This is a genomic window from Lentzea sp. NPDC092896, from assembly GCF_044754905.1.
GTDB lineage: Bacteria > Actinomycetota > Actinomycetes > Mycobacteriales > Pseudonocardiaceae > Lentzea.
Genome location: NZ_JBIVPX010000012.1, coordinates 54,048 through 108,974, shown reverse-complemented (window position 1 = coordinate 108,974; position 54,927 = coordinate 54,048). Strand labels below are relative to the sequence as shown.

The following is a 54,927-nucleotide window of genomic DNA, read 5'->3' as shown; positions in this document are numbered from 1 at the left end:
GGACCTGCCGGACACCGGCGTAGCTGGACACGACCCAGGCCTCGACACCGTTGGGCCAGAGCATCTTCACCGGTCCGTCGCCGACGGCCTCCGGAAAGCCGGTCGGCGGCTGCAGCGGGTGGTCGCGCTCGTGCAGGACCGGGCAGACGGCAGCTTCAGTCACGGGAAATCCCCCTCAACAGAACAGAACTGTTCTTTTGAATCCATGACCGAACGTAGCGAAGAAACTACTCTTTGACGAGTTATTTGGCCCTAAAGGTGCCGATCAGCGGTCTCAACAGGCCGTCGACGATGCTGTCGATCACGTTCTGCTCCTCTGACCGCAGGACGAACGTCGAGATCAGCGCGGTGATGAGGACGTCGGCGTTCAGGTCGCCCGGCAGTTCACCCCGGTCCTTCGCCCGGTCCACGGCGACCCGGAGGTGCTCGGTGTAGGCGCGGTCGACGTGTTCCTCGCGCAGGCACGCGAGGTCGGCGTCCTGGCGGCTGCCCTCGAGCAGCCCGAGGAAGATCCCGGCGGTATCGAACGGCCTCGGCTCGTACCACGCCAGCAGGATCTGGCGGACGTCCTCGGCGAACGTCCCCTCGTCCGGCTGCGACAGCCGGGGCAGGTTGGCCTTCAGCGCGTCCGTGATGAGCCGCGCCTTGGACGGCCAGCGCTGGTAGAGGCTCGCCTTGCTGGCACGTGCCCTGCCCGCGACCAGGTCCATGTTGAACCGCGCGTAGCCGACCTCGGCCAGCACTCCGAGCACGGCGGCGAAGACCTCCTGCTGACGCGCCGGTGCGTCCAGGGGCGTGCGACCCACACCGGCCTCCCTCGGCTCAGGTGACGTGCACCGTACCGGGAGCGTCCATGAGCCGGCCCGTGCGCCGCACCGACATCCACCGCAACTGCGTGCCGTGCGCCGCCGTGATCAACGACTGGATCACCACGACGTACATCAGCTGCCGGTACAGGACCTGTTGCAGGGGATAGGCCCACAACGGCTTGAGCGACTCGCCGTCGAGCCGCAGCGCGTAGCCCGCGCTCGCCGTCTGGATCAGCAGGAACACCGCCCACACGATCAACGCGAGCGGTGCGTCCGCGACGAGGAACCCGTACAGCACGAAGAGGTCCATCACCGGTGCGAGCAACGGCAGCAGCAGGTGGAACGCCAGCAGGTAAAGGATGCCGAACCGGCCCATCGGCCCGTTCTCCACCAACGCGCCGCGGTGCTTCCACATCGCCTGAAAAGTGCCGTACGACCAGCGATAGCGCTGCTTGAACAGGCCGTGGACGGTGGCGGGCGCCTCGGTCCAGGCCTTGGCCTCCGGACGGTAGGCGACCCGCCAGCCCGCGCGCGTGACGGCCATCGTGAGGTCCGTGTCCTCGGCCAGCGTGTCGTCGCTGACGCCGCCGACGTCGACGAGCGCGGCCCTGCGGAACGCCCCGACCGCGCCCGGCACCGTCGGGATGCAGCGCAGCGCGTGCAGGATCTGCCGGTCCAGGTTGGACCCCGCGCAGTACTCCAGGTGCTGCCAGCGCCCGAGCAGACCCTGCCGGTTGCCGACCTTCGCGTTGCCGGAGACCGCGCCGACGTCGTTGTCCGCGAACGGCTGCACGAGCTGGCCGACCGTGTCCGGCTCGAAGATCGTGTCGCCGTCCACCAGCACGAGCACGTCGTGCGTCGCCTCGCGGATGCCCGCGTTCAACGCCGCGGGCTTGCCCTGGTTGGCCTGCCGGATCACGGTGACGCCGGGCAGGTCCAGTTCCTCGGCGATGTCCGCGGTGCCGTCCGTCGAGCCGTCGTCCACGACGATCACCTCGACGTCGGCCAGGTGGTCGTTCCCGGCGATGGACCTGACGGTGGCGACGATGTTCAGCGCCTCGTTGAACGCGGGGACGACCACGGAGACCGGCGGCGCGTGCCACGGCGGCGGCTCCTCCTCGCTCTCACGCCGCAGCCGGCGGTCGGTGTGCGCGAGGCCGAGCTGCATGAGAGTGCGCAGCAGGCCGAGCAGGGCGGCGATCGCGATGGCCGTGCCGAACAGCACGAGCACGATGCCGCCGTTGCGCTGCGACCACGTGGTGACCGCGCCGGTGAACCGTTCGCGCGCGGAGGCCGCGACCGGCTGCTCGTCGCTGATCAGCACGAACCGGTAGCCGGGCTGCTTCGCGAGCTCGCGGGCGATGTCGCCGCCGATGCTGCCGTCGTCGTGCAGCCGGACGACGCCACCCTTGTCCTGCAACGCCATCCGGACCAGCGTGCCGATGTCCTGGTACTCGCGGTCGCCGCTGTCGACCTCGGCAGGAGCGCCGACCAGTCGCGTGTGGACACCCAGCGCGTCGGCGAGCGCGGCCTGGGCGAAGGCGACGTTGAGCGAGTTGGCGAGATCACCCTCGGCGCGGAACCCGTCGAGGCCGATCCGGTGCCCCTCGGCGACGATCCGCCGCGCCACGTCGGGATGGCGGGTGACCTGGGCCCCGGTGACGTAGAAGGTCGCCTTGACACCGGCGGCCCGCAACCTCTCCAGGGTGCGCGGGGTCCACTTCGGGTCGGGGCCGCCGTGGAACGCCAGCGCGAGCGTGCCCTCCGGCAGCTCGCGGTGCTCTCCCGTCTGCTGCACGGGCACGGGCCTGATCGCGGCGTAGGCGTGGAACGACACCACGCTCATCAGCACGAGCAGCCCGAGCAGGATGGAGATCCAGTGCAACCGTGGCGTGCGCTTCACCACGCTCCCAGCAGCGTGCCACCCACCACGGCGGCGAACAGGATCAGTCCACTCGCGACGGACCAGCTGATCAGCCTCGCCGCTACCCGTCTACCGCCGCTTCTGTCGACGAAGACCTGCATTTCCTTCTTCCCCCAATGAAAACGCGGACGACCGTGACCAGCAGTGCCGCGCCGACCGCCGCCGCCATCCACGGAAACCCGTTCACCAGCCACGGGATCGCGTCTGCGGCGAACTCCTTGCTGCTCCCCCACGACGGCAGCCTCTTCGACTGCCGCTCCCAGGCCGCGTTGCCCACCGCGACGACGACGAAAACGAGAGGTGGCGCCGGTGCCACCGTCCACAACCCGATGCGACGAACGAGTGCCGAGGCCACGACCGTGCCGCCCACCAGCCACACGCCGAAGGCCCAGCCGATGTCGCCCCCGTCCACCCAGACCCCCGTCTGCGTGAACACCGCCAGCATCGCGAGCGCGGCGAGACTGGGCAGTTGAACCCCCATGAACACCTAGAATAGTTCAGGGGGTGTCGTGTTCATGCAATCAGGTGGTGGCTATCACCGCACGGTCTTTCTCGTCCTGACGCGCACCGCCTGGCTGGGCCTGAGCGCGGTCCTGCTCGCCGCCTCGGCGTTCGCCTGGTCCACTGTGTCCACCATCTCGACCGGCGTCGAGCGGTCCTACGCGATCCCGGACGACGCGCCCCGCTCGGAGTCCGGCCGCAACATCCTGATCATGGGCCTGACCACGAGGCTGGACCTGCACGGCGAACCGCTGCCCGACGACGTGCTGCGGCGCATGCAGGCGGGCGAGAGCGACCGCGGCGGCTACAACGCGAACACGCTGATCCTGTTGCACATCCCCGCTTCCGGGCCCGCGGTGGCGATGTCCGTGCCGCGTGACAACCTCGTGCCGCTGACCTCGGGCGGCGAGGGCAAGATCAAGGAGGCCTACGGCCGGGCCAAGATCGTCGAGGAGGACCGGCTGCGCGAGGCCGGCACGCACGACAAGCGCGAGCTGGAACGCGCCGGGCGTGAGGCGGGACGCAGGGCCCAGGTGCAGACGGTGTCGGCGTTCCTGAACCAGCCGATCGACCACCTGGTGGAGATCTCGTTGATCGGGTTCTTCCACGTCGCCGAGGGGCTCGGCGGCGTGGACGTGTGCCTGCGCAACGCGGCGAAGGACCCGTTGTCCGGCGCGGACTTCCCGGCCGGGCCGCAGCACCTCGACGCGGGCCAGGCGCTGTCGTTCGTGCGGCAGCGGCACGGTCTGCCGAACGGAGATCTGGACCGCACGCGGCGGCAGCAGGCGTTCCTGTCGGCCGTGGCGAAGAGGCTCAAGGGCGCCGACGTCACCGCCGTGCAGGCGATGATCGACATGGCGAAGCAGGACGTCGTGCTGGACGCGCGGTTCGACCTGATCGAGTTCGCCAGGAACATCCCGTCCGAGGTGCGGTTCGACACGCTGCCGATCGAGGGCGGCGCGCACCTGGGCGGGCTCGACGTGAACAGGGTGGACCAGGCCAAGGTGCGGGCGAAGGTGACCGAACTGGCCACCGCGCCGCCTCCCCCGCCGCCCAACGACGGCATCCCGTGCATCGACTAGCTGCGTCGACTAGCTGCGTCGTTCGGTGACCCAGGTGGCGATCTGCGCGCGTGAGGTGAAGCCGAGCTTCTGCAGGATCCGCTCGACGTGCCCCTCCGCGGTCCGGCGCGCGATCACCAGGCTGGCCGCGATCTCCTTGTTCGAACTGCCACCGGCGATGAGGTCGGCGACCTGCTGCTCGCGGCGGGTCAGCGGGGTCAGGGCCACGACGGGTGCCGGATCCTCGGCCTGTTCCTCACCGATGGCGAACGCGATGGCGTCCTCCAGCTGGAGGTCCATGCCCTTGCGGAACATCTCCCGGAACTCGTGCTCGCCGAGCGCGGAGACCGTCGCCGACTCGCACTCGCCGTGCGGGGCGCCGAAGTAGCGCGACCCGAACATGGGATAGCCCACCGACTGCCAGATCTCGTTGGTGGCGCCCAGCAGCGTGGCCGCACGCACCGCGTCGCCCTGCGAGGCGGAGATCCAGGCCAGCACCTCTATCGCGAGCACGATGCCCAGCAGGTCGTGGAACGAGCGCTTCATCCGCAGGCACTCCCGGCCGAGCCGGTCGGCGCGCACGAGGTCACCGCTGACCCACGCGCACAGGGCCAGCCCGTAGACCGCGTACCCCTGCGCCCACAGCTCGCCGTGTTCCTCGCCGACGGCCCTGGCCTCGACGCAGAGCCGTTCCGCGGCGGCGAAGTCGTGCTGGAACGTCGCGGAGATAGCGAGTTCGACGCCGGCGAGCATGGTGTGGCTGTTGACCGTGCCCTGGCCCTGGTAGAGGCGCATGGCCTCCTCGAACAGGCTGTCCGCGAGGTGCAGGTCGTCGCCGACGAGGTGCGTGCAGCCGAGGCGGTGGGTCGCGTAGGCGAGCGCGGGACCGTCGCCCGACGCGGCGGCGTACTCGCGGCACTCGTCGAGCATCCGCGTCGACGCGGGCAGGTCTCCCTGCAACGTCGACACATAACCGTTGACCCACAACGCCTTGGCCCGCAACGGACCCGGCTTCGCGTTCGCCACGGCGCGGTCGAGCCAGTGCCGGCCCTCGCCGAGCATGCCGCAGCCCGCCCAGTAGAACCACAGCGTGCTGGCCAGGTGCACGCAGTGGTCGGTGTCGTGGTCGAAGCAGAAGTCCAGGGCGGACCGCAGGTTCGGGTGTTCCAGGCGTGTCAGCGAGAAGATCTGCGGCTGGGCGGGGCCGAACCACTCCTTCTCGCGCCGCTCGGCCCACTCGATGAAGTGGTCGCGGTGCCGTTCGCGCAGCACCTGCTCGCGGCCGGCGTCGCGCAGCTTCTCCAGGCCGTACTGGCGCAACGGCTCCAGCAGCCGGAACCGGGTGCCGGACGGGTGCTGCTCCGACACCACGACCGACTTGTCGACCAGGCCCATCAGCGAGTGCATGACCTGCTCTGGCGCGACGCCGTCACCGGAGCAGACCCGTTCCGCCGCCTCCAGGTCGAACGTGCCGGCGAACACCGACGCCCGCGCCCACAGGATCTGCTCGGCCCGCGTGCACAGGTGGAAGCTCCAGTCGACGGCGGCGTGCAGCGTCTGGTGGCGCGGATCGCCGCCGCGTTTGCCGTCCGCGAGCACCCGGAACGTGTTGTCCAATCTGGACGACAGGTGGTCGAGGCTGAGCACGCGCAGGCGCACCGCGGCCAGTTCGATGGCCAATGGGATTCCACCGAGCAGGGCGCAGATCTGGCTGACCTTGGCGTGGTTGCGCGCGGTGAGGGCGAATCCGGGTTCGACGGCGGCGGCCCGTTCCGCGAACAGCGCCAGCGCCGGGTCCTGCGGCAGCGGCGCGACCTGCCAGAGGTGCTCGCCGTCGATGCCGAGGCGTTCCCTGCTGGTGACGAGCACGCGCAGACTCGGGACACCGCGCAGCAACGCGTCCACGAGGCGTGCGGTGGCCCCGACGACGTGCTCGCAGTTGTCCAGGACGATCAGCGTCTGCCGGTCGCGCAGGTGTTCCATCAGGACCGTGCGGTGCATGCGGACCGTGTCGTTGCGAACGCCCAATTGTTCCAGAACCGTGTGCACGACCAGTTCCGGATCGGTGACGCCACCCAGTTCGACGAACCACACCCCGTCGCGGAACGCCCTGCTCGTCTCGGCGGCAGCACGCAACGCCAGCCGCGTCTTGCCGACGCCACCAACACCCGTAAGAGTGACGAGGCGCGACTCGGACAGCAGCCTTCGCACCTCGGCGACGTCGTGCTTGCGGCCGACGAAAGTAGTTGTGTCAGCAGGCAAATTGCCTCTGCGACCTGGGGAAAGCGAACCGCCCACAGCCCGCACCCTAGGTCGGTGCGATCGCCCGCTGCAACGCGGTCCCCCGGAGGCACCAACGTGGAAACACGGGTAGTTACACCCTAGGGCCCATGTGGTGACCCCATCAGTCTTGAAGGCTTGGGGACGGGCCTGCGGGAGGGACGGGATCATGGCCGGTGACAGCCTCGGGGTGGACGTCCGGGAGCAGAACGGCGTGCTCGTCGTCCGGCTCAGCGGGCGACTCGACTGGACGACGTACATGCGCGCGCAGGACGTGCTGCTCGACTGCGCGACCAAGGAGCTCGTCGGCGTGGTGGTGGAGCTGGACGATCTCGTCGCCGAGTCGCCCGCGCTGCTCGTGCTGTTCGACGTCGTGTGGCTGTCCGCGGCCCGCTGGCCGGGCATCTCGCTGAGCCTCGTCGTCAGTGATCACCAGCTGCGGTCGACGCTGGAGTCACGTGGTCTTCCCCGGCACATCCCGATGTACTCGACGACGCCGGAAGCGCTGGCCGCGGTGGTGCGGCTCCGGCACGAGGACCGGGTGGACGCGCAACTGCCGACGTGCCGATGCCTGCCGCACGTGGCCGAGCGGATCACCGAACGCGCCTGCGAACGGTGGGGCGTCCAGTCGTTGCTCGACGTGGCGCCGCAGGTGGCCGTGGAGCTCGTGTCGCACATCGAGGACGACAGCCCCCTCGCGCTGCTGCTGCGCATGCGCGGCGACAAGATGTCCGTTGCCGTGCGCACGACCGCACGCTTCGACCTCAAGCAGTGGCACGTCATGCGGCACAACGTCGCGTCCATTGCCGTCTGCAACTTCACCATGGGCGAGACGCCGGCCGGTGGCGGCCGGCACATCATCTGGGCGTTGCTCGACGTGCCGGAGGACAGCCAGCGGCCTCCGAGCCATCTCCCGGAGGCCGCCGTCTTCACCCACCAGGTTTAGTTCTTCCGGGTCGTTCTACCGTGCGTGCGTGACGGCGTTCATCGCGGCGATGCTCGTCAGGTAAGCCCTGACGAACTGCCCGTTCGCCGCGGTGTCCGGCGGTGAGTCCACGCACTGGTGCAACCAGCAGCGATGCCAGGCGCACGTCACTCGGGCTTCAGGGTCGAGGCCGAGCTCCTCAGCCAGGTCTTCGGCCTTCAGCACCGCCGTCAGCGTCGTGTCCACGACTTCGCCGGAGGTCACCAGCCGCAGGTGCGCGCGTCGCCTCATATGCACAGAATGCGCTCGCCAACCAGAGCACGTATACCCGGATTTATACCTGCTCAATCACTTCTTCCGCCGGATTCCACTCGACGCGGCCCCTCTTCTCAGCGGGTCGCGCGGGCCCTACGCTCGGATTCCAACGGCCGCGCAGAGGTGCACTCCATGGCGGATCCCGCTTTCTTCCCTCCTCCGCACTCCAGCCGCATCGGCACGAGCGATGTGGAGCAGCTGGAGGCGCAGACCCGTTCGTTGCGTTCGGTCGACTACCAGTACGGCGGAGGGGCGTGCCGCGACGCGGTCGTCGTGCGGATCTATTGGGCGCAACAGCTTCTGGACGCCGAAGCCTCGGACATCGTGCGGGCGCGCCTGCTGTCCGCCGTCGCGGATCTGCACAACCTGGCCGGGTGGACGTCGTTCGACTGCGGTCAGGTCGGGGCCGCTTACCACCATTTCGACCGTGCGCTGGATTTGGCGCGGCACGACGAAGACCTGACGACCAACATCGTTTACCGGCGAGGGCGCGTCCATCTGCATCACGGCGCACCGGGTGATGCGCTGGCTTACTTCCAGCGGGGCGCTTTCGCACCATTGGCGTCGAGCATCATGTATTTGAACGAGGCGTGGGCGTACGCGCGCCAAAGCCGTTCCGCCGAGGCGTTGCGCGCACTGGGCAGGGCACACGACTCGTTCGCGTCCGCGGACATGGCGCGCACGCCGGACTGGGCGCGGTTCCACGACGAGACCGACCTGACCGCGATGACCGGCACGATCCACGCCGAGCTCGGTGACACCCGGCTGGCGATTCCGGCGCTGACGTCGGCGATCGAGGGGTTCGGGCCGGCGATGGCGCGCAGCGGCACGTTCTGCCTGACCGCGCTGGCCGCCTGCCACTTCCTCGACGGCGACCTCGACGAGGGGCAGGCCGTGGGGCTGCGGGCGGTGAGCGCGGCGGAGGAGCTTCGGTCGGAACGGGTGTGGGACCGGTTGCGGCCGATGGCGCAGGCGGCGGCAGCGCGTGGCATCTCCCTGCGCTGACGATGCCGAGGTGATCTTTGCAGAACCCGAACATTCGGCGGACCGTGCTCTGATCGTGAGCGGTCATCGTTCTGTGCCATGAACATTTCGCGAATCGGTGGGCTCGTGCTGGGGATGCTGCTGCTGGGCGCGGGCACCGCGTCGGCGCAGGAGCCGATCACGATCAGCCCCGAGAAGGTGCAGCAGATCTGCTCGAACCGCGTGCCCCGGGTCGAGGCCAAGGTCAAGGCGCTGACCGACAAGATCAACGGCAGTCCGGAGACCCTGGGCTCGAAGAAGTGGATCGAGCAGAAGGCCGCCGACGCCCGCAAGGCCGGCAACACGGCCCGCGCGGACGTCCTCGACGCGCGGCTGAAGCTGCGGGACGCGCAGCTCGTGAAGTTGGCGAAGGCCGGCGAGCGCGTGGCCAAGTTCAAGTCCGAGCACTGCGGGTCCAAGTGAGGTGGGTCGCGGCTCTGGTTCTGCTGGTGTCCCTGACGGCGTGCCGGGGTGAGGCTCCGGTGTCGGACCTCGATGATGTGGAATCAACGCTGAACAGCATCGAGTCGGACATCAACCAGCCGGGGTGAACGCGTGGAACGTGGCCTGGTGCTCGTCGTGGAGGACGAACCGGCGATCGCCGAACTCGTCGCGCTGTACCTGAGGCGCGACGGCTTCGGCGTGCACCTGGAGTCCTCGGGGGACGCGGCACTGGCCGCGGTCCGGTCGCTGTCGCCCGTGGCGGTGGTCCTGGACGTCGGCCTGCCCGTGCTGAACGGCATCGAGGTCTGCCGCGCCATGCGCGCCGCCGGCGACTGGACGCCCGTGCTGTTCGTGACGGCCCGCGACGACGAGGTGGACCGCCTGCTCGGGTTGGAACTGGGCGCCGACGACTACATCACCAAGCCCTTCAGCCCACGCGAACTGGCACTGCGCGTGCGCACGGTCCTGCGCCGCTCGTCCGGCCCCGTGTCGGACGTTCTGCAGGTGGGTTCGGTACGGCTCGATGTCGGCGAACGGCGAGCGTTCGCCGGCGCGGACGAGGTGTCGTTGACGTCGACGGAGTTCGGGCTGCTTTCGTACCTGATGAAGAATCCACGTCAGGTGTTCTCGCGCGAGCAACTACTTTCCGCCGTGTGGGGCTACTCCTCCGTGGCCGGTACACGAACCGTCGACGTCCACATAGCCCAGCTCCGAGCCAAGTTCGGCGCGTTGAGTCCAATTCGGACAGTGCGCGGCGTCGGCTACTCGGCGGACGCGTCGTGAACCTCGCCGGCCGAATCGCGTTGCTGTGCCTGGGAGTCGCGTTCGTGGCCGTCGTCGTCGCCGGCTTCGTGTCACTGCGCCTGGTGCTCTCGACCTCACAACAGGTGAGCCGCGAGTTCCTGCGTTCCCAGGCAGACGTCGTGGCGAGTCAGATCTCGAACAACCGCGTGGAACAGATCCTGGAGGGCCAGGACATCGCGATCGTCCGGATCACCGCCTCCGGCGACGTCACCGGCGACGACCGCGCCGCGGTCCGCGCGGTCCGTGCCATCGAGTACCGCGGGGTGCTGTCGGGTTCTCCTGTGTCCGGGGTGAGCGGCCGTCTGAACGTGGAAGCCCGTCCGTCGGGGGCGGGCGGCTTCGCCCTGGTCCAGGAGACCGAGACCACCGGCACCTACCGCAAGCTGGTCCGCAACATCCTCGGCGCCCTGGGCATAGGCCTGGCCGTCGCCTGCGTCGCGGGCCTGGCCCTGGGCACGTTCCTGGCCCGCCCGCTACGCCGAGTCGCCTCCGTGGCCCACGCCATGAGCGCGGGCCGCCGAGACCTCAGAGTCCCGGTCGCCGGCACCCACGAACTGGCCGAGGTGAGCACGGCCGTGAACTCCCTCGCAGACGCGTTGCAACGCAGCGAATCCCGCCAACGCGACTTCCTGCTGTCCGTCTCCCACGAACTACGCACCCCTCTCACCGCCGTGACGGGCTTCGCGGAATCCCTGGCAGACGGCGTCGTCTCCGGCGCACAGGTAGCCCCCGTGGGCACCGTGATCCTGGAGGAGTCCCGCCGCCTCGACCGCCTGGTCACCGACCTGCTCGACCTCGCCCGCCTGGGCGCCGACGACTTCCGCCTGGACATGGCCACCGTGTCCCTGGAACCGGTCGTCCGCACGGCAGCCGAGGTGTGGCACGCCCGTTGCCACGCCCGAGGCGTGAACTTCTCTCTTGAGGTGTCCGCCTCGCCGGTCGTGCAGGCCGACGCACGGCGCCTACGCCAGGTCATCGACGGCCTGATGGAGAACGCCCTGCGCGTCACGCCTGCCGGTCGCCCCGTCGTGCTCGCGCTGTCGTCCGTGCTGGAGGTGCGGGACGGCGGCCCCGGGCTGGCCGCCGAGGACTACGCGGTGGCGTTCGATCGCGGGGTGCTGCACGCGCGGTACCAGGACTCCCGGCCCGTCGGGACCGGGGTGGGGCTCGCGCTGGTGCACGGGCTGGTGACGCGGATGGGTGGGACGATCACGGCCGGGCCTGCCGCAGAGGGCGGGGCCGCCTTCACCGTGACGCTGCGGTCAGGACCTCAGCATCCGGGACGGGAACACGACGCGGGCGGCTGACGGCAGGTCCGCGCCGTCCGGCGATGCTCCCGCGACGTCCCACACCTCTTGCAGGGCAACGAACAGCTCGTCGATCTGCGGTCCGGTGCGGGCGCCCAGCGAGTTGCTGCGCTCCCAGGCGACCTCACGCCAGCCGCCTTTCGGCACTCGGCGTGCCGAGTTGGCCAGCGGCCGCAACGAGGCCTGCAACCGGTGCTCAAGCCCCTCGCCGACCGCCTTGACGCCGAACCGGTCGATCGCCGCGGCGGCGTGCGGGAGTTGCGACCACGCCACCACCGCGACGCGGTGCCAGATCTCGGGCGGGAACGTGTTCGCCAGGTGGTGGCTTTCGCCGATCGCGAGGTCCTTCAGCCTGCGTCCGGCCTCCAGCGTCTGCCCGACGTACAGCAGTCCCCACTGCAGCCACACCCCGTAGACGGCCGGTCCCGTCAGACCGCCGGCCAGCGCGCTCCCGAGCTGATGCGCGAACGTGTAGCGGTGCTCACGCCAGGCGCGTGCCGTGTCCTCGGTCGCGGCGACGTCACGCATCGCGTGCCACCAGCGGTCGAACGGGACGTCGGGTACTCCGGGGACCATCTGATCAATCTAGCGATCACTTCGCCTGCGGCAGCTTGACCTTCTTCTTCGAGCCCGGCGACGACGGCGGCGGCACCACGGGCCCGATGTCCCCGTCCGGGGCCTCGTCCAGGTCCACGATCACCGGCGCGTGGTCGCTCGGCCCGGTCCCCTTGCGCGCGTGCCGGTCGATCCAGGCGGCTTTGGCCCGCGGCGCGACCGAGCTGGACGCGAGGATCAGGTCGATCCGCATGCCGAGGTCGCGGTGGAACATGCCGGCCCGGTAGTCCCAGTAGCTGAAGATGCGCTCGTTCGGCCACCGGTCGCGCACGACGTCGTGGAACCCCAACGCTTCGATGGCCTGCAAGGCTGCGCGTTCGGGTTCGGTGACGTGGGTCTGGCCGATGTAGGCCTCGGGGTCGAACAGGTCGGCGTCGGCCGGCGCGATGTTGATGTCGCCGCACACCAGCGCGTCCGCGGGTCCGGCTTCCAGCACGTCGCGGAGTGCGGCGAGCCATTCGAGCTTGTACTTGTAGTGGTCTGATTCGGGCTCACGGCCGTTCGGCACGTACAGCGAGTGGACGCGCACGCCGCCGCACGTCGCGGCTACGGCGCGGGCCTCGACGTGTGGGAAACCCGGTGCGCCGGCTACGCCTACCGCTACGTCTTCCAGACCCACGCGGGAGAGCAGGGCCACGCCGTTCCACTGGGTTTCGCCGAACAGCGCCACCTCGTAGCCGCGTTCCTTCAGGGCGTCGCCGAGCAGCGCGGTGAAGGCGTCGTCGGCCAGCTTCGTCTCCTGCAGGCACACGACGTCCGGCTGTCGCTGGTCGAGCCACGGCAGCAGGCGGGGCACGCGTTGCTTGACGGAGTTCACGTTCCAGGTCGCCACTCGCACGCGCTCCACGGTAGTCACAGCGGCTAGAGCGCGCATGGAGCTACACGCGCACAGGTGATCGCAAGCCGCGTGCCGCCACCCACGCGACGATGGGCAGCACTACGAGAGACAACAGTCCCCACTGGAGGTTCCAAGCGCTCGCGACCGCACCGACCACCGGCGATCCCAAGCCACCGACGCTGACGGCGAGACCCAGCGTGACGCCGCTGGCCGTGCCGAGCCGGTTGGGCAGGTAGTCCTGGCCGAGGGTGACGTGCAGCGAAAACGGCACGTACAACGCCACGGCCGTAAGCGCCACCATCACGAAAACAAGTGGACCGGGCACCAACGCGACACCAGCGACAGCAGGCACCGCGGCCGCATACGACACCTGCAGCACCCGGACACGCCCGTACCGCCCGGCCAGCACGCCGCCGAGCAACGTGCTCGCGGCACCGGCCCCGAACAGCACGACCAACGCCGCCGCACCGGCCGCCGGGCCACCACCGACCCGATCCGACACCCAGATCGCGAGGAACGTCCCGAGCCCGAACGTCACCATCGACCGCGCGACGATCACCGCGGTCAGCCGGCTGAACTGACCCCAGTCGTCCCGTCCGGCCGCAACAGGCACCGAAGCCGAAGCGCCGTGCACGCCTCGCAGCGCCGCGAACGTCAACACGCCTCCCACCAGCGCGGGAACGGCGAGCAACGGGCTCCACGCGAGGCCCCCGAACGCCAGCACCGGCGTGACGAGCACCGGTCCCAGCGCGAACCCGACGTTGCCGCCCACCGCGAACCAGCTCATGCCGACGTGACTGTCCTGCGCCACGCGACGCGCGAGCCGGGCGGCCTCCGGGTGATACGCGGCCACGCCGAGGCCGGACAACGCGATCGCGAGCCACGTGAGGACGTACGAGTCGCTCAGCCCGGACAACCCGATGCCCACACCCGCGAACGTCATGCCCACGGGAACCAGCCACGGCATGGGCCGCCGATCCGTCAGCACCCCGAACAACGGCTGCACGACCGACGACAGCAGCGTCGCGGCGACCGTGATGCCGGCCGCCGCGAGGTAGCTGTAACCGCGTTCCAGCACGAAGAACGGCACGACGGCCGGCACGGCGCCCTGGTAGAGGTCGTCCACCGCGTGACCGGCGACCAGGACCGACATCCGCCAGCGAGAGTTGTTCACGCACCGATCGTGGCCCCGTCCAGCACGTTCGCGATTCCGATATTCTGCCGATGTATGTCGAATTCTCGCCATCTGCCGGCGGCGCCGACCACGAGCCGCGACCTGGCGGCCGCCAGTGGTGTCAGCGCGCACTGGCATGACGAGCACCAGATCGTCTACGCGAGCCGCGGCGTCGTGGCCGTGCACACCGAGGCATCGAGATGGATCGCGCCCGCGCACCGTGCGTTGTGGATCCCGTCCGGCGTCGTGCACTCGCACCGCGCGTACGGCGTCACACGGCTGCACTTCCTCGGACTCACGCAGAACCCGTTGAAGCTCCACGAGCCGACCGCTCTCGCCGTCTCACCACTGCTCAGAGAACTGCTGATCACCTACACAGAGCTCACGGACCGAGAAACCCCTGCGGGCAAACGGATGCGCTCGGTACTGCTCGACCAACTCGCCACCACAGCCGAACAACCTGTGCGCGTGCCGACGGCCCACGACCCCCGGCTCGCGGCGGTCTGCGCGACGCTCGAGACCGACCCCTCGGACGCACGCGGTCTCGATGCGCTCGGACGGGAGGCCGGCGCGAGCAGCAGGACGCTGACCAGGCTGTTCCGCGACGAGATGGGCATGACCTTCCCCCAGTGGCGCACGCAGCTGCGGCTCTACCACGCCCTGCGCCTGCTGGCGGAAGGCCAGCCTGTCACCTCCGTGGCCCTGCGGTGCGGATTCGCCACCGCGAGCGCGTTCATCGACGTCTTCCGCCGCTCGCTCGGTCACACTCCCGGTTCGTACCGCTAACCCTGCCGGCGCAGCAGGCTCGATCCTCCGCCGTCCCACCGCATCCCGCGATCGCCGTGGCCGCTCTGCTCGGCGTCGGAGAGCCGCAACAGGTCGTGGTCGAAGTGGACGATGTGACCGACCAGCCCGCCGGTCAGCGCCGCGAACCAGATGGACGGCCGCACACCGGTCACCGCCCGTTCCAGCGTCACCTCGGCGCCGGTGCTCGTCGCCTCCAGGTAGTCCCCTGCCCTGCGCACGGTCATGCCGGCGTGCTCGACGGTGCGCACGATCGGCTCGAACTCCGGGGTGTCCAGGATGAAGATCGCGGGCATCAGCGGGTCACCGCCCCGTACCGTTCCGCGACCAGCGCGGCCTTGCGCTGCCACATGGCGTCCACCGTGGGGTTCGGCCCTGCCGCGACCTCTCGCAGGGCGCGGACGGTGATGTCGGCGTCACGGGCGTCGATGTCGCCGAACGGGCGCAACGGGTAGGCGATCTCCAGCTGGATGCCGTTGGGGTCGTCGAAGTAGATGGACTCCAGCAGTTCATGAGCCAGTGGCGGGGTCACCTTGACGCCGTGGGACTTGATCTGGTCCCGCCACGCCATCATCTCCTCTTTGGTGTCGACGTGGAACGCGATGTGCCGGGACAGGTGCATCAGGTCCGACGTGTGCAGGGAGTTCTCCTGCAGTCCGAAGTAGTAGAAGAACGCCAGGTAGTTCCCCTTGCCCAGACCGAAGAAGAAGTGCACGAAGTCCGGGAACTCCTCGGCGAGCCACCCCGTGCCGGTCACCGCGTGGGTGAGGGGCAGCGTCATCACCTCGCGGTAGAAGTCGACGGTCTCCCCCGGCTTCCAGGTGACGTGCGCGAGGTGGTCGACTCCCTTCAGTTCCGTGCCGAGGCTCAGCGAACTGGGGTCCATGATTCCTCCGTCTTGCTCGCGAATTGGGCTCGGACCGACTTGCGGTCCACCTTGCCGACCGGGGTGAGCGGCAGCCGGTCGAGGGACTCGACCTGTTCGGGAAGCTTGTAGTCGGCCACGCCGTGGGCGGTGAACTCGGCGCGGACCTCGGCCAGGCTGGGTGCCGCACCGCGGGGGACCACGACGAGGCAGACGCGCTCGCCGAACCTCGGGTCCGGTACCGGTACGGCGAGGGCGTCCGCGACGTCGAGCACGGCCCGTGCCACGGTCTCCACCTCCTCGGCGGACACCTTCTCGCCGCCGCGGTTGATCAGGTCCTTGCGCCTGCCCTCGACGACGAGGTTGCCGTCCTCGCGCAGCCGGACCAGATCTCCGGTGCGGTACCAGCCGTCCGGCGTGAACGCCCGCGCGTTGTGCTCGGCCGCGCGGAAGTAGCCGCGCGGTGTGTACGGGCCGCGCGTCAGCAGTTCGCCGATCTCACCGGCGGGCAGCGGCCGGTCCGACTCGTCGACGACGAGCACCTCGTCGCCGGGGCTGATCGGCCTGCCCTGGGTGTGCAGCAGCACCTCGTCCGAGTCGTCGAGCCGGGTGTAGTTGAGCAGGCCTTCCGCCATCCCGAACACCTGCTGCAGCCGCACCCCGAGCATCGCCGGGATCTCCTGTGCCAGCACCGGGTCCAGCACCGACCCGCCGACCTGGACCACGGCGAGACTCCCGAGGTCCGGACGCGTCTCGCGGGCCTTCTCGACCCAGCGCCGCGCGATCGCGGGCACCAACGAGGTGATCGTGATCCGTCGTCGCGCGATCGTCTGGAACGCGCGGACGGGCTCGGGCGAGGCCAGCAGCACGGCCTGGCCGCCGACCGCCAGCGCCCCGAGGATTCCCGGGCAGCCCAACGGGAAGTTGTGCGCCGCCGGCAACGTCACCAGGTACCTGGTCTCCGCGGAGAAGCCGCACACCTCCCCGCTGCGCCGCAGGTTGTACTCGTAGTCGTTGTGCGTGCGGCCGATCATCTTCGGCAGCCCGGTCGTGCCACCGGACAGCAGGAACAACGCGGCGTCGCCGGGATCCGGTGCGAGCGCGTCCAGCCGTCGCCGCCGTCCCTCACCGGTGCTGATGGAACGCAGCAACGCCGTCAGGTCGACGTGGCCCGGTAGCGCGAACTCGCCGACGACGCCCACCGCGCACCGCCAGGGCAGATCGGCGGCGATCCTGGCGGCGAGCGCCTCGTGGTCGAAGCCCCGCCACCTGTCCGGCACGACGATCATGCGCGCTTCGGCGTGCCGGGCCAGGTAACCCAGTTCGAGCTCGCGATGCGCGGGCAGCGCCAGCACCGGGGCGACCCCGGCCCGGAAGCACGCCAGCAGCAGCACGACGAACTCCCAGCGGTTCGGCAGCCCGACGACGATCCGGTCGCCCGGCCGCAAACCCAGGCCGGGCAACGCCTCGGCGAGCCCGTCGGCGAGCGAGGCCATTTCCAGGAAGGAGATCTCGACGTCGCCGTCCACCAGAGCCACGCGCTCGCCGTGCTCCTCGGCCCACTGCCACATCCACTCGCCGAGCGGGCGGTCGAGCCAGAAACCGGCCGTGCGGTAGGCCGCCGCGAGCTCCGGCGGCCAGTCCGGCAGGTCGGTGGTCATGCCACCACCACCGCCACCGGCATCTCCTGCTCCTCGGACTCCGTGAGCAGCCCACCGACGAAGTCCGCGATGCCGGCCACCGTCGGGTGCGTCCACAACAGCGTCGACGGCAGGCTGAGCTGGAGCAGCTTCTCCAGCCTGCGGCGGATGACCAGCGTCATCACCGAGTCCAGGCCCATCTCCGACAACGGACGCCGGACGTCGAGCTCGTCGGGGTCGAGCCTCACCTCACCGGCCACCTGCCTGCGCACCGCGGTCACCAGGTACTCGCGCAGCTCGTCGCCGGTGAGTCCCGCCCACTCCGTATCGGGCGCCGCCTCGCCCGCGGTCTCCTCGACGACCACCTCGTCCAGCAACGGGGGCCTGCTCATGCCGGGCTCCGGCGCGATCATCCGCAGCACCGCGAAGTGCGAACCGTCGTAGCGCTCGGCGAACTCCCAGGCGCGCAACGCCTCCGTCGCCGTGATGTCCGCCGTGCCCCGCGCGTTGAGCTCGATGTCGATCAGTTCGGAGGAGGTCGACATGCCCAGGCCGCGCCATGACGTCCACCCGAAGCTGACCGTGTCGTCCACGCCCGACGACCGCCGGTGCGCGGCGAAGGCGTCGAGGAACGCGTTGGCGGCGCCGTAGCTCGCCTGTCCCGGCAGGCCCAGCAGGTACCCGCACGAGGAGAAGAGCACCAGGAAGTCGAGGCTGCCGGGCGGGAACAGCTCGTGCAGCACCAGCGCGCCCTCGGTCTTCGGCCGCATGACCCGCTGCAGCGACGCCTCGTCGAGGTCGGCCAGCATCCTGTTGTCCAGCACACCGGCCGCGTGCACCACACCGCGGATCGGCGGCAGCCCGGACGTGGCGGCCGCGAGCGCCTCGGCCGCCTGGACGCGATCGGTCACGTCCAGCTCCGCCACGACCACCGTGACGCCCAACGCCTCGAGCGCCCGCACCGCGGCGATCTGCGCCGCCGTCGCGGGATCCGTGACGGCGTCCCACGTCTGCCGCGAAGGCAGGCCGCGCCGGCCCGCCAGCACGATGCGACGCGCGCCCCGTCCGGCGAGGAAGCGGGCGATCTCCAGGCCCAGCACGCCGAGCCCGCCGGTGACCAGGTAGGTGCCGTCCGGTCGACAGTCCACAGTGGACTTCTGTGGCGCGCGTTCGACCGGGACGAGCCGGGGACGGCTGGGCACGCCGTCGCGCAGGACGATCACGTCCTCCGCCGGCCTGCTCGCGAGCAGGCCGGGCAGGACAGCGGCGGATCCCGCGACGTCCGCCGGGTCGAGGTCGACCACGCCACCCCAGATGTCGGCGTGCTCACCACCGATGATCCGGCCGATGCCCCACAGCGAGGACTGCCCGAGCGACGCGGCGGCCGCGCTCTCCCGGACACCGGCGGTGATCGCCCAGATCAGCGGCTTGGTACCGCCCCAGCCGGCGACGGTGCTCGCCGCGTCCGCGACGAGCAGGCCCGACCGCACCGCGGCATCGGTGAGCGCCTCGCCTTCGCCCGCCTGCCGGGGAACCACGAGCACCGCGCCGTCCGGGCCGAGCCAGTCGCGCAACCGGTTCAGCTCGTCGAGGCCGTCGACCAGCCGGTGCGACGTGCCCGCCGCGGCCAGTCCCGCCATCACCGCGGTGGTGAGCTCGTGCCTGCCGCCGACCACCACGACGGTGCCGAGGTAACCGGGCTCGCCGGGGTCGAACGCGCGCCAGTCCAGTTCGTGCACCAACCGGCGCGGGCTCGCGGTGGCACCGGGATCGCCGTCCAGCCGGCCGTACCGCAGGTCGCCCATTTCCGCGACGACCTCGCCACCGAGATCCGCGACCTGGACGTCGACGGTGTCCTCGCTGGACGCCCGGACGCTCAGCAACACGCGCCCTGGTGACGTGCCGGACAACGCGACGCGTCCGATGGCGGCGGGCATGCGCAGGATCGGCTGGCCGCTGAACACCACGGACGCGATGGACAGCGCCGCGTCGAGCACCGACGCCCACGTGCCCGGTTCGTCCTCCCCCGCCGACACGACGGCGAACAGTTCGTCGTCGCCGCGCCGCAGCTCCTCGATCTGCCAGGGGAAACCCATGGCCGCGACACCGATCGACGCGAGCCGGTCGATGACGAAGTTCTCCGGCAACCGCTCGGCGCACCGCTGCCGGAGCAGGCCCGCGTCGAGCAGACCCGCGGGTGCCGACGGCGTCTGGTCCACGGACGACGTGGTGTGCGTCAGCCAGCCACCCTGGTCGCCGGCCTCCTCCTCGTCCACCAGCCGGGAGCCCAGCCGCAGCGCACGGTCCTGATAGGACAGTTGAAGCTCGCGCGGCGCCGCCACGGAGACCGGGACGCGCAGCGCGACGTCACGCAGGACCGGCCAGCCCGCCGCCGTCCGCGCACCGGAGTCGGCCGCGGCGGCGAGGAACGTGTTCAGCAGCACGGCGGCGGGAATGATCTCGACCTGCTGCACCGGGTGGTCACCGGGGTACGGCCGGCAGGTCTGGTCCAAATAGGACTGCCACAGGCGCATCGGCGTGGTGCCGGTGACCGTGGTCAGGCCGCCGAGCAACGTGTGAGTGTCGACGTCATGCCCGGCGACCCGCCGCGCGCCTGCCGATCCCTCGCGCCAGAACCTCTTGTGCTGCCAGACGGTTCCGGGCAGTTCGGCCAGCGGGCCGGTGCCCGGCGCGAGCGTCACGGACACGCCGTGGCAGTGCAGTGCGCCGAGGTTCGCGAGCAGGCTCGCCCGGTCCGTGCTCCGGCGGCGCAGGGTGGAGCCGACGACCGCGTCGTCCACCCCGGCGTCGGCGAGCACCTCGGAGATCGAGTGGGCCACCACCGGATGACTCGACACCTCCACGAAGATCCGGCGGCCGTCGTCGGCCGCGGCGCGCACCGCCTGGGCGAACCTCACCGGTTGACGCAGGTTGGCCGCCCAGTAGGCGCCGTCGCGCGGCACGGACGACCTCGGGTCGGCCATGGCCGTGCTGTAGATCGGCAGCTGGGCGTCCCTCGTGTGCAGGTCGGCGAACGCCGCCTCCAGTTCGGGCAGCAACGGGTCCATGTGCGAGGAGTGGAAGGCGACGTCCGACGCGACCCGCCGGACCACCAGGCCCTCTTCCTCCCAGCGCGCCGACACCTTGCCGACCGCGTCGGCGTCGCCCGCGACCACCGTCGAACTGGTGGCGGCGGCGATGGCGGCGACAACGATGTCGGCGCGTCCCTCCAGCCTGCTCTCCACCTCGTCGAACGGCAGGTTCACCATGGCCATCGCGCCCTTGCCCGCGACGCGGCGCAACAGCTTGGAGCGACGGCAGATCAGCCGGGCGCCGTCGAGCCGGTCCAACGCTCCCGCGGTCACCGCGGCCGCGATCTCGCCGACGGAGTGGCCGAGCACCGCGGCCGGTTCGACGCCGTGCTCACGCCACACGGCGACGAGGCCGAGCTGCATGGCGAAGATCATCGGCTGGATGACGTCGGTGGCGTCGAGCACGTCGCCGCGCAGGACCTCACGCGGGTCGAACCCGATCTCCTCGACGAAGACGGGGCTGATCTCGTCCAGCACCGCGCGGAACGCGGGTTCGTGGTCGAGCAGGTCCCTGCCCATCCCCACCCACTGGGACCCGTGTCCGGAGAACACCATGACGACGCCGTCGGCCACACCCGGCACCGGGCGGCCGGTCGCGACCCCCGCGGGTTCCTCACCGCCGGCGATCGCGCGCAGACCGGCCACCAGTTCCTCGTGCCCGTCCGCGACGACGGTGGCGCGGCGGTCGAGGTGGGCCCGGCGAAGGGCGAGCGTGTGCGCGACCGCGTCCAGAGCCGGGCGTGCGGTCTCGACGTGCGAGGCGAGCCTGTCCGCGGTCGCGCGCAGGCCGGCCTCGGTGGCGCCGGACAGGGCGAACACCCGCGGGCCACTGGCCTTCTCGCGCTCCCGCGGCGCCACGGGTGGCGCCTCTTCCAGGATGACGTGGGCGATTGTGCCGCCGTAGCCGTAACCCGAGACCCCGGCCAGCCGCGGCCGGTCGCGCAGCGGCCATTCCGTGCGCTCGGTGACGACCTTCAACCCGGCGGTGTCCCAGGGGATCTCCGGGTTCGGCTCGGAGAAGTTGAGGCTCGGCGGGATCTCGGCGTGCCGCAGGGCGAGCACCGCCTTGATCATCCCGGCGACGCCGGCGCCCGCCTCCAGGTGCCCGATGTTCGACTTCACCGAACCGATCAGGCACGGGTCCTCGTCGGCACGACCGGCGCCGAAGACCTCGGCCATCGCGCCGGCCTCGATCGGGTCGCCCATCCGCGTGCCGGTGCCGTGCGCCTCGACGTAGTCCACAGTGGACGGGTCGATGCCCGCGTTGTCGTAGGCCCGCCGCAGCAGGTAGGCCTGCGCCTCGCGGCTGGGCGCCATGATGCCGTTGGTCTTGCCGTCCTGGTGCACGGCGCTGCCCCGGACCACCGCGAGCACGCGGTCCCCGTCGCGTTCGGCGTCGGCGAGGAGCTTGAGCACGAGCACTCCGGCGCCCTCACCGCGGCCGTAGCCGTTGGCCGCCGCGGCGAAGGACTTGCACCTGCCGTCCGGCGAGATCGCGCCGGCCTCGTCGAGCACCACGGTGAGACCGGGCCCGGCCATGACGTTCACGCCACCGACGAGCGCCAGCGGGGTCTCGCCTCGTTCGAGGGCCTGGCACGCGAGGTGCATCGCGACCAGCGAGGCGGAACAGGCGGTGTCGACCGCGAAACTCGGGCCGCGCAGGTCCAGCGCGTAGGAGATCCGGTTGGCGACGGCGCACATCGACGCGCCGATGCCGGTCCACGCCTCGATCCGCGGCAGGTCCTCCAGCAGCCGGCGGCCGTAGTCGTCCGAGCCGACACCCACGAACACCCCGGCGTCACCACCGGCCAGTGTGGACGGTGAGATGCCCGCGTGTTCGAGCGCCTCCCAGGCGACCTCCAGCAGGATCCGCTGCTGCGGGTCCATCAGCTCGGCCTCACGCGGCAGCACACCGAAGAACTCGGCGTCGAACCCGGCGATGTCGTCGAGGAAACCGCCCCAGCGCGTCGTTCTGCGCAACGTCGCCGCGTTCGCCGCACTCGCCTCGGCGTACTCCGCCCACCGCTCCGCCGGCACCTCCGAGATCGCCTCACGACCGTCGGCGAGCATCCGCCAGAAGTCGTCGGGCGACGCGACACCACCGGCGAGCCGGCAGCTCATGCCCACGACGGCGATCGGAACCCTGTCCGCGTCTCGGGTCGACGCAGTGTCCTCAGCCATGGATCAAAGCCCTTCGAGTAGATGGCGCCGACCGGAGTCAGGCGGCGGGGTCCCGCGTCGTGGCGGGCAGGAATTCTGCGGACGTCGGCGTCCACTTCTCGGCGTCCTCGATGTGCTTCGGCATGGAGAGCCGGTAGATCGGCAGGGCGGCGGCCGTGGTCAGGACGGCGACCACCACCAGCATCGAGAACAGTTGCGGGCTGATCAGCTGGTAGGCGAGCCCGATGTTGATGAAGACGAGGATCATCAGGCCGCGGGCGTTCATCAGGCCGCCGACCGCGGAGGCGTAGCGCCACGAGAAGCCCTGCAACCGCACGGTCAGGCCGCAGCCGACGTACTTCCCGACGAACGCCGCCACGACGATCGCGGTGAGCGGCAACAGCACCTGGAGATCGGTCAGGCCGCTCATCTGGGTGTTCAGCCCGGAGAAGGCGAAGAAGACCGGGAGCAGCAATATCGCGTTGAAGTCCATCAGGCGGGTTGTCAGCTCGCGGCGCAGGATCGGGTTCTGCGGCATGGCGAGGCCGGTGACGAACCCGCCGAACACCGAGAACACCCCGATGAAGTCGGTGAACCAGCTCGCCGCGATCACCACCAGGAGGATCACCGCCAGCGTCTGCGGCTTGAGCTCGCCGTCGCGCTCCACCCTGCGCGCCAGCGGTTTGAGCAGCCGTTTGCCGACGGTGAGCATGAGGCCGGCGAAAGCCGCCGCCCCCAGGATCGTGAGAACCGCGCCGGACGCGTCGCCCGCTTTCGCCAGCGCGATGATGACGGCGAGGATGCCCCACGCGACGGCGTCGTCCACGGCGGCCGCGACGAGCGTCAGCGAGCCGATCCGGGTGTTGGACAGGCCGCGTTCCTGCAGAATCCGCGCCACCACGGGAAAAGCGGTGATCGACAGCGCGCCGCCGACGAAGAGCAGGAACTGCACCTCGGTGACACCCGGCAGGGACAGCCTGTCGTAGAACAGGGCCGCGACGCCGGCGCCGAGCAGGAAGCTCGGGACGATCCCCGACGTGGCGAGCACCGTCGCCTGGCGCACGGCGGGTTTCGTGACGAAGCCGTGGTCGAGGCTCGCCCCGATGAGGAACATGAACAACGCCAGGCCGAACGTGCTCAGCACGTAGAGAACGCTCTTCACGTCGGCGGAGAAGAGGTGCTGCTGCACTCCGGGCAGCACCGCGCCGAACGCCGACGGTCCCAAGAGGACACCCGCGACGATCTCGCCCACCACCCGCGGCTGCCCGGCGATCAGCGCGAGCCTGCCGCAGACCCTGGTGGCCGCCAGCACCACGAACAACGCGGCGAGCACCTTGGTCGCCAGCTCGAAGTTTCCCCCCACGACTTCCTCCCTCGGATGACCGGCCACGAAAGGTGGTCGTGGGCGGCGGCAGGGCACGGTTCGCCGCCGCCCACGACCGGTACCGCTGCTACGAGACGGCCGCGGCTGCGGCTTCCTCGGCGGCCTCGGCCGCGTTGAGGTCCCCGTAGTAGGGGCATTCGAGGTCGCGCTCGAACGGCGCGAAGGTGTTCCACTTCGACTCGGCCCGCAACGCCTGGTTGACCGGGCTGTCGCTCCAGAAGTCGCCGGACAGCAGGCGAACGACGTACTTGTCGTCGTTCCAGCGGGCCTCCGGCGAGTCCATGCCGACGGTGACGAGCCACTTCCGCAGGTTGAAGTCGTAGTCGTAGTAGGCGTGGATCACCCGGGAGTAGGTGTCGTAGCCGGTCTTGTAGAAGTTCTCGTACCGGTGCTGCAGATCCACTTCCCGCTCCGGCGCGCCGAGGAGCGTGTCGATCGTCTCGGCCGCCCGCACCCCGCTCGTCGTGGCCAGCAGCACGCCGGCCGAGAAGATCGGGTCGAAGAACGCGGCCGCGTCACCGACCAGGAACCAGCCGGGACCGGCGATCGTGTCGGAGTAGTAGCAGTAGTCGGTCTCGACGTGGACGTCCTCGGACAGCGGAGTCGTGCCCTGCAACCGGTCCGCGATGCGCGGCAGGCTCGCGACGTGCTTGGCGAACAGCTCCTCCGCCTGGTCCGCCTTGAAGCTCTCCTTGCGCATCACCGAACCAACGCTGATCGTGTCCTTCCAGATCGGGATCGCCCACACCCAGCCGGTCTCGTGGCGGCCGATCTGGATGTCGCCCTCCCAGCCTGGGTTCTTGCTCTCGTCCAGGTTGTTGTAGTGCTGGAAGACCGCGATCATGCGCAGCTGGTCGATGTAGCGGCGCAGCCCCTTGGTCTGGGCGATCTTGCTCGCGCGGCCGCCCGCGTCCACGACGTAGGTGGACCGCACGGTGTAGGACTTGCCCTCGTGCTCGTAGCACACGCCGACCGCGCGCTCACCCTCCCAGAGGATCTCGTGCACGGTGGCTTCCTGGACCAGCGTCGCACCGCACTCCTGGGCGAACTCGGCCAGCACGTTGTCGAAGTGCGCGCGCTCGACCTGCACCGTCGACGGGTACCGCCCCGGACCCTGCCCGTCGAACGGGATGCGGCCGAACTTCCCGGTGGGACCGGAGAACTCCGCGCCGTACTTGGGCACGTAGCCCTGCTCCTTGATCCGGTCGAGGACGCCCATCAGTTCGAACATGCGCATGGTGGGCGGCAGCAGGGATTCGCCGATGTGGAACCGCGGGAGCTTGCGGCGTTCCAGCACGAGCACCGAACGTCCCGCCTGTGCGAGCTTGATGGCGGTGGACGCACCTCCTGGACCGGAACCGATGACCACGACGTCGACGGAGTCCGGGTGCTGATCGGGCGATGAAGCCATGACTGGGTTCCTCCAGATGAACGAATCGTGTTGGCACACAACCGGATTCCGGTCTGGCAACACCGTCGCTCGCTGGTGTCTAGCCACGATCAAGCGGATGTCGAACGGCAGTCAGGGCGCATGTGCCGGAGCGGGGGCGGCGCCGGGACTGTGCCCGGCACCGCCCCCGCTCCGGAGGGGGTGCGCCTGGTGGTCTCAGGTGGTCGTCTTGCGCGCCAACGCGGTCGCGGAGATCCCCGCACCGATCAGCAGCAGCACCGCGGCGACGAGCAACGCCGTGCTCGCGCCGGACGTGGACGCGGTGGTGCTGCTCAGCAACGCGCCCAGCACCGCGACGCCCATCACGGCACCGGTCTGGCGTGCCGAGTTCAGCGCGCCGGAGCCGATCCCGGCCAGTTCCTTGGGCACCGCTCCCACCACCGCGGTGAGCAGCGACGGGATGGCGAACGACACGCCGAACCCGAGCAGGGCGAGCCCGGCGAGCGAGATGACGGTCTCCGGCACCGAGTCACCGTTGAACAGCGCCTGGACCGCCGTGCCGGCCGCCATCATCAGGAAACCCGCCATCGCGGGCCCTCTCGGCCCGACCCTGGCGACCAGCCGGCCGGTGAAGATCGGGTTGAACGCCGTCGGGATCGTCAGAGGCAGGAAGGCGAGGCCGGCGACCGACGGCGAGAAGTGCCGGGTGCCCTGGAAGTACAAGGAGAGCACGAAGAGCACGCCGGACAGGCCGAAGTTGACGATCGCGCCCGCGACCAGTCCCAGCGAGAACGTCCGCGACTGGAAGAGCCGCAGCGGCAGCATCGGGGAGAACTTCTCGGTCTCCTGCCGCCGTTGGGTGAGCACGAAGATCACGGTGGCGGCCACGAACACCGCGATCGACACGAGCACCTCCGGCGCCGCCCAGCCGAGCGGGCCGCTCTGCACCAGCCCGTAGGTCAGCCCGGCGAGCGCGGCCACCGCCGAGACCTGCCCGGTGACGTCGGTGCCCCGGTTGGTCTTGCGCGCGGTCTCCGGCGCGTGCCGCGTGGTGATCCAGATGCTGAACAACGCGACGGGGACGTTCACCAGGAAGATCGCCTGCCAGCCGAACGCGTCGGTGAGCAGGCCGCCCGCCACGGGCCCGGCGACGAGGCCGGTACCGCTCAGCGCGGCCCAGACCCCCATCGCCTTCGCGCGTTCGGCGGGCACGGTGTAGGTGTTCGCGATCAGCGCCAGCGAGGTCGGCACGAGCAGCGCGCCCGCGACGCCGAGCAGCGCGCGCAGGCCGATCAGCACGCCGATCGACCCCGCGAGCGCGGACACCCCGGAGAGGGCGGCGAAGGACCACAGGCCGATCAGGAACACCCGGCGCCCGCCGTAGCGGTCCGACCAGGCGCCCGCCGTGAGCAGCAGCGCCGCGAACGTCAGCGTGTAGCCGTTGGACACCCACTGCAGGGCGGCCAGTCCGCCGCCGAGGTCCGCACCGATCGCGGGCAGGGCCACCGTGATGATCGTGGTGTCCAGCATGACCAGGAAGTAGCCGAGCGACAGCCCGAGCAGCAGCAGTCCACCCGGACGCCCGGTCCGCTCCGCCGGATCGGCCACCGGCGCGTCCGGCCGGATGGGCTTGGTGGTCATCGAAATCTCTCCCCTGACTGACGGAAGGCACGGTCGGACGCCGATGTGAACGTCGTGGGTCCACGATCGTCGCTCTGTGGTGTCGAAAGGAAACAGGCAGTTAAGATGAGTTCCATCGGGACAGCCGATGGATCCGGGGGGAATTCATGGAGCTCAGGCATTTGCGCACGTTCCGGGTGGTGGCGAGAACGCTCAACCTGACGAAGGCGGCCGGCGAGCTGCACTACGCGCAGTCCAGCGTCACCGAGCAGATCCAGGCGCTGGAGGCGGAGCTCGGCACCCAGCTCTTCGACCGCGCCAAGCGCAGGCTCAGCCTGACACCGGCGGGCGAACGCCTCGTCGGGTACGCCGACCAGGTGCTGGTGCTCGTGGAGGAGGCCAGGGCCGCGGTCGAGGACGATCCCGCCGAACCCAGCGGCGCGCTGGTCATCGGTGCGCTGGAAACGTTGTGCGCCCACCGGGTTCCCGCGCTGTTCGCCGGCTATCGGGCGCGTTGGCCCCAGGTCCGGATCTCGCTCAAGGAAGGCGGCCGGGGCGAGCTGTACGGCGCGGTGCAGCGCGGCGAGATGGACGTGTGCTTCACGTTCGGCGACCCGCCGGACGATCCCGAGCTGACGAGCGAGACCCTCGCCACCGACCAGCTGATGATCATCGCACCGCCCGCTCACCCGCTCGCGACGCTGACCGCGGTCGGCGTGCACGACCTCGACGGCGTCGGTTTCCTCGCCACGCCAACGGGGTGCGGCTTCCGCGCGATGCTGGAGCAGGCGCTGCTGAGCGCGGCGCCGAACGGGCCTTTCATCGACGCCGAGGTGGGCAGTCTCGCGGCCCTGTGCAAGTGCGTGACGTCCGGCCTCGGCTGCGGGCTGGTGCCGGAGATCGCGGCGGCCGACCACGTGGCACGCGGTGACGTGGTGGCGATTCCCCTGCAGGGAGCGAACTCCCGGACCACGGTGACCATGACCTGGTTGCGGCGCCAGGAGAACAAGCCGAGTGTGGCGGCGTTGCTCGCGTCCGCGCGTGAGGTGTACGCGGACCTGGCCAGTCCGGTGGCCTGACCCGGTCACCCGGCGGCGACCCGCACCCGCGGTCTGCCGAGCGGCCACGCGGCGACCATGTCGACACGGCCGCTCACCACCGCCACGTGCAATCGCGTTGCCCAGTCGTCCTGCGAGTCCTCCGCCCGCACGCCCGCCGCCCAGCCGTCCTCGCCGTCCGCCAGCACGGGCACACCGCGTTCGGTCCGCAGCCGGTCCGCCCACGCGAGCGCGTGGGACCAGGTCCGCGCTGCGTCACGGCGCGCGTGCACCGCGCACACACCGCCGGCGATCAGCTTCTCGCAGCGGTCCAGGACCCGTTCGGCCCGTGCGGACCACGGCGATCCCACCGGCACCGCGAACCCGGCGAGCACCGCGGCGTCCGGCCCGGTGAGGTCGAGCAGGCCGCCGAGCACGCGGTCGTCGGTCTCGTCGTCACCGCTCGCCACGAACTCGAGCACGAGCGCTCCCGCGGCCAGCGCCGGCGCGGCCAGGTGGGCGGTGGCGGTGTCGAGCACGACCCCGAACACCACGTCGCACTCACGTGCCCGCTCAGCGGCGTCTGACCAGCCGTCGGCCTCATACCCCGCACGCCAGTCGGCGAGCAGCAGCGCGCCTCCCGCGGCGGCGCCGGCACCGGCCTGCCTCACCTGTTCGGCGGCGGTTCCGGCGAGCGGGAGCACGATCCGGTTGCCCAGCGGCACCGAACCCAGCTGCATGGGCAGGTGGAGACCGTTCTCGACGCCGCCGGCCGCGGCGGGACCCATGGTGACGATGGGCGAGCCCGGCACGACGGCCCAGGCCTGGGCGGCGACGTGCGTCTCGGCCTCGTCGATCTCCGCGGCGTGCCTGCGCCGCAGTCCGGGGTAGCCGATGGCCTCCGTCCTGGTGAGGAAGTGCAGGCCGAACTGGGCGGGCGCGAGCCTCGTGCGGTTTCCGAACGTCTCCCACCAGCGCATGCTCGGCTCGGCGAGCGCCTGGGTGCGGGTGATCGGCGGCCTGCGGGCCGCCTCGTAACTCGCGAAGGCCTCCGTCGTAGAACCGGCCCTCGTCAACGCCGCGGACAGCGCGATCGCGTCCTCCATCGCCATCTTGGTGCCGGAACCGACGGAGAAGTGCGCCGTGTGCGCGGCGTCGCCGAGCAGCACCACGCGGCCGTCGGACCAGCGTTCGTTGCGCACCACCTGGAAGTCGGCCCACTTGCTGTTGTTGCCGATCAGCGGCCGCCCGTCGAGGTGGTCGCGGAAGACCTCGCCGAGCAACCGCCGGGTGTACTCGTCGGTCTGGCCGGGTGCCTGCGCTCCGGCGGTGGAGGCGTCCATCCCCGCTGCCAGCCAGGTGGATTCGCTGGTCTCGACGATGAAGGTGCTCAGGCCGTCCGCGAACGGGTAGGCATGCGCCCCGAAAACGCCGTAACTGGTCTGCGCGAACGGAAAGACGACGGCGTCGTAGCGGGCCTCGGTGCCGAACCAGATGTACTTCGCGGAACCGGTCTCCACCCGGCTGCCGAGGCGTCCGGCAAGCTCGGTCCGTGCCGCCGAGTTGACGCCATCGGCCACGGCGATGACGTCCGGCTGCCCCTCGCCCGCCCGTGTCAGGTCGATGCCGCTGTGGAAGACGAGACCGACGCCGGCGTCCGCGGCCTGTTCCTGCAGGACCTGCAGCAGCACCCGGCGGGAGATCGCGGTGAAGCCGTAACCGCCGTAGCGCAGGACGCGGCCGGGCAGGCGCATCTCCATGTCGGTCCACGACACGCTCTCCGACCGGATGCGCCGATGGGTCTCCGGGTCGGCGGCGCGGAACGCCGACATCGTCCGGTCGGAGAACACGACGCCGAAGCCGAACGCGTCCTGCGGCCCGTTGCGTTCGTGCACCTCGACGACGCACGTCGGATCCGCCAATTTGAGCAGCCGGCCGAGAAACAGACCGGCGGGTCCGCCCCCGATGACCACGACCCGCAACGAACGCACTACTACCTCCGCGGTGTTCAGGCACCGTTCCACCGGCGCTCCTGTGGGTGGAATGAACTGATTCATCACCCCGTCGAGCGGATGTCGAAGCGGCGTCGAGCGGGCTGGTCGGTCGTGCCGCGCATTCCCGGTAGTTCCGATCGCAGTCATCGGCATCACCGATCAGAAACCGAACCAATCAGACGAACCGGTGGCCTGAATTGTTACGGCTCTTCCAAAAGCGGACATCTCCCAAAGCCGGGATGAAACGGGCAGAGAGCAGCAGAATCACCCAGCGGAGTGACGGAGAGTGATGGCCTGAGTTCGTCGAACAGCAGATATGACGTTGAGTCAGCAAGGCCCACACCTGCCGGCCGCCCCAGCGCACCGAACTGTCGTGCCGGGCACGACAACCGACACGTCACCCTGTGACCTGCGACACAAGCACTCTCTTGGGGTGACTACTAAAGTCGCTCACATTGGCTCAGGTGGATGTGGGGGCTTCCGACCGGTCAGACATCGTGAAAAAGCGGAATCTCTCCGCGCGGTCACCTGTTCCCCGAATACTCCGACTGCCACGCCGCACTTTGGGGGGAAATCGGAATGCACGTGAACTTGCTCGGCCCATTACAGGTTCAACGCTTCGGAGTCGAGATAGAGATCTCGGCGGCGAAACAGCGCGCGGTGCTCGCGGCGCTCAGCCTCAACGCGGGTCAGGTGGTGCCCACCTACCAGCTGGTCGACGAGCTGTGGGAGGACGAGCCGCCCGCCAGCGCCACCCGGACCGTCCAGACATACGTCTACCACCTGCGCAAGCTGCTCTCGCTCGGCGACGGGCAGGACGGCGACCTGAGCCGCAGCGCCCTGCTCACCCGCACCGGCGGCTACGAGCTGCGGCTGGGTTCAGGGGCGGCGCTCGACATCATCCGGTTCGAGACGCTGGTCGGCACCGCCAGGACCGAGTTCGACCACGAGCGGTTCGCGGAGGCCGCGCACTCGCTCAGAGCCGCGCTGGACCTCTGGCGCGGTCCCGCGTTCGCGGGGGTGGAGATGGGGCCGATGCTGTCCTCGGTCGCCGTTCGCCTCGGCCAATCCCGCAAGAGCGCGGTCGAGCTCCGCGTCGACACCGATCTGCGGCTCGGGCGGCACCACCAGCTCATCGACGAGCTGTACGGGCTGACCAGGCACGAGCCGACCCACGAAGCGTTCTCCGCCAAGCTGATGCTCGCCCTGCACCGCAGCGGCCGCCGGGCCGAGGCGCTGGAGGTCTTCCACCGCCTGCGCGCCCAGCTCGACCAGGAGTTCGGGGTGGCACCGTCCGCGAGCGTGCAGCGCGTGCTTCAGGAGGTGCTGCAGGACGAGCCGATCGACGTCCCCCGGCAGCGGGAGGTCGTCCCGGCCCGGCGCACCGAGTTGCCAGAGCCGCCCGCGCTGGTCGGCCGCGGCCGCGAACTGGCCGGGCTGCGCGAGGTTCTCACGCGACCGAACCACGGCGGCCTGCGCGTGATCGAGATCGTCGGTGCGCCGGGAGTGGGCACCAGCGCGATCGCGCTCAAGGCCGCGCACGATCTCCGCGACCACTTCCCGGGCGGCGTGGTCGTGATCGACCTGGCCGGGACCGACCAGCAGCCGGACTCCGGGGCGGCGCTGATCCGCGACCGGCTGCACCGGGCGGGCGTGCCGATGCCGGCCGTCGCCGACCTGGACGAGGTGGGCAGGCGCTTCAGGGCGTGGAGTGCGCACGGGCGGACACTCGTGATCGTCGATCACGCGTCTTCCGTCTCCGTGCTGGGCGCCCTGCGTCCCGGCGGCCAGGACAGCGCCATGATCGTCGTCAGCAGACTCTGCCTGCCCGGCGCGGTGGGCAACCTGCTGTTCGAGCTCGGCCCCTTGCCCCGCGAGGAGGGGGTGCGCCTGCTCGCCGCACTGTCCGGCGAGCACCGCGTGCGCCGCGAGCCGGAAGCCGCCGGACTGATCGCGGACCTGTGCGAGGGCGTGCCACTGGCGTTGTGCGGCGTGGCGCGCTGGCTGGCCTGCCACCCGTCCTGGCCGCTGGGCCGCGCGGTCCGCGAACTGGAGGCCGACCCACGACGGCTGACCGGACTGTGGCTGGAGGGACGCACGTTCGAAGACAGCGTGCGCTCCCGTCTCCGCGACGTGCCGACGGACAGCGAGACCGCCCTGACCACGCTCGCCGCCGCCCCGGCCCGGCGCCTGTGCACCGGCGGCCTCAGCAGCGTGCTCGGCTGGGCACCCGCACGCAGCGAGACCGCGTTGCACGGCCTGACCAACGCGAACCTCGTCGACGAACTCCCCACCGGAGCGTTCCGCATCCGGCGACTCGTGGCGCACGCGCTGCACACCGTCGCGCGCCCCTCCCCGCTGAAGCACCTCGGGGTCCCGCAACAGGTCTAGCCGGCACGTCAGGCCGTCAGCGCCGACCGCCTGACCTGCTCCCCCGACGCGCTAGCCGAGCACGCTGAACAACTCCTCGGCGCGGTCCCGCTTCACGAACATCTGCCACGCCGTCTCAGCGATGTCGTCCGGGCTCAGCGTGTGCTCGGCCAGACCCGCGTACTCCTCTGGCCGGCTCTCCACCAGCTTGTGGATGTCACTGCGCTCGATGACGCCCCCGATCGTGAGCGTGCCGACGTAGACCCCCTTGTCGGCCAACGCCGCGTTGAGGGTCACCGCGTAGTTCCGCAACGCGGCCGACGACAACGTGAGCGCGCCGAGCACCGGCATCGGCCGCACGGCGCTCAGCCCGCCGGCGAACAGCAGGCCACCCCCGCGCTCCAGCAGACCCGGCAGCACGTGCTGCGTGAGGTCGATCGCCGGGTAGAGCCAGTCCATCGCGGCACGCGCCTCGTCGGACGTGGTCGCCGTGATCTCGGGCGGCAGGCCGCTCAGGTCGGTGGCGGCAGGCCCGTAGTACACGACGTCCACCGGCCCAACGGAGTCCAAAGTGGACCGAAGCTGGTCGACGTCCTTGAGGTCCAGCGCGAACGCCCGCGCGTTCACCCCGGCCTCGGCGAGCTCCGCCAGGAAGCCGGCGTGCCGCTCGCTACGGCGTGAGATCAGCACGACGTCATAGCCCTCGCGACCGAACCGACGCGCGACGGACATGCCGAGCCCGGGGCCGACGCCGAGCACAACTGCGATGGGAGACATGGGTTTCTTCCTTCCGAACGCTAATTCGAGGCCACCCTCGACTTACCGGCCCGACGCTACCGCAAAACTTGAGGGCACCCTCGACTTAGCCGCCGAGTAGGATCCGCCCATGGTCACCGCGTCGAAGCCCCTGCGTGCGGACGCGGCACGCAACCGGGAGAAGCTGCTGGCAGCGGCCACACAGCTGTTCTCGGAACGCGGCCTCGACGTCCCGATGGAACACATCGCCCGCAAGGCCGAAGTGAGCATCGGCACGCTCTACAAGCACTTCCCGAGCCGCGAGGACCTGGTGTCGGCGATCTTCCCGGAACGCCTCGCCGCCCTCGACGTCATCGTCGAGAAGGCACTGGCCGACCCCGACCCGTGGCACGCGTTCACGGTCTACCTCGACGACCTCTACGCCCTGCAGGCCGAGGACCGGGGCCTCAACGACATCCTCGCGACGAACCTGACGAACGCCCCGGAGGTGGTCTCGGCCTGTCACCGCGGGGCAGGCCACGCGGAGATCCTGATCGCGCGCGCCATCGCGCCCGGCGGCCTGCGCGCTGACTTCACGATCACGGACATGGCCACGCTGACGAGGGCGATGGCCCAGGTGATCCGCGATTCTCCCGGCGAGTGGCGCCGCTTCCTGTCGATCTACGTCGACGGCCTGCGCGCCCCGTAGTCCGTGGGGCGTCACGGCATTCCTCAGTAGCGCAGTTCGAAGTCGCGGTGGTCGTCGGGGTCGACCGTCGCGACGAGCTTGTTCCCCGGCTTCAGCCCGGGGTCGTACCTGGTGTCGTGCTCGATCACGAACTCGGGCACGTCCGGACCCTTGATCAGCAACCGGACGCGGACAGTGGGGTCCTCGCTGATCGGCTCCACGGACAGGACCACGGCGGTCGCGGGCAGACCCACCTCGTCCAGGCGCAGCAGCCGCCGCTTGGCGCGCGTGGTGCCGCGCCACACGGCGATGCCCAGCGGCAGCAGCACCACGGTGAGCACGATGCCGACGGTGCCACCGTCGTTGACCGCGTAGACGATCGGTCCGGTGACCATCAACGCCACGGCGAAGAGGCGCAGGATCACGTTGTTGCCCCGGTTGGCCCCGCTTACTTCGACGAACCCGTCCTCCGCCATTCCGGCACTTTAAGCGGGTCGCGGGGTGCCGTGGGCCGGGTTGGCGCGAGTGCTGCCGGAAACCGGGACAGACGATCAAGTCTGGATCTTCGAGGAGCCCATTTGCGCTGGTAGTTCTAGTGGGGAAGGTGGGGCTCGAACCCACGACCTGACGGATTATGAGTCCGCTGCTCTGACCAACTGAGCTACTTCCCCCCGCTCACGCTGCGTCGTGGAGGATACCGATCACGCCGAACGGCCCTTGCGCACCCCCGTGGCGAGCGACACATAGGCTGGACACGTGCGTTTGACCCTCCGCGACTTCACCCCGGCGGACGAGCCGGAGGTGCTGGCGCTGTTCGCCCACTGCGACGACTGGTTCCAGGCTGCCACGGGCCACCCCTCCGGACCCGGCGATGTGCAAAGTCTCTTCTACGCGTTGCCGGAAGGGGCCGCGTTCGAGCAGAAGCACCTGCTGGTCGCGCAGGCTCAGGGCATGATCGGGTTCGTGGACCTCGTGGTGGACCACCCCGCGCCCGGTCACGCCGACATCAGGTTCTTCCTGGTGCCGAAGGACCTGCGCAGGTGGGGCATCGGCAGGGAGATGGCGAAGGCACTGACCGAGCGGTTCCCGGAAGTCACGCGCGTGCAGGTGAGGCTCGACGACTTCAAGCCCGGCAACGAGTTCCTGAAGGCCATGGGCTTCGTGCTCAACGGTCAGCGGGCGGTGCTGGAGCTCGCGCCCAGGTCCGACGGCCGGTAGCCGCTCGGGTAGCCCGGATAGGTGCGGTTGGGGGTGCTCGTGAGCTTGAAACCCTTCCGCACCGGCATCTGGCGCACCACGAACGCCCTCAGGCGCAACGCCCGGCGTCCCACGGCGCCGACCCACGAAGGTGGCGCGGTGAAGCCGAACGCGCGCACCATCACCGGGTCCAGCATCGCGACCACGGCCCGTGCGACCACTGGGCGCGTCACGGACGGGTACCACGAGCAGAACAGGTCGAGCGTGTACTGGCCGATGCGGCGGTTCGACGGCGCGAACACGAAGTGCTTCTGCTCGTAGGCCGTCTTGAACGCCAGGAACTCGTCGTAGCCGGCCGGGATGTCCCGGATTCCCATGCGGGCGCCGACCGCGCGGTAGAAGTGGAAGCCCGCCAGCCGTTCGTTGTGCGTGAGCGGGCGCCAGCCGTAGCGCTGAAGCCAGTCGATCGGGTCGTAGATGAACGTCGACAGCACGTAGCGCATGTCGTCGTTCGAGATGTCGTAACGGCCGTGCTGGCGGTTGACCACGCGCAGCGCCTCACGTCCGCGCGGGGAGTCGTAGCCGTGCTCCACGAGTTCGGCCATCAGGATCGCGGTGTCGTCGTAGCGCTTCTGCGGCCGCCGTTCGAACTCGCCGGTGCGTTCCAGCAGGCCTGAGATCGTCGGGACGCAGTACGTGCGGAAGAGCGCCATCTCCAGGGACTTCTGGTAGTCCCACGGGAACTCCAGGCCGGCCGAGATCCGCATGATCTCCTCGTGGTCGGCGACCGGGTCCAGCGAGGAGATGCGACGAAGATTCGCGTAGCGGGCCATGCACCCCAAGCTGGAGCAAACCCGTACAAAGCGAAAGACCCCAGTCGGTGGACTAGGGTCTAGGCGATGGCTCCCCCAACTGGACTCGAACCAGTAACCCTGCGATTAACAGTCGCATGCTCTGCCAATTGAGCTATGGGGGAATGTTCGGTTGTTCTAGCTTGTCAGGCTTGGTTCCTCCTGACAGTGGGTAACTCTACATGAGTCGCGAAAGGGGTTTTGCAGGCACCCCCCACTTGGCGGCAGCACAGGTCTTGACCAGGCACGATGCGAGAGGAGACGTCACATGAAGGGCATCTTGGTCGGCGCGGCGATCGGCTACGTGCTCGGCGCGAAGGCCGGGCGGGAGCGTTACGACCAGATCGTGCGCCTCTGGCACCGCTTCACCGCGAACCCGACGGTGCGCAAGACGGCGGCACAGGCGAAGGACAAGGCGTTCGAAGCCGCAGTTCAGGCCAAGGATCTGGCCGCGGACGCCGCCGGAAAGGCAGCGGAGAAGGCTCCCTGGCGCCACCAGGAGGAGACCAACGGCAAGGTCGCCACTCCGCCGGTGACGCCGCGACCGTGACAGGCCTCACACCTGCGCGACCGCGAAGATCCTCCTGAACGGGAACCAAGTGGTGCCGTCGGCTCGCTGCGGGTACGCCTCACGCAGCCGCGGCGCCAGTTCCGCGACGTACGCCTCCCAGTCCGTTGAGGACAGTGCCGCGCGCACGGGCCGCAACGCCGTGCCAGTCACCCATTCGAGCACCGGGTCCGGTCCGGTGAGCCGCTGCACGTAGGTGGTCTCCCAGACGTCCGCGACAGCGCAGTCGCCGAGCAGGTCCGCGTACTCCACGGGAGCCAGAACCGGTTTCTCCGCACGGAAAACGTGCGCCAGCGACTCCCCGGCCACCTCACGGATCAGCCGGTGCGACGCGTCCGCGTAGTTGCCGGGGACCTGGAACGCGAGCCACGCGCCGGCAGGCAGCGCGGCGGCCCATTTAGACACGATCGAGGGATGTGACGCGACCCACTGCAGGACCGCGTTGGACACCACGACATCGGTGTCCGGCAACGGTTCCCACGTCGTCACGTCGTTCACGCGGGCATCGACACCCGCGGCCCGCGCCGCCTCGACCATCTCCGGCGACGAGTCGAACGCCTCGATCACGGCCCAAGGCCACCGCGAGGACAGCGACACGGTCAGATTGCCGGGCCCGCAGCCCACGTCCACCACGCGACGAGGCTCCGAAGCCTGTACGCGCGCCACAAGTTCGTAGAACGGCCTCGCACGGTGATCGGCGAAGGCCAGGTACTGCGCCGGATCCCACATACGGCTAACAGTACACGCGTACTGCTAGCGCGCCAGTCCCTCGGAGAACACCGCGACGGCCGAACGCACGGCGTCGAGGTCCACGCCGGCATCCCCGCGGGCCTGCCACACGACACCGTCCCGGCCGGGGACCTTGCGCTGCAGGATCCACACACCGGGAGACTCGACGCGCTCGCGCACCCGGATCGACCCCTCGACGCGCTGGCTGATCGCCCGCAGCACCCGGCGCGGGTCGTCCAGCGCGAACCGTTGCGCGGGAAGGTCTTCCAGCAGCACCACAGCGCCCTCGGTGGAGGCCTCGACGGCCTCGACGACCCGCAGCGCGCCCTCCCACTTCACCTTGCTGACCAGGTGCCAGCCGATCCGCCGCGGCGACTCCCCCGGCACCCACAGCCCGAGCGACGTCACCACGACGTGCCCGCCGGTCTGCACGGGCGCGTGCGCGATCACGGTCTCGTCGCGCTCCAGCTCACCGGTGAACCCGTCCGGCGCGCCATCGCCGAACACCCGTCGGAACAACCCCACTACAGCACTCCCGCACTCTGCTGCAGGAGCGCCTTGCGGTACTCCTCCAGCGCCACCAGGTCGCCCCACAGCGCCCGGTACTCGTCGGCGTCCTTGATCGGGGACAGCCGCCGCAGTCGCGACTTCACGTCCTCGACCTGCTTGCCGACCTGCACCTCCTGCAGCCGCGCGATCACCATCGACACGTAGCGGAACTCGTCGTTCTGCTTGACCGCCAACGGTTCCACCGCGAGCTCGGTCATCACGGACCGCACCGAGGCGTGCGAACACGCCTGCGAGATCGCCTCCAGGTACGCGGAACCCTCCAGCCCGCAGGACGCGCCACCGGCCTCGCGGATCGCCCGGTGCAGCGCCACGTACGCCGGATCCGTGAAGGACTCGTCCGGCAGCGAGTCGTACAACGGCCCCGCGTACTCGGGCAGCCGCAGCGCGATCTTGAGCACTTCGCGTTCGGGCACCAGGCGAGGGTCGCGCGGGTTCGGCCGGGACGGGCCGTCGACCTCCACGCCCAGCGCGATCTGGTTCGGGTCGACGCGCGCGGCGGGGACGGCGGGCGTCTTGCCGCCGGAGACCTGACGGACCCGGCGCACGACCATCGCCTCGTCGTCCCAGCCCACCCACCAGGCGAGCCGCGTCGCGTAACCGTCGCGCTTGGCCCTGTCCTTGATCTGGGCGACGAACGGCACCATCTTCTTGAGCGCCTCGACACGGCCGTCCACCGAGTCGAGGTCGTAGGACCTGAGCTGGGCCTTGATCGCGAACTCGATCAACGGGATGCGCCGCGCCACCAGGTCGCGCACCGCCACGTCGCCCTTGGCCTGCCGCAGCTCGCACGGGTCCATGCCGTCCGGCGCGACCGCGATGTAGGTCTGCGCGGAGAACTGCTGCTCCCCCTCGAACGCCTTCAGCGCGGCCTTCTGACCGGCCTCGTCACCGTCGAAGGTGAAGATGACCTCGCCGTTCACGTCGTCGTCGATCAGCAGCCTGCGCAGCACGTTCATGTGGTCGGTGCCGAACGCGGTGCCGCACGACGCGACGGCCGTCGGCACGCCGGCCAGGTGCATCGCCATCACGTCGGTGTAGCCCTCGACGATGACGGCCTGCTTGCGCTTCGCGATCTCCCGCTTGGCCTGGTCGAGCCCGAACAGCACGTGCGACTTCTTGTAGATCATCGACTCGCTGGTGTTGAGGTACTTCGCCTGGATCGGGTCGTCGTCGAAGATCCGCCGCGCACCGAACCCGACGACGTCGCCGCTGATCTCCTTGATCGGCCACAGCAGCCGCCGGTGGAACCGGTCGATCGGCCCCTGCTTGCCCTCCTTGACGAGCTGCGACTTGATCAGCTCCTGGAGCTCGAAACCACGCCCCAGCAGGTGTTTGGTGAGCTTGTCCCAGCCGCCGGGCGCGAAGCCGCAGCCGAACTGGCGTGCCGCTGCCTCGTCGAACCCGCGCTCGGCCAGGAACTCCCGCGCCGCCTGCGCCTCGGGCGTCTTGAGCTGCTCCGCGTAGTACTCGGCGGCCACCTTGTGCGCCTCGATGAGCCTGCCGCGCGTGCCCCGGTCGCGCTGGATCGTGGCGCCGCCGCCCTCGTAGGTGAGGTGGATGCCCGCCCGGTCCGCGAGCCGCTCCACCGCCTCCACGAACGACAGGTGCTCGACCTTCATCACGAAGGCGATCACGTCGCCGCCCTCGCCGCAGCCGAAGCAGTGGAACGTGCCGTGCGACGGGCGCACGTTGAACGACGGCGACTTCTCGTCGTGGAAGGGGCACAACCCCTTGAGCGCGCCCCCACCCGCTCGCTTCAGCGAAACCTGGTCACCGACGACCTCGTCGATCCGGCTGCGCTCACGCACCAATGCGATGTCGCTTTCCCTGATGCGTCCTGCCACACGGCTGAGTCTAATCCCCTGGCAAACTGCCAACTGTGACCACCGCTGACGTCTTCGGACTCCATCGGACGCACCTCATCGGCGTCGCCTACCGGCTGACCGGCAGCCTCGCCGACGCCGAGGACGCCGTGCAGGAGGCGTGGCCGCGGTTCGCGAAGGCCGAGGGTGTGCAGGACGCACGCGGCTGGCTCACGACCGTGGTGAGCCGCATCTGCCTCGACCGGCTGCGGTCCGCCGCCGTGCGCCGCGAGACGTACGTCGGCTCGTGGCTGCCGGAGCCGTTGCTCACGACCGGCGCCGAGGACGACCCGCTGGAGAGCGTGGTGCGCTCCGACGGCGTGCGGATGGCTGCGCTGGTGCTGCTCGACCGGCTCACCCCGGACCAGCGGGTGGCGTTCGTGCTGCACGACGCGTTCTCGTTGCCGTTCACCGAGATCGCCGAGGTGTTGCAGGTCTCGGAGGCCTCCGCTCGCCAGCACGCGTCCCGTGCCCGCAAGGCCGTCGCGGACGCCGAACCGCCGCCCCGCGCGGCGCTGGCCGAGCAGCAGGAGGTGCTGGAGAAGTTCCTGCGGGCCATGGCGAACGGGGACCTCGACGCCGTGCTCGCACTGCTGCACCCGGACGCCGTGATGATCGGCGACGGCGGTGGCAAGGTGCGCACCGCGGTCCAGACGGTCACCGGCGCGGACAAGGTGGCGCGCTTCTTCTTCGGTCTCATCCGCAAGTACGGCTTCCCGGAGGAGCACCGGCCGGTGTTCGTCAACGGCGAACTCGGCTTCGCGATGCCGGCGTACGGCGACGTGACGGCGCGTGTGACGTCGTTCACCGTGCACGAGGGCAAGGTCGTGGCCGTCTACGACATCGCGAACCCGGACAAGCTCACCCACGTCGCGTTCTGACGGGGTTTTGGTCTGGACCGTAACTGGAGCCGGGATCGTTTCGTCGCTAACGTCCTGTCCGCTGGTCCAGCCCAAGCCCCCTGCCGCGGGTTGCAACCACCGGAGTTCGAACATGCCCGAACAAGACAACCCCTCACGCCGGGCGTTCCTGGCGACCGGTGCGGCCGCAGTGGTCGCACTGACCGCCGCCGGCACCACCACGGCGCGCAGCGCGCCTCTCCCCCTGACCCCGACCTGCGTCGATGACGACGACACGCCGTCGAACATCGAGGGTCCCTACTTCAAGCGGAACTCCCCGCAGCGCACGAACCTGCGCACGCCCGGCGTCACCGGGATCGTGCTCAGCATCACCGGGTTCGTCTACACGATGAAGTGCGCGCCGATTCCCAACGCACTGCTGGACTTCTGGCAGGCGGACGACCGCGGCGTGTACGACAACACCACGTTCAAGATGCGCGGCCACCAGTTCAGCAACGCCTCCGGCGCGTACGTGCTGGAGACGATCGTGCCGAAGGACTATCCCGGCCGCACCCCGCACATCCACGTCAAGGTGCAGGCGCGGGGCGGCCCGATCCTCACCACGCAGCTGTTCTTCCCGGACAACCTCAGGGCGTACGGGATGAACGTGGCCTACCTGAACCGGCGCGACGCCTACCTCGACCGCGAGTGCGAGGTCGAGCTCGGTCCGCTCGTCGGCAACCGCTACACCGCCAAGTTCGACTTCGTCATCGACAGCTGATCCCTACCACCGCAGTCGCAGCAGCTTCCCGACGTCGCGGAGCTTCGGGATCGCGCTGACGACCTTCATCTGGATCCTGCCGGACCTGGGCAACGCGTCCAGGTGCGGCAGGTCCACGCTGCGCCAGGCGTCCACTGTGGTCAGTCCGGGACGCAGGGCCTCGATCTCGCTCGGATCGTCGACGCCCCAGTGCAGGACCGCGCCGGCGTTGCGCACGGCCGGCACGAGCTTCTGCAGCTTGATGCCCCACGAGCCGTACACGTCGAACAGCAGCTCACCACCGGCGAACCGGTTGGTGATCCTGCTGATCAGCGCATGCCCCTCCGCCTGCGTGAGGTACATCGAGAGGCCCTCGAACACCGCGACGACCGGGCGGTCGGCGGGCACCTCGGCGAGCCACGCGTCCTCGGTCACCGACGACGCCACCAGCCGGTAGTCGCCTTGGGGCGTGGGCAAGAGCTTGTGCCGCAACGCGACGACGTCCGGCATGTCGACGTCGATCCACCGCACGGTGTCCGGCCGTTCGATCCGATGCGCGCGAGTGTCCAGCCCACAGGCCAGATGCAGCACCGTGCAGGACGGATTGGCGCGGAGGAACTCGCGGGTCCAGTCGTCGAGCACCCGCCCCCGGATGGCAACACCGACCGCCGACGTCGTGTTCATCCCGGTCTTGCCGAAGTCGTAGTCGATGCGGTCGACAGCGCGTTTGGCCTCGTCGTCGTGCAGCACGGACGCGGGGCGCTCGCTGTCGAGCGCCCGGCCGTACAGAGTGGCGAGCATGGTCTCCTGCGCACCCGTCAGGGCGATCTTCTCCACCGCTCTAGTTTGTCGGTACGCGGCAGGCGTCACCACTGGTGAAGCCCTGGTCCTTGATGTCGAACGCGCTGTTGAACCGAGCGCGCTGGTTCTCCAGCGCGATCTGGTAGGTCAGCGCGATGAGTTCCTTGCGCCCCAGCAGCTTCTCCAGTTCCGCCACCTGCTCGTCGGTGACGGCGACGGGTGTGTCGGTCATCGCGTCGGCGTAGGCGAGCGCCTTGCGTTCGAGGTCGGTGAACAGCGGCGAGGTGGCGTACTCGTCGATGTGCTTGAGGCGTTCGACGTCGAGGCCTCCGTGCTTCATCAGCATCGCGCCGAAGTCCACGCACCACGAGCAGCCGAGCTTCACCGCCGTCCGGTAGACGCAGAGCTCGAACAACGGCCCGTGGATCGCCTTCTTGACCGCCAGCTCGTGCCGGCCGCTCGCCATCAGCAGTTTCGGGTGGTGCGCCATCACCGTGACGGGCTCCGGCACCGCCCCGAACTCACGCCGCGCGAACCAGTACACGGCCTTGAGCAGCGGGCCGGCGTCCTTCTTCGTGATTCCCTTGATCCTCGTCATGCCCTGTGGACGAGGCAGCTCGCCGGAACGTGACAACACCTTTGGGTGACTGGGTTGCGAGGCGGCCAGCTCATAGGGTCCATCCATGAGCAACGACTTCGTGCTGGACATCGACCACGAGTCGGCCGGCCTGCTCGCGGGAACATTGCTGGCAGGCGACTCGTGTGCGGTCCCGGTGCGACACCAGAACGTCAAACTGCTGCTGTGCGCGCTGCCCGGCGAGGACGGCATGCGGCTGTTCCTGCGCCGCAACACCCCCTAGCGGTCGTAGACGGCCACATATTCCATGAGCACGTCACGCGACCGCTCGTTGTCGAGAGCGACGGCGTGCATGCGCTGAAAGATGGCCACGGCCCGTTCCACGGTCGCGGCGTCACTGGCGAGCGTCCAGTTCGCGAGGTAGACCAGCGGCGGCTCGTGCTCGTACTGGATGAGCGCGTAGTCGAGCCCGACCGCCGCCGCCCCGCCCGCGCTGGCCGGCACGATCCGGATCGACGGCGCGTGGAACAGCAGGTGCAGGACCTGGTCCTCCATCAGCCGGTTGCCGCCGACCACCGTCTGCAGCGCGTACTCGTGGATGAAGAACACGCACTGCGGCAACACGCCGTCGCGCTGCAGCTCCGGCGTCGGCGCGAGGCCCAGCGCCCTGGCCAGCGCCTTCGCGTAGCACTCGGTTCTGAGCAGGACGGGAACGGTGACGCCGCTGAAGCAGGTGATCTGGGTGGCGCCCGCCGCGGCGAGCACGACGAGCTGCTCGCCGGCACCGTGCTGGGTCATGCGTGGAACGGTAAAGCCATGATCATGATCTCGCCGCGCGAAACGCTCGCCATCAGGGCGAATGGGCCCCGAAAGTGGTCACGGACGAGCGATTTGCGCGAGGAAGTAGATCGCCTTCGAACGGGCGTGCCGCACCGCGACCAGGAACGGCCGGTCCACCTGCACGGCGATCGGGTCCACCGGTTTTCTCGGTGAAGTGCCCCTGCTCTTCACCACGGCGGTCGCGGCAGCACCCTCCAGGCCCTGTTCGTCGAGGCGCAGCACGGCCTCGTGGATCACGGCACTCACGAACAGCGGGTCCGGCGAGAGCCCGCCCAGGTCTGCGCCCGGCGAGAACATCGTGCCCACACCGAGCTGTTCCAACGTCTCCCGCAGCTCGAACGTCTCCCGAACGTCCACTTTGGGCAGTGACAGCGCGATGGCGGTGCTGTCGCGCACCTCGAACGCGGAGGCGTGCAGCGGCTGCTCCAGCGACTCGTCCGGCAGCAGCACCAGCGCCTCCACTCCCGAACGGGCGGGCAACGCGATCGTCTGCCAGCCCTCGGCCCTGGAGTAGCCGAGGGAGGCCGTCACCTTCATCGTCGGCACCTCGACGTCGCCACCAGGAGCGTGGAACAGCCTCGGCTTCGTCTTGCCGGCGCTGAACGCGGTCTTCCACCCGGCCTTGAGATAGAGGGCGTTGACGATGATCGCCCCGTCGTACGGGCGGGTCGGAGGCGGGAGCAGCTCCGGGATCAGGTTGCGGGTCGACTCGGCGACTTCGGCGTTCACCCGCTTGCGCACGGTCTTGGCGTCGGCGAAGTCCGCCTGCCGGACGGAGGACGCCAGCGAGAAACCGGGGTTCAGCGGCAGGGTGTCGTCGGCCCACAACGTGTTCGCGACCGCCAGGTCCTCGACGTCGAGCGCGTCCTCGGGGTCGAAGCCGGCGATCAACCGGTCGAGCTCGTCCCGGGTCCTGCCGTGGGCTGCCTCGCGGACCAGTGCGAGCGCACTGGCCACGGAGAACGGCGACCAGCACGCGTTCGAGGCGGGATCGGGCACGGCGACGCGGTGCAGGTCCAGCGCGAAGGTCGTCTGATCGGTCACGGGCGGGCGACCTGCGCGAGGAAGTAGATCGCCTTCGAACGGGCGTGCCGCACCGCGACCAGGAACGGCCGGTCGACCGTCACCACGACCGGGTCCACCGGGATCTCGATCGACACCGTCCGGAACGTGACAGCGGTGGCCGCCGCGCCCTCGAGGCCCTGCTCGTCCAGGCGCAGCACGGCCTCGTGCACGACGTCGTCGACGAACATCCGCTCGTCCGGTGAGAGGCCGGAGAAGTCGGCGTCGCGCGCGAACATGCGCTCGACTCCGAGCTGCCGCAACGTGTTCTTGAGGTTGAACCTCGCCCGTACGTCCACTTTGGGCAGTGAGAGTTCGAGCCGGGTGAAGTTCTGCGCGGCGAGCACGGACGGGTTCAGCGGCTGGTCCAGCGACTCGTCCGGCAGCAGGATCACCGTCTCGACGCCGGAGTCCGCGGGCAGCACGATCGTCTGCCAGCCGTCGTGGTGGGCGTAGCGGAACTTCTCGGTCACCTTCATCGTCGGCACGTCCACGTCGCCGCCGGGCGCGTGGAACGGCTGCGCGGCGGTCTCCCAGTCGGAGAACGGGTTCAGCCAGCCGACCTTGAGGTACAGGGCGTTGACGATGATCGCGGCGGCGTCCGCGGGCGGCGCGTCCGTCAGCAGTTCGGGGATCAGGCCGCGGGTGGTCTCGGCGACGTCGGTGTTGACGAGTTTGCGGACCGTCGCGGGGTCGGAGAACGCCGTGCGCCGCACCGAACCGGCGAGCGAGAAGCCCGGGTCGATCGTCAGGTCGTCGTCGGCCCACAGCGTGTTCGCGACGGCCAGTTCGGGGACGTCGAGCGCGTCGGAGGCGTCGAAGTCGCCCAGGAGCCCGCCGAGTTCGGCGCGGGTCTCGCTGCCGGCGGCCTCACGGGCCAGTGCGAGGGCGCTGGCCACCGAAAACGGCGACCAGCACGCGTTCGAGGACGGATCGGGTACGGCGACGCGGTGCAGGTTGAGAGCGAAGTCGGCCTGGTCGGTCACGGAATCTCCCCGAGGATCGGACTTCGGCACGGATCCCTTCGAACCTACGCCGATGCGCGGTGCCAGGCCACGGCCTGCGCGTCGGTGAGCAACGCGACCTGGTCGATGACGACGCGAAGCCTTGCGGGGTAAGAGGAAGCGGCCGCGAACACCGGGCGGAAAGCGGGGTCGAGCAGCGTCGGGCGCTCCATCAGGCGGGCGACGAGGTCGGTGATCAGGTCGCGCTGCTTCGCCTGCATGGCCAGGCGCGCCGGGTCGCTCATCACGTACCGGACGGCCATCGCCTTGAGCAGCGCCACCTCCGCCGCGACCTGCTTCGGGACCTCCAGCGCGGCGTTGTACCTCGTCAGCGCCCCGTCGCCGTGCACGGCCCGGGTCGCGGTGACGGCGGCGGAGGCGAATCGGCCGACCAGTTCGCTGGTGAGGTTCTTCAACGCCACCTGCGCGCCGAGCGAGCCGTCGTACTCGCGGTCGGTCCAGTACGCGATCACCGGCAGCGTCAGCAGGTCCTCGGCGGTGGCTTCGAGCGTGGCCACGGACTCGTCGGAGAACGTCTTCGCGGCGAGCGACGCGATGGCGCCGCGTTCGTCGGGACGGGCCAGCGCGCCGAGGCTGATGCGGTGGGCCAGCACGCCGTCCTCGACGTCGTGCACCGAGTACGCCACGTCGTCGGACCAGTCCATCACCTGCGCCTCGATGCACCGCTCACGGTCCGGAGCGCCCACACGCATCCACTCGAACACTTCGAGGTCGTCGTCGTACGCGCCGAACTTCACGATGCCCGGCGTGCGCGTCCACGGGTATTTCGTCGACGCGTCGAGCACGGCCCGCGTGAGGTTCAGTCCGTGCGCGGTCTTGGGTTCGAGGCGCGCGAGGATGCGGAACGTCTGCGCGTTGCCCTCGAACCCGCCGCACGGGCCCGCGAGCTCGTTCAACGCCCTCTCGCCGTTGTGTCCGAACGGCGGATGCCCGATGTCGTGCGCGAGGCCGGCCGTGTCGACGATGTCGGGGTCGCAGCCCAGTTCCTCACCGATGCCGCGGCCGATCTGCGCGACCTCCAGCGAGTGCGTCAGGCGCGTGCGCGGCACACCGGTGACCTCGGAACCCTCACCAGGGCCGACGACCTGGGTCTTGCCGGCGAGCCTGCGCAACGCCGCGGAGTGCAGCACACGGGCCCGGTCGCGGGAGAACGGCGTGCGGGTGTCGGTGCGGGCGCCCGGCAGCGCGGCGCTCTTGGGGTCTTCGGAGAGCAGGCGCTCCGCGTCGTGGCCGGTGTATCCCATCAGCCGATTTTAGGGAGCTTGAGCTCGTCGAACACGCCCGCGTGAGCCTTCATCAGGCGGTAGTACAGCAAGGCTCCGGTCTCGCGCTTGATGTAGAACCACTGCGTCTCGCGCGTCTGCACGTTCGGACCGCTGCGGGTCGGCGACGTCCAGGCGTGCAGACCGGCGTCCTCGGCCATCGTGCGAGCGCGCAGCGAGTGCCACGGGTCGCTGACGATCACGGCGGTCTTCAGGTCGCGTTCCCTGGCGACGGACGCGACGGCCCGCAGCGACCCGAGCGTGTCCGCTCCCTCGCCGACCTGGAGCACCCTGTCCTCCGGCACACCCCGCTTGACCAGCCACAACTTGCCGACCTGGCCCTCGGTGAAGTTGTCACCCGGCTGCCTGCCGCCGGTCGTGGCGATGTAGCCGACGACGCCCTCCTGGTAGAGGCCGAGCGCGTGCTCCAGGCGTGCCGCGAGCACGTCGGACGGGACGCCGTTGTACTGCGCGGCACCGAGGACGATCGCCATGTCGGCCTTCGTCCAGTCGTCGACGCGGGCGACCTGCCACACGCGGAACGCCGTGCCGCCGCCCACGAGCACGCCGATGACCAGCGCCCCGAACACGAGGCGCAACACGATCCGGCGAATCCGGGCGAAGGGCTTGAGGGGCGTGGTCCGCACACCATGCATGCTCCCAGACCGCGCGGGTGCCGCGTTGACGCCCCTGCGAGGATCATCGTCATGCCTGCTGAGCAGCCCACCATCCTCGCCACGTCCGGAGGTCTGCGCTCAGGGCGCCGGACCCTCGTCGAGTTCAACAAGCTGATCCACTTCGCCCTCGACCTCTCCGGCGTCGACGGCCGCACACCGCGCCTGTGCCACGTCGGCACCGCGGGCGGCGATCAGCGGAACATGAACGCGAACATGGCCGAGGCGGGCAAGGTCGCGGGCGTCGACGTGTCGATCCTGAACCTCTTCACGATGCCGCCGACCGACGACCTCGAGGACTACGTGCTGTCCCACGACGTCGTCTGGGTGGGCGGCGGCTCGGTGGCGAACCTCCTCGCGGTGTGGGAGGTGCACGGCCTCGGCGAGGTCTTCCGCAAGGCGTGGGAGGCGGGCGTGGTGCTCAGCGGCGTGTCCGCGGGCTCGATCTGCTGGCACACCGGCGGCGCGACGGACTCGTTCGGCCCGGACCTCCGGATCGTCACGAACGGCCTGGGCTTCCTGCCCTACGGCAACGGCGTGCACTACGACTCCGAGGAGCAGCGCCGCCCGAAGATCCACGACGCGGTGGCCGCCGGAGTGCTGCCGACGACGTACTGCACCGACGACGGCGTCGGCCTGCTCTACCGGGGCACCGAGCTCGTCGAGGCGGTGACGGAACGGCAGGGTTCCGGCGCATACGTGGTGGTCAGGGAGGATTCTTCAGCAACCGCACAGGAGGAAAAGCTCGACACCAGGCTCCTGTGAGACGGACCTTGGAAGTGTGCGCTGGGCTCTGATCCTCTTCCTCGTGGCGGCCGTGTTCGTCGTCCCGGAGGCTGCGCCGTGCCAAGCGCACGGGAAGCCGTCAGCTGACATATCGCGCGGCCCCGATGTCTTGGACACCGGTGACGGCTCGCTGGATCCCGGCGACGCCGATATATCGGATACCAGCACGTCGTCGGCGATATCCGACATATCAGCGGCTGACATATCGGATATCGCGGCAGCGGGCGGCGCGTCCGACGTCGGCGTCGCGGTGCTGGACCTCCAGACGGACCAGGTCGTCTCGGAGCAGGGTGACAAGCCGTTCTACTCGGCGTCGCTGGCGAAGCTCATCCTCGCGTTCGACGCGTTGCACCAGCAGCTGTCGGCCGACGACGTCGACCTCGTCGACCGGGCGCTGAGCGCGAGCGACGACAACGCCATGGACGTGCTGTGGACCCGGTTCGACGGCATGGACGCCATCGGCCGCGTCGCCGCCGAAGCGGGCCTGACCGGCACCCACGCCCCGGACGACCCGTCGCAGTGGGGAGAGGTCGTCATCACCGCGAACGACATGGTGCGGCTCTACCAGCACATCCTCGACTCGCCGGAGCGCGACGCGATCGTCGGCGCGCTGTCGAAGGCGCCCGCCACCGCCGCCGACGGCTTCGACCAGGCGTTCGGGCTGCTCGGCGTCACCGGCGCCTACGCCAAGCAGGGCTGGATGTACTACCTGCCGAGCGAGGTCTACCTGCACAGCGCGGGCGTGCTCGACGACCGCTACGCCGTCGCCGTGCTCACCACGAACCCGACCGGTTCCTGGACCACGGCGAGGCAGTCGATCAACGCCGTCACCACGGCCGTCCTCGCGAAGCTCGGCGTCAAGAGCTGAGCTTCCGGCTCTCCCGCCACGGCCGGTCCCACGCTCCGGTGAACTCGCGCACCGCGAGAAGCGCGATCGCCAGGAGCACGACCGCGCCGAAGATCAGCCCGCCGATCAGAATCCCCGAAGCGCCACCGATGGATCCGACCTTGGCCACCGCGTACCCGCAGGCGCCCGGAAGGATGAAGTACGCGGCGATGTTCCTCCGCCGAGCCGAGTAGACGTCCCGCACGCGCGCCAGGAACACGCCGAGCAGCACCGGCGTGAGCGTCACCAGCAGGCCGGGGACCTCCAGCACCAGCCAGTGCGGCGGCGCCGTGAACATCACCGCCAGCACCCCGGCCGACAACGCGACACCCGCCGTGACGAGCACGGTGCCGAGCGCCCTGATCCGCTGGGCAGACGCCTCGGCCTCGGAGTCCGGCACGATCGGCCCGAAGGCGTCGACGACGACCATGTGCACGGCCCGGCTGCCCAGCACCACGAACGCCAGCGCGGTGACCACCGGTATCGCGAGCACGATCACGAACACGAACCCCACGAGGAAGTACCCGGACCCGTCCGCCGGCTCGAGGCCGAGCCCGAACCAGTAGAACGGGAAGAGCAGCGACAACGCGGCCCCTTCGAGCACGACGAACACGTGCCGCAACCGAACGGCCGAAGGCGCGTCGGTGATCCGCGTCGCCACCGCACCACCCGCCACCGCGCACAGGCACACCAGCCCGCCGGTCACCGCCGCACCCAGGAGGACCTGCGGGTTCCCGACGTCGACCACCGCCGCGGTCACCACCACCCAGGCGAGCAGCGCCACACCCACCGCGGCCTGCACGAGGCCGCGCTTCCTGATCTGCTCCCCCATCACGCCTCTTACACGCGAGAACGCCCGGGATTGTTGCCTCAGCCGACCCGCAACACCTTGCGCGCGGTGAAGAACGCGACCCCGCCCAGCACGACGAGCAGGCCCAGCACCGCGAGGTACACCACGGATCCGACGGTGAACGGCACCGGCCGCTCCGCGTTGCTCAGGGCCATCACCTCGCAGAACCACGCGAACATCGCGCAGAAGATCGCGCCGGCCCACCACACGCCGAGCAACCGCCGGACCAGCCGAGCCCCGTTCACGTCGACGAACTCACCCCGAGCGCAGGACCGGGCCGTCGCGAGGCCCACGCCGGACAAGATCCCCCAGAACGCCCCGATCCCGGCCGTCATCACGCCGATCACGTTGATCGGGCTGTGGGAGGACGGCAGGGTCAGCCCGACAGCGACGAGCACGATCCCGAACACCAGCGCCACACCGATGAGGGACAGGCCTGTCAGCGCCAGCCGCGTCCTGATCCCTTCGACGCGCGGTGCGGACACCCGCACCCACGCCGGCCGCACCCCTGGACCAATGATCATCAACGACGCCGGCCCCCTGCACGCTGTGACGAAGTGACTTCACAGCGTAGCAGCGGGTACCGCCGAACGGAGTAGCCGAACTAGCAGCCGACGAGGCGCGCCGCGAGGTACGACTCCAGCTGGTCCATCGCCACGCGCTCCTGCGACATCGTGTCGCGCTCCCGCACCGTCACGGCGAGGTCGGTGAGCGTGTCGAAGTCGACCGTCACGCAGAACGGCGTGCCGATCTCGTCCTGACGGCGGTAGCGGCGGCCGATGGCGCCCGCGTCGTCGAAGTCGACGTTCCAGTTGCGGCGCAGGGCCGTCGCGAGGTCGCGGGCCTTCGGCGACAGGTCTGCGTTGCGCGACAACGGGAGCACGGCGACCTTGACCGGGGCCAGCCGCCTGTCGAGCTTCAGCACGACGCGCTTGTCCACGCCGCCCTTGGCGTTCGGGGCCTCGTCCTCGGTGTAGGCCTCCAGCAGGAACGCCATCATCGGGCGGCCGACACCCGCGGCGGGCTCGATGACGAACGGCTTGAAGCGCGAGTTCGTGGCCTGGTCGAAGTACGACAGGTCGACGCCCGAGTGGTTCGAGTGCGTCGTCAGGTCGAAGTCGGTGCGGTTCGCGATGCCCTCGAGCTCACCCCACTCCTGGCCGCCGAACTGGAAGCGGTACTCGACGTCGACGGTGCGCTTCGAGTAGTGCGACAGCTTTTCCTTCGGGTGCTCGTAGTGACGCAGGTTCTCCTTGGAGATGCCCAGGTCCGTGTACCAGCGGGTGCGCTCGTCGATCCAGTACTGGTGCCATTCCTCGTCCGTGCCCGGCTCGACGAAGAACTCCATCTCCATCTGCTCGAACTCGCGGGTGCGGAAGATGAAGTTGCCCGGCGTGATCTCGTTGCGGAACGACTTGCCGATCTGACCGATGCCGAACGGCGGCTTCTTGCGCGACGTCGTCTGCACGTTCAGGAAGTTCGTGAAGATGCCCTGCGCGGTCTCGGGGCGCAGGTAGTGCAGGCCCTCCTCGGTCTCGATCGGACCGAGGTGCGTCTTGAGCAGGCCGTTGAACATCTTCGGCTCGGTGTAGGTGCCGCGCACGCCGCAGTTGGGGCACGGCACGTCGGAGACGTCGCCCTCGGCGACCTCCTTGCCGGTGCGCTCCGCGTACTCCTCGGACAGCGTGTCCGCGCGGAACCGCTTGTGGCACGACTCGCACTCGACGAGCGGGTCGACGAACGCCTCGACGTGACCGGAGGCGACCCACACGTCACGCGGCAGGATCACCGACGAGTCCAGGCCCACGACGTCCTCGCGGCCGCGGACCATGAAGTTCCACCACTGGCGCTTGATGTTGTCCTTGAGCTCCACGCCGAGAGGTCCGTAGTCCCATGCCGAGCGGGTACCGCCGTAGATCTCCCCGCACGGGTAGACGAACCCCCTGCGCTTGCAGAGGCTGACAACGGTCTCGATGCGATCGGCGGGCAAGGGGAACTCCATCGGGCGAATGAGAATCGGGGGCTCAAGCCTAGCCCGTCACGTCACGCCCCGAACGGGCGACCGGAGCCTTACCCTGCACGGATGGAAGACCGGCTGCGAGAGCTGTGGGACTTCGCCGACCTGGGCGGCACCGAGGCGCGGTTCCGCGCGAGGCTCGACGACGAGGCGACCGACGACGGGCGCGCGGAGGTGCTGACCCAGCTCGCCCGCGTCGAGGGGCTGCGCGACAACTTCGCCGCAGGTCACGCGTTGATCGACGAGGCGGAGACGCTCGTGTCCCCCGACTCGACGGGCCGCGTGCGCGCGTTGCTGGAACGCGGCAGGTTGCACCGTTCCGGCGGTGATCCGGAGGCCGCGCAACCGTTGTTCGTGGCGGCGTTCGTCCTCGCGAAGAAGCGCGACGACCTGTGGTTCGCCGCGGACGCCGCGCACATGGTGGCCCTGGTCGACGACCCGGAGAAGTGGACGCAGGTCGGGCTCGACGTGATCGCCGAGCACCCGAACCTGACGCACTGGCTCGGGCCGCTGTACAACAACCTCGGCTGGTACTACTTCGAGCACGAGCGTTACGAGGACGCGCTGACGGCGTTCGACCAGACGCCCGCTCCGTACGCGGCGTACGGCAAGGCCAAGACGCTGCACATCCTCGGCCGCACCGCCGAAGCCGCACAGGCCGCGCGCAGGGCGTTGGAACTGCTGCCGGACGGCTCGGACGAGGAGTTCCTCGCGGAGATGACGAAGATCGCTAGCGAGGAGTAGCCGGGCCCGCCGCCTCGCCGAGCCGCACCGTGAACGCGTCCTGCGCGAGCACGCTCGTGTGCGTCTCGACCTCACCGCCGGCGCTGGTCAGCTTCGGCTCGTACATGGCGGGCTCGTCGGTCAGCGCCTCGGACAGCAGCGGGATGACGTGTTCGCGCACGGGGAACGGCGACATCGCGCGACGGTAGGCCACCACTGACTCGAACTCGACCGTCAGCACCCAGCGGTCGTCCTCGTCGGTCGAGCGCGCCAGCGTGCCCTTGCGGCACCCCGGCTGGGCCGTCAGCAGCTTCAACGCCTGCTCGACGCGCGAGGTGAACGACTCGGGATCGGATACGCGGAAGCGGCACACCAGCAGCACGGTGCAAGGATGGCACGGTGACCTCCAAGCGCCCTCTTCTGCCCGGCGACGGCCCACTCGCGCGCGTCCGCCCCGTCGTGGCGTTCGTGCTCGTGCTCGGTCTGTTCATCACGGGCGTGTTGGTGGGCGGCACCCTCGGCGCGGTGCTGCTCGGTGTGCTGATCGTGGGCGCCGGCGTGCTGCTGGCAGCCACCTGGAAGGTTCTTTCCCCAGCTCAGCGCACATTGCGCGTGGTGGTCCTGCTCGTACTGCTCATCATCACCGTAGAATTGGTTGTGAAAATCCCTACCAGGTGAGGTGCGCCGCCATGACCGTCCAGTTGCACGGCGAGCACTCCCCCGAACGCGCGGCCCCCGCGCCCGCGCCGCCCCGTTCCGCGCACACCCTCGCCGAGGCCGGCGACCTGCTGCGCGCGTTGGCCGCCCCGGTCCGCATCGCCATCGTGCTGCAGCTGCGGGAACACGACCGCTGCGTGCACGAACTGGTCGAGGCACTGGGAGTCGCCCAGCCGCTGATCAGTCAGCACCTGCGCGTGCTGAAGTCGGCGGGCGTGGTGCACGGCGAAAGACACGGCCGTGAGGTCGTGTACCGACTGGTAGACGAACACCTGGCGCACATCGTGGTGGACGCTGTGACGCACGTCGAGGAGAAGTTGTGACCGGACTGAGGTCCACCAAGCAGCGCACCGCGGTGTCGAACCTGCTCGACCAGCTCGACGACTTCCGCAGCGCCCAGGAACTGCACGAGGAACTGCGCCGCCGCGGCGAGGGCATCGGCCTGACCACGGTCTACCGCACCCTGCAGTCCCTCGCGGACGCAGGCCAGGTCGACGTCCTGCGCACCGACTCGGGCGAGGCGATCTACCGCCGTTGCTCGGCGCACCACCACCATCACCTCGTGTGCCGCCACTGCGGCCGCACGGTCGAGGTGGAGGGTCCCGCCGTCGAGAAGTGGGCGGACCGGGTGGCGGCCGAGAACGGTTTCTCCGAGGTCAGCCACACCGTCGAGATCTTCGGCACGTGCGCGGACTGCACGGCCAAGGGCCTCAAGTAGGGCTTACGACTCGTAGGGTTCGACCGGCTCGGCCACGGGCGTGAACGACTCCACGGTGAAGCTCGGCACCCAGGAGTTCTTCTCGTTCGCCGACTTCGGCACGACCTTCCCGGTCACCTCGACCCACTGCTCGTCGGGCAGCGCGGGCACGTCCCCGGTCACCCGCACCTTCAACGGACGGGCGTCGGCGGCGCAGCACGAGATCGCGAGCCGCGCGACGTACGTGTCGCCGTCCGCGCGCAGCAGGAACCCGGTCAGCTTGACCCGGCGGCCGTCCAGGGTGCCGGACTCGTCCCACGCCGTGCGCGTGACGAACTCCGTCATGGACAACGGGATCACGTCCCCGGACGGCAGTTCGCCCAGCAGGTTGCGGGAGCGCTGCGTCTGGTTCGTGTCGGCGGCCGAGTTGACGACGTCGCCGCCCAGCGCCGGAGGCGAGATCAGGAACACCGCGAGCACCGGCAACAGCATCAGCCACGTCGAGCGCGACGAGTGCGAGTGCTCGTGGCCGTCGTCGGCTGCCTTGCCGCGGCGGATGTCGCGGATGATCGCGAACAGCGCGAGGCCGATCATGGTCACGCCGGCCGCGATCAGCAGTGGCAGCAGGCTCTTCTGCACGTACCTGAGGTAGAGCCCGGAGAAGCTGATCTTCAGCAGCGCGCCGCCGAGCAGCACCAGCAGGATGTTCTGGGTTTCCCGCCTCACAGCAGCACCACTCCTGTCACGACGGCGCACAGGATCGCCACCACGAAGGTGGCCGGTGCGAAGCGGAAGGCGAAGGACTTGCCGAACGCACCTGCCTGCAGCGCGATCA

The 54,927-nt window shown here is 69.8% G+C and carries 57 protein-coding genes and 2 tRNA genes (2 of these 59 running past the window's edge); 21 read left to right on the top strand and 38 right to left on the bottom strand.

From position 1 onward, the window contains the following. The 4 genes from ACIQF0_RS41425 to ACIQF0_RS41410 form a co-directional block, all read right to left on the bottom strand. Nucleotides 1–163: the beginning of a cytochrome P450 gene (locus tag ACIQF0_RS41425; protein WP_401039390.1), read on the bottom strand. Its footprint begins 1,031 nt before the window's first position; the window shows 163 of its 1,194 coding nt (coding positions 1–163); it begins with the start codon at nucleotides 161–163; its stop codon lies beyond the left edge, outside the window. Nucleotides 164–242: 79 nt separating this feature from the next. After that, entirely contained in the window at nucleotides 243–806 is a 564-nt protein-coding gene (locus tag ACIQF0_RS41420) for a TetR/AcrR family transcriptional regulator (protein WP_401039388.1), read from the bottom strand. A gap of 16 nt (nucleotides 807–822) precedes the next feature. Then, the gene (locus ACIQF0_RS41415) at nucleotides 823–2,712 is read right to left on the bottom strand and encodes a bifunctional polysaccharide deacetylase/glycosyltransferase family 2 protein (RefSeq protein ID WP_401039387.1); all 1,890 of its coding nucleotides are present in this window, start codon (nucleotides 2,710–2,712) and stop codon (nucleotides 823–825) included. 82 nt (nucleotides 2,713–2,794) lie between these two features. Beyond that, a complete protein-coding gene (locus tag ACIQF0_RS41410) occupies nucleotides 2,795–3,214 on the bottom strand; it encodes a DUF6542 domain-containing protein (RefSeq protein ID WP_401039386.1) in 420 nt (139 codons plus the stop codon). A gap of 34 nt (nucleotides 3,215–3,248) precedes the next feature. On the opposite strand from ACIQF0_RS41410, the gene ACIQF0_RS41405 reads away from it, so the two are divergent. Further along, nucleotides 3,249–4,316: an LCP family protein gene (locus ACIQF0_RS41405; RefSeq protein ID WP_360042068.1), complete on the top strand. Its 1,068-nt coding sequence runs from the start codon at nucleotides 3,249–3,251 to the stop codon at nucleotides 4,314–4,316. A 9-nt stretch (nucleotides 4,317–4,325) separates the two neighbouring features. Here the strand turns inward: ACIQF0_RS41405 and ACIQF0_RS41400 are convergent, their stop codons facing one another. Further along, nucleotides 4,326–6,557, bottom strand: coding sequence for an ATP-binding protein (locus tag ACIQF0_RS41400; protein ID WP_401039383.1), 2,232 nt, complete (start codon nucleotides 6,555–6,557; stop codon nucleotides 4,326–4,328). A gap of 187 nt (nucleotides 6,558–6,744) precedes the next feature. Between ACIQF0_RS41400 and ACIQF0_RS41395 the strand changes: the two genes are divergently transcribed. After that, nucleotides 6,745–7,521: an STAS domain-containing protein gene (locus ACIQF0_RS41395; RefSeq protein WP_401039380.1), complete on the top strand. Its 777-nt coding sequence runs from the start codon at nucleotides 6,745–6,747 to the stop codon at nucleotides 7,519–7,521. Between the two features lie 15 nt (nucleotides 7,522–7,536). On the opposite strand, the gene ACIQF0_RS41390 is transcribed toward ACIQF0_RS41395, so the two are convergent. Further along, nucleotides 7,537–7,791, bottom strand: coding sequence for a hypothetical protein (locus ACIQF0_RS41390; protein WP_401039377.1), 255 nt, complete (start codon nucleotides 7,789–7,791; stop codon nucleotides 7,537–7,539). 156 nt (nucleotides 7,792–7,947) lie between these two features. On the opposite strand from ACIQF0_RS41390, the gene ACIQF0_RS41385 reads away from it, so the two are divergent. The 4 genes from ACIQF0_RS41385 (at nucleotide 7,948) to ACIQF0_RS41370 (ending at nucleotide 11,393) form a co-directional block, all read left to right on the top strand. Continuing rightward, entirely contained in the window at nucleotides 7,948–8,820 is an 873-nt protein-coding gene (locus ACIQF0_RS41385; protein WP_401039374.1) for a hypothetical protein, read from the top strand. A 78-nt stretch (nucleotides 8,821–8,898) separates the two neighbouring features. Continuing rightward, nucleotides 8,899–9,261, top strand: coding sequence for a hypothetical protein (locus tag ACIQF0_RS41380; RefSeq protein ID WP_319978567.1), 363 nt, complete (start codon nucleotides 8,899–8,901; stop codon nucleotides 9,259–9,261). Between the two features lie 132 nt (nucleotides 9,262–9,393). Then, nucleotides 9,394–10,065 (top strand): response regulator transcription factor, encoded by a 672-nt coding sequence (locus ACIQF0_RS41375; protein ID WP_401039371.1) that lies wholly within the window; start codon nucleotides 9,394–9,396, stop codon nucleotides 10,063–10,065. Beyond that, nucleotides 10,062–11,393: a histidine kinase dimerization/phospho-acceptor domain-containing protein gene (locus ACIQF0_RS41370; RefSeq protein WP_401039368.1), complete on the top strand. Its 1,332-nt coding sequence runs from the start codon at nucleotides 10,062–10,064 to the stop codon at nucleotides 11,391–11,393. Before ACIQF0_RS41375 ends, ACIQF0_RS41370 begins: the two co-directional genes overlap by 4 nt. On the opposite strand, the gene ACIQF0_RS41365 is transcribed toward ACIQF0_RS41370, so the two are convergent. Genes ACIQF0_RS41365 through ACIQF0_RS41355 form a run of 3 tightly spaced genes read right to left on the bottom strand, consistent with a single transcriptional unit; the run spans nucleotide 11,349 to nucleotide 13,999 of the window. After that, nucleotides 11,349–11,969 (bottom strand): hypothetical protein, encoded by a 621-nt coding sequence (locus ACIQF0_RS41365; protein ID WP_401039366.1) that lies wholly within the window; start codon nucleotides 11,967–11,969, stop codon nucleotides 11,349–11,351. The genes ACIQF0_RS41370 and ACIQF0_RS41365 overlap by 45 nt on opposite strands. A 16-nt stretch (nucleotides 11,970–11,985) precedes the next feature. Beyond that, a complete protein-coding gene (locus ACIQF0_RS41360) occupies nucleotides 11,986–12,855 on the bottom strand; it encodes an exodeoxyribonuclease III (protein WP_360042042.1) in 870 nt (289 codons plus the stop codon). A 31-nt stretch (nucleotides 12,856–12,886) separates the two neighbouring features. Beyond that, complete coding sequence (locus ACIQF0_RS41355; RefSeq protein ID WP_401039663.1) at nucleotides 12,887–13,999, bottom strand: MFS transporter; 1,113 nt, start codon at nucleotides 13,997–13,999, stop codon at nucleotides 12,887–12,889. A gap of 75 nt (nucleotides 14,000–14,074) precedes the next feature. Between ACIQF0_RS41355 and ACIQF0_RS41350 the strand changes: the two genes are divergently transcribed. Next, nucleotides 14,075–14,806, top strand: coding sequence for an AraC family transcriptional regulator (locus ACIQF0_RS41350; protein WP_401039364.1), 732 nt, complete (start codon nucleotides 14,075–14,077; stop codon nucleotides 14,804–14,806). Here ACIQF0_RS41350 and ACIQF0_RS41345 read toward each other — a convergent pair. The 7 genes from ACIQF0_RS41345 to ACIQF0_RS41315 all read right to left on the bottom strand — a co-directional run bounded on the left by ACIQF0_RS41345 (nucleotide 14,803) and on the right by ACIQF0_RS41315 (nucleotide 26,996). Then, a complete protein-coding gene (locus tag ACIQF0_RS41345; RefSeq protein WP_360042034.1) occupies nucleotides 14,803–15,120 on the bottom strand; it encodes a hypothetical protein in 318 nt (105 codons plus the stop codon). The two genes, ACIQF0_RS41350 and ACIQF0_RS41345, sit on opposite strands and share 4 nt — an antisense overlap. Then, nucleotides 15,120–15,710 (bottom strand): VOC family protein, encoded by a 591-nt coding sequence (locus ACIQF0_RS41340; RefSeq protein WP_360042031.1) that lies wholly within the window; start codon nucleotides 15,708–15,710, stop codon nucleotides 15,120–15,122. The genes ACIQF0_RS41345 and ACIQF0_RS41340 overlap by 1 nt, the downstream gene beginning before the upstream one ends. Beyond that, nucleotides 15,692–17,350: a (2,3-dihydroxybenzoyl)adenylate synthase gene (locus tag ACIQF0_RS41335; RefSeq protein WP_401039361.1), complete on the bottom strand. Its 1,659-nt coding sequence runs from the start codon at nucleotides 17,348–17,350 to the stop codon at nucleotides 15,692–15,694. The genes ACIQF0_RS41340 and ACIQF0_RS41335 overlap by 19 nt, the downstream gene beginning before the upstream one ends. Then, nucleotides 17,347–22,602 carry a type I polyketide synthase gene (locus tag ACIQF0_RS41330; RefSeq protein WP_401039359.1) on the bottom strand — a complete coding sequence of 1,752 codons (5,256 nt, stop codon included), beginning with the start codon at nucleotides 22,600–22,602 and terminating at the stop codon, nucleotides 17,347–17,349. Before ACIQF0_RS41330 ends, ACIQF0_RS41335 begins: the two co-directional genes overlap by 4 nt. Nucleotides 22,603–22,639: 37 nt before the next feature. Beyond that, a complete protein-coding gene (locus ACIQF0_RS41325; RefSeq protein ID WP_401039356.1) occupies nucleotides 22,640–23,944 on the bottom strand; it encodes a cation:proton antiporter in 1,305 nt (434 codons plus the stop codon). Nucleotides 23,945–24,032: 88 nt separating this feature from the next. After that, nucleotides 24,033–25,376, bottom strand: coding sequence for an NAD(P)/FAD-dependent oxidoreductase (locus ACIQF0_RS41320; protein WP_401039353.1), 1,344 nt, complete (start codon nucleotides 25,374–25,376; stop codon nucleotides 24,033–24,035). A 195-nt stretch (nucleotides 25,377–25,571) separates the two neighbouring features. After that, entirely contained in the window at nucleotides 25,572–26,996 is a 1,425-nt protein-coding gene (locus tag ACIQF0_RS41315; RefSeq protein ID WP_401039351.1) for an MFS transporter, read from the bottom strand. A 146-nt stretch (nucleotides 26,997–27,142) separates the two neighbouring features. On the opposite strand from ACIQF0_RS41315, the gene ACIQF0_RS41310 reads away from it, so the two are divergent. Continuing rightward, entirely contained in the window at nucleotides 27,143–28,054 is a 912-nt protein-coding gene (locus ACIQF0_RS41310; RefSeq protein ID WP_401039348.1) for a LysR family transcriptional regulator, read from the top strand. A gap of 5 nt (nucleotides 28,055–28,059) precedes the next feature. On the opposite strand, the gene ACIQF0_RS41305 is transcribed toward ACIQF0_RS41310, so the two are convergent. After that, nucleotides 28,060–30,036 (bottom strand): FAD-dependent monooxygenase, encoded by a 1,977-nt coding sequence (locus ACIQF0_RS41305; RefSeq protein WP_401039346.1) that lies wholly within the window; start codon nucleotides 30,034–30,036, stop codon nucleotides 28,060–28,062. Between the two features lie 549 nt (nucleotides 30,037–30,585). On the opposite strand from ACIQF0_RS41305, the gene ACIQF0_RS41300 reads away from it, so the two are divergent. Further along, nucleotides 30,586–32,397, top strand: coding sequence for a BTAD domain-containing putative transcriptional regulator (locus tag ACIQF0_RS41300; RefSeq protein ID WP_401039343.1), 1,812 nt, complete (start codon nucleotides 30,586–30,588; stop codon nucleotides 32,395–32,397). A 51-nt stretch (nucleotides 32,398–32,448) separates the two neighbouring features. Here the strand turns inward: ACIQF0_RS41300 and ACIQF0_RS41295 are convergent, their stop codons facing one another. Beyond that, on the bottom strand, nucleotides 32,449–33,153 hold the full coding sequence (locus ACIQF0_RS41295; protein WP_401039340.1) for an SDR family NAD(P)-dependent oxidoreductase: 705 nt from the start codon (nucleotides 33,151–33,153) through the stop codon (nucleotides 32,449–32,451). A gap of 109 nt (nucleotides 33,154–33,262) precedes the next feature. Here ACIQF0_RS41295 and ACIQF0_RS41290 point away from each other — a divergent pair, with 109 nt between their 5' ends. Continuing rightward, a complete protein-coding gene (locus tag ACIQF0_RS41290; RefSeq protein WP_401039337.1) occupies nucleotides 33,263–33,820 on the top strand; it encodes a TetR/AcrR family transcriptional regulator in 558 nt (185 codons plus the stop codon). Between the two features lie 23 nt (nucleotides 33,821–33,843). On the opposite strand, the gene ACIQF0_RS41285 is transcribed toward ACIQF0_RS41290, so the two are convergent. Next, nucleotides 33,844–34,275, bottom strand: coding sequence for a hypothetical protein (locus tag ACIQF0_RS41285; protein ID WP_401039334.1), 432 nt, complete (start codon nucleotides 34,273–34,275; stop codon nucleotides 33,844–33,846). Between the two features lie 120 nt (nucleotides 34,276–34,395). Next, nucleotides 34,396–34,470, bottom strand: a tRNA-Ile gene (locus ACIQF0_RS41280). Nucleotides 34,471–34,555: 85 nt separating this feature from the next. Here ACIQF0_RS41280 and ACIQF0_RS41275 point away from each other — a divergent pair. Beyond that, the gene (locus ACIQF0_RS41275) at nucleotides 34,556–35,017 is read left to right on the top strand and encodes a GNAT family N-acetyltransferase (protein WP_401039332.1); all 462 of its coding nucleotides are present in this window, start codon (nucleotides 34,556–34,558) and stop codon (nucleotides 35,015–35,017) included. Here the strand turns inward: ACIQF0_RS41275 and ACIQF0_RS41270 are convergent. Both ACIQF0_RS41270 and ACIQF0_RS41265 read right to left on the bottom strand, forming a co-directional pair. Next, entirely contained in the window at nucleotides 34,972–35,829 is an 858-nt protein-coding gene (locus ACIQF0_RS41270; protein WP_401039329.1) for an oxygenase MpaB family protein, read from the bottom strand. The genes ACIQF0_RS41275 and ACIQF0_RS41270 overlap by 46 nt on opposite strands. A gap of 67 nt (nucleotides 35,830–35,896) precedes the next feature. Further along, nucleotides 35,897–35,972: transfer RNA gene (locus ACIQF0_RS41265), tRNA-Asn, on the bottom strand. Between the two features lie 143 nt (nucleotides 35,973–36,115). On the opposite strand from ACIQF0_RS41265, the gene ACIQF0_RS41260 reads away from it, so the two are divergent. Beyond that, nucleotides 36,116–36,397 (top strand): hypothetical protein, encoded by a 282-nt coding sequence (locus tag ACIQF0_RS41260; RefSeq protein ID WP_360041991.1) that lies wholly within the window; start codon nucleotides 36,116–36,118, stop codon nucleotides 36,395–36,397. Between the two features lie 6 nt (nucleotides 36,398–36,403). Here the strand turns inward: ACIQF0_RS41260 and ACIQF0_RS41255 are convergent, their stop codons facing one another. Genes ACIQF0_RS41255 through dnaG form a run of 3 tightly spaced genes read right to left on the bottom strand, consistent with a single transcriptional unit; the run spans nucleotide 36,404 to nucleotide 39,558 of the window. Beyond that, the gene (locus ACIQF0_RS41255) at nucleotides 36,404–37,144 is read right to left on the bottom strand and encodes a trans-aconitate 2-methyltransferase (protein WP_401039327.1); all 741 of its coding nucleotides are present in this window, start codon (nucleotides 37,142–37,144) and stop codon (nucleotides 36,404–36,406) included. Nucleotides 37,145–37,168: 24 nt separating this feature from the next. Continuing rightward, complete coding sequence (locus tag ACIQF0_RS41250) at nucleotides 37,169–37,669, bottom strand: hypothetical protein (RefSeq protein WP_360041985.1); 501 nt, start codon at nucleotides 37,667–37,669, stop codon at nucleotides 37,169–37,171. Then, a complete protein-coding gene (gene dnaG, locus ACIQF0_RS41245; protein WP_401039323.1) occupies nucleotides 37,669–39,558 on the bottom strand; it encodes a DNA primase in 1,890 nt (629 codons plus the stop codon). The genes ACIQF0_RS41250 and dnaG overlap by 1 nt, the downstream gene beginning before the upstream one ends. 26 nt (nucleotides 39,559–39,584) lie before the next feature. On the opposite strand from dnaG, the gene ACIQF0_RS41240 reads away from it, so the two are divergent. Continuing rightward, nucleotides 39,585–40,457, top strand: coding sequence for a sigma-70 family RNA polymerase sigma factor (locus tag ACIQF0_RS41240; RefSeq protein WP_401039660.1), 873 nt, complete (start codon nucleotides 39,585–39,587; stop codon nucleotides 40,455–40,457). 112 nt (nucleotides 40,458–40,569) lie between these two features. Next, nucleotides 40,570–41,196 carry a dioxygenase gene (locus ACIQF0_RS41235; RefSeq protein ID WP_401039321.1) on the top strand — a complete coding sequence of 209 codons (627 nt, stop codon included), beginning with the start codon at nucleotides 40,570–40,572 and terminating at the stop codon, nucleotides 41,194–41,196. A 3-nt stretch (nucleotides 41,197–41,199) separates the two neighbouring features. Here ACIQF0_RS41235 and ACIQF0_RS41230 read toward each other — a convergent pair whose 3' ends face one another. Together ACIQF0_RS41230 and ACIQF0_RS41225 are read right to left on the bottom strand one after the other, a co-directional pair. Beyond that, nucleotides 41,200–42,012 carry a class I SAM-dependent methyltransferase gene (locus ACIQF0_RS41230; RefSeq protein ID WP_401039318.1) on the bottom strand — a complete coding sequence of 271 codons (813 nt, stop codon included), beginning with the start codon at nucleotides 42,010–42,012 and terminating at the stop codon, nucleotides 41,200–41,202. 4 nt (nucleotides 42,013–42,016) lie between these two features. Next, nucleotides 42,017–42,574 (bottom strand): carboxymuconolactone decarboxylase family protein, encoded by a 558-nt coding sequence (locus ACIQF0_RS41225; RefSeq protein ID WP_401039657.1) that lies wholly within the window; start codon nucleotides 42,572–42,574, stop codon nucleotides 42,017–42,019. 85 nt (nucleotides 42,575–42,659) lie between these two features. Here ACIQF0_RS41225 and ACIQF0_RS41220 point away from each other — a divergent pair, with 85 nt between their 5' ends. Further along, entirely contained in the window at nucleotides 42,660–42,836 is a 177-nt protein-coding gene (locus ACIQF0_RS41220) for a hypothetical protein (protein ID WP_157512840.1), read from the top strand. Here the strand turns inward: ACIQF0_RS41220 and ACIQF0_RS41215 are convergent. From ACIQF0_RS41215 to ACIQF0_RS41195, 5 genes are all read right to left on the bottom strand, one after another. Next, nucleotides 42,833–43,351 (bottom strand): Scr1 family TA system antitoxin-like transcriptional regulator, encoded by a 519-nt coding sequence (locus ACIQF0_RS41215; RefSeq protein ID WP_401039314.1) that lies wholly within the window; start codon nucleotides 43,349–43,351, stop codon nucleotides 42,833–42,835. The genes ACIQF0_RS41220 and ACIQF0_RS41215 overlap by 4 nt on opposite strands. Before the next feature lie 78 nt (nucleotides 43,352–43,429). After that, the gene (locus ACIQF0_RS41210) at nucleotides 43,430–44,437 is read right to left on the bottom strand and encodes a serpin family protein (RefSeq protein WP_401039311.1); all 1,008 of its coding nucleotides are present in this window, start codon (nucleotides 44,435–44,437) and stop codon (nucleotides 43,430–43,432) included. Beyond that, on the bottom strand, nucleotides 44,434–45,441 hold the full coding sequence (locus ACIQF0_RS41205; RefSeq protein ID WP_401039308.1) for a serpin family protein: 1,008 nt from the start codon (nucleotides 45,439–45,441) through the stop codon (nucleotides 44,434–44,436). The genes ACIQF0_RS41210 and ACIQF0_RS41205 overlap by 4 nt, the downstream gene beginning before the upstream one ends. A gap of 44 nt (nucleotides 45,442–45,485) precedes the next feature. Then, a complete protein-coding gene (locus ACIQF0_RS41200) occupies nucleotides 45,486–46,724 on the bottom strand; it encodes a deoxyguanosinetriphosphate triphosphohydrolase (protein ID WP_401039305.1) in 1,239 nt (412 codons plus the stop codon). Further along, nucleotides 46,724–47,389: a YdcF family protein gene (locus ACIQF0_RS41195; RefSeq protein WP_401039302.1), complete on the bottom strand. Its 666-nt coding sequence runs from the start codon at nucleotides 47,387–47,389 to the stop codon at nucleotides 46,724–46,726. Before ACIQF0_RS41195 ends, ACIQF0_RS41200 begins: the two co-directional genes overlap by 1 nt. A gap of 60 nt (nucleotides 47,390–47,449) precedes the next feature. Here ACIQF0_RS41195 and ACIQF0_RS41190 point away from each other — a divergent pair, with 60 nt between their 5' ends. Then, a complete protein-coding gene (locus ACIQF0_RS41190) occupies nucleotides 47,450–48,181 on the top strand; it encodes a Type 1 glutamine amidotransferase-like domain-containing protein (protein WP_401039301.1) in 732 nt (243 codons plus the stop codon). 16 nt (nucleotides 48,182–48,197) lie between these two features. Further along, on the top strand, nucleotides 48,198–49,070 hold the full coding sequence (locus ACIQF0_RS41185) for a serine hydrolase (RefSeq protein ID WP_401039298.1): 873 nt from the start codon (nucleotides 48,198–48,200) through the stop codon (nucleotides 49,068–49,070). Here ACIQF0_RS41185 and ACIQF0_RS41180 read toward each other — a convergent pair. From ACIQF0_RS41180 to ACIQF0_RS41170, 3 genes are all read right to left on the bottom strand, one after another. Next, entirely contained in the window at nucleotides 49,060–49,920 is an 861-nt protein-coding gene (locus ACIQF0_RS41180; RefSeq protein WP_401039295.1) for a hypothetical protein, read from the bottom strand. The two genes, ACIQF0_RS41185 and ACIQF0_RS41180, sit on opposite strands and share 11 nt — an antisense overlap. 38 nt (nucleotides 49,921–49,958) lie before the next feature. Next, a complete protein-coding gene (locus ACIQF0_RS41175; protein ID WP_401039293.1) occupies nucleotides 49,959–50,462 on the bottom strand; it encodes a hypothetical protein in 504 nt (167 codons plus the stop codon). Nucleotides 50,463–50,542: 80 nt separating this feature from the next. Further along, nucleotides 50,543–51,928: a glycine--tRNA ligase gene (locus tag ACIQF0_RS41170; protein WP_189159985.1), complete on the bottom strand. Its 1,386-nt coding sequence runs from the start codon at nucleotides 51,926–51,928 to the stop codon at nucleotides 50,543–50,545. Nucleotides 51,929–52,021: 93 nt separating this feature from the next. On the opposite strand from ACIQF0_RS41170, the gene ACIQF0_RS41165 reads away from it, so the two are divergent. Next, nucleotides 52,022–52,699, top strand: a complete 678-nt coding sequence (locus ACIQF0_RS41165; protein ID WP_401039290.1) for a hypothetical protein — start codon at nucleotides 52,022–52,024, stop codon at nucleotides 52,697–52,699. Here the strand turns inward: ACIQF0_RS41165 and ACIQF0_RS41160 are convergent. Next, nucleotides 52,686–53,060 (bottom strand): antibiotic biosynthesis monooxygenase family protein, encoded by a 375-nt coding sequence (locus tag ACIQF0_RS41160; RefSeq protein ID WP_401039287.1) that lies wholly within the window; start codon nucleotides 53,058–53,060, stop codon nucleotides 52,686–52,688. The two genes, ACIQF0_RS41165 and ACIQF0_RS41160, sit on opposite strands and share 14 nt — an antisense overlap. Nucleotides 53,061–53,077: 17 nt before the next feature. Between ACIQF0_RS41160 and ACIQF0_RS41155 the strand changes: the two genes are divergently transcribed. Genes ACIQF0_RS41155 through ACIQF0_RS41145 form a run of 3 tightly spaced genes read left to right on the top strand, consistent with a single transcriptional unit; the run spans nucleotide 53,078 to nucleotide 54,113 of the window. Next, nucleotides 53,078–53,356, top strand: coding sequence for a hypothetical protein (locus ACIQF0_RS41155; RefSeq protein ID WP_093600458.1), 279 nt, complete (start codon nucleotides 53,078–53,080; stop codon nucleotides 53,354–53,356). A gap of 11 nt (nucleotides 53,357–53,367) precedes the next feature. Beyond that, nucleotides 53,368–53,718, top strand: coding sequence for a helix-turn-helix transcriptional regulator (locus ACIQF0_RS41150; RefSeq protein WP_089950753.1), 351 nt, complete (start codon nucleotides 53,368–53,370; stop codon nucleotides 53,716–53,718). After that, nucleotides 53,715–54,113: a Fur family transcriptional regulator gene (locus tag ACIQF0_RS41145; RefSeq protein ID WP_030474433.1), complete on the top strand. Its 399-nt coding sequence runs from the start codon at nucleotides 53,715–53,717 to the stop codon at nucleotides 54,111–54,113. Before ACIQF0_RS41150 ends, ACIQF0_RS41145 begins: the two co-directional genes overlap by 4 nt. 3 nt (nucleotides 54,114–54,116) lie before the next feature. Here ACIQF0_RS41145 and ACIQF0_RS41140 read toward each other — a convergent pair whose 3' ends face one another. Then, nucleotides 54,117–54,818, bottom strand: a complete 702-nt coding sequence (locus tag ACIQF0_RS41140) for a TIGR03943 family putative permease subunit (RefSeq protein ID WP_401039284.1) — start codon at nucleotides 54,816–54,818, stop codon at nucleotides 54,117–54,119. After that, nucleotides 54,815–54,927: the final stretch of a permease gene (locus tag ACIQF0_RS41135; RefSeq protein ID WP_401039281.1), read on the bottom strand. It continues 898 nt past the right edge of the window; only the last 113 of its 1,011 coding nucleotides appear in the window; its start codon lies off the right edge, out of view; its stop codon occupies nucleotides 54,815–54,817. The genes ACIQF0_RS41140 and ACIQF0_RS41135 overlap by 4 nt, the downstream gene beginning before the upstream one ends.

Excerpts from the sequence above, each read along its gene's own strand:
- ACIQF0_RS41385 (WP_401039374.1), top strand. The coding sequence starts at position 7,948 with ATGGCGGATCCCGCTTTCTTCCCTCCTCCGCACTCCAGCCGCATCGGC.
- ACIQF0_RS41410 (WP_401039386.1), bottom strand. The coding sequence starts at position 3,214 with ATGGGGGTTCAACTGCCCAGTCTCGCCGCGCTCGCGATGCTGGCGGTG.
- ACIQF0_RS41315 (WP_401039351.1), bottom strand. The coding sequence starts at position 26,996 with ATGACCACCAAGCCCATCCGGCCGGACGCGCCGGTGGCCGATCCGGCG.
- ACIQF0_RS41260 (WP_360041991.1), top strand. The coding sequence starts at position 36,116 with ATGAAGGGCATCTTGGTCGGCGCGGCGATCGGCTACGTGCTCGGCGCG.
- ACIQF0_RS41285 (WP_401039334.1), bottom strand. The coding sequence starts at position 34,275 with ATGGCGGAGGACGGGTTCGTCGAAGTAAGCGGGGCCAACCGGGGCAAC.
- ACIQF0_RS41225 (WP_401039657.1), bottom strand. The coding sequence starts at position 42,574 with ATGACGAGGATCAAGGGAATCACGAAGAAGGACGCCGGCCCGCTGCTC.
- ACIQF0_RS41340 (WP_360042031.1), bottom strand. The coding sequence starts at position 15,710 with ATGGACCCCAGTTCGCTGAGCCTCGGCACGGAACTGAAGGGAGTCGAC.
- ACIQF0_RS41270 (WP_401039329.1), bottom strand. The coding sequence starts at position 35,829 with ATGGCCCGCTACGCGAATCTTCGTCGCATCTCCTCGCTGGACCCGGTC.
- ACIQF0_RS41355 (WP_401039663.1), bottom strand. The coding sequence starts at position 13,999 with ATGTCGGTCCTGGTCGCCGGTCACGCGGTGGACGACCTCTACCAGGGC.
- ACIQF0_RS41220 (WP_157512840.1), top strand. The coding sequence starts at position 42,660 with ATGAGCAACGACTTCGTGCTGGACATCGACCACGAGTCGGCCGGCCTG.
- ACIQF0_RS41330 (WP_401039359.1), bottom strand. The coding sequence starts at position 22,602 with ATGGCTGAGGACACTGCGTCGACCCGAGACGCGGACAGGGTTCCGATC.
- ACIQF0_RS41380 (WP_319978567.1), top strand. The coding sequence starts at position 8,899 with ATGAACATTTCGCGAATCGGTGGGCTCGTGCTGGGGATGCTGCTGCTG.
- ACIQF0_RS41200 (WP_401039305.1), bottom strand. The coding sequence starts at position 46,724 with ATGGGATACACCGGCCACGACGCGGAGCGCCTGCTCTCCGAAGACCCC.
- ACIQF0_RS41390 (WP_401039377.1), bottom strand. The coding sequence starts at position 7,791 with ATGAGGCGACGCGCGCACCTGCGGCTGGTGACCTCCGGCGAAGTCGTG.
- ACIQF0_RS41350 (WP_401039364.1), top strand. The coding sequence starts at position 14,075 with ATGTCGAATTCTCGCCATCTGCCGGCGGCGCCGACCACGAGCCGCGAC.
- ACIQF0_RS41320 (WP_401039353.1), bottom strand. The coding sequence starts at position 25,376 with ATGGCTTCATCGCCCGATCAGCACCCGGACTCCGTCGACGTCGTGGTC.
- ACIQF0_RS41290 (WP_401039337.1), top strand. The coding sequence starts at position 33,263 with ATGGTCACCGCGTCGAAGCCCCTGCGTGCGGACGCGGCACGCAACCGG.
- ACIQF0_RS41190 (WP_401039301.1), top strand. The coding sequence starts at position 47,450 with ATGCCTGCTGAGCAGCCCACCATCCTCGCCACGTCCGGAGGTCTGCGC.
- ACIQF0_RS41165 (WP_401039290.1), top strand. The coding sequence starts at position 52,022 with ATGGAAGACCGGCTGCGAGAGCTGTGGGACTTCGCCGACCTGGGCGGC.
- ACIQF0_RS41175 (WP_401039293.1), bottom strand. The coding sequence starts at position 50,462 with ATGATCATTGGTCCAGGGGTGCGGCCGGCGTGGGTGCGGGTGTCCGCA.
- ACIQF0_RS41295 (WP_401039340.1), bottom strand. The coding sequence starts at position 33,153 with ATGTCTCCCATCGCAGTTGTGCTCGGCGTCGGCCCCGGGCTCGGCATG.
- ACIQF0_RS41345 (WP_360042034.1), bottom strand. The coding sequence starts at position 15,120 with ATGCCCGCGATCTTCATCCTGGACACCCCGGAGTTCGAGCCGATCGTG.
- ACIQF0_RS41180 (WP_401039295.1), bottom strand. The coding sequence starts at position 49,920 with ATGGGGGAGCAGATCAGGAAGCGCGGCCTCGTGCAGGCCGCGGTGGGT.
- ACIQF0_RS41215 (WP_401039314.1), bottom strand. The coding sequence starts at position 43,351 with ATGACCCAGCACGGTGCCGGCGAGCAGCTCGTCGTGCTCGCCGCGGCG.
- ACIQF0_RS41255 (WP_401039327.1), bottom strand. The coding sequence starts at position 37,144 with ATGTGGGATCCGGCGCAGTACCTGGCCTTCGCCGATCACCGTGCGAGG.
- ACIQF0_RS41395 (WP_401039380.1), top strand. The coding sequence starts at position 6,745 with ATGGCCGGTGACAGCCTCGGGGTGGACGTCCGGGAGCAGAACGGCGTG.
- ACIQF0_RS41405 (WP_360042068.1), top strand. The coding sequence starts at position 3,249 with ATGCAATCAGGTGGTGGCTATCACCGCACGGTCTTTCTCGTCCTGACG.
- ACIQF0_RS41300 (WP_401039343.1), top strand. The coding sequence starts at position 30,586 with ATGCACGTGAACTTGCTCGGCCCATTACAGGTTCAACGCTTCGGAGTC.
- ACIQF0_RS41335 (WP_401039361.1), bottom strand. The coding sequence starts at position 17,350 with ATGACCACCGACCTGCCGGACTGGCCGCCGGAGCTCGCGGCGGCCTAC.
- ACIQF0_RS41365 (WP_401039366.1), bottom strand. The coding sequence starts at position 11,969 with ATGGTCCCCGGAGTACCCGACGTCCCGTTCGACCGCTGGTGGCACGCG.
- ACIQF0_RS41235 (WP_401039321.1), top strand. The coding sequence starts at position 40,570 with ATGCCCGAACAAGACAACCCCTCACGCCGGGCGTTCCTGGCGACCGGT.
- ACIQF0_RS41150 (WP_089950753.1), top strand. The coding sequence starts at position 53,368 with ATGACCGTCCAGTTGCACGGCGAGCACTCCCCCGAACGCGCGGCCCCC.
- ACIQF0_RS41310 (WP_401039348.1), top strand. The coding sequence starts at position 27,143 with ATGGAGCTCAGGCATTTGCGCACGTTCCGGGTGGTGGCGAGAACGCTC.